The following is a 55,555-nucleotide window of genomic DNA, read 5'->3' on the forward strand; positions in this document are numbered from 1 at the left end:
GTTTCCAGATACAAAATCACCTCGGGCTCAGCGCCGCTGTTGCGGATCAGCGCCAACGTGTTGCGCGACGTGCCGCAAGCCGGGTTGTGATAAATCTTGATACTGCTCATGACAGTTTCTCCGGTTAGGGTAAAACGGACAGCCGCAGCGCCAGCGCGGCCAGGGTGACGAACAGGATCGGCAGCGTCATCACCAGCCCCACGCGGAAATAATAGCCCCAGGTAATGACGATGTTCTTCCTTGCCAACACATGCAGCCACAGCAACGTGGCCAGGCTGCCGATCGGGGTTATTTTGGGGCCGAGATCGCTGCCGATGACGTTGGCGTAAATCATCGCCTGCTTGATGACGCCTTCCGCACTGCTGCCGTCGATTGACAACGCCCCCACCAGCACCGTTGGCATGTTATTCATGACGGAAGAGAGAAACGCGCTCAGGAAGCCGGTGCCGAGCGTCGCCGTCCATAGCCCCTGCCGCGCCAGCACGTCCAACACGCCGGAAAGCAGTTCGGTCAAGCCGGCGTTGCGCAGCCCGTAGACCACCAGATACATGCCCAGCGAGAAAATCACGATCTGCCAGGGTGCCCCGCGCAGCACTTTACCGGTATTGATCGTCCGTCCACGTTTCGCCACCGCCAACAGAATCAGCGCGCCGCAAGCAGCGACCAAACTTACCGGCACACCGAGCGGCTCCAGGGCGAAGAAGCCAATCAGCAACAGTGCCAATACCGCCCAGCCGGTTCGGAAAGTCGCACGATCGCGAATCGCTTCTTGGGGTATGGGTAAACGCGTCAACGCGTAGCGCCGCGGAATATCCTTGCGAAAGAACAGATGCAACATCACCAGGGTCGCCGCCACGGCGGCAAGGTTGACCGGCACCATCACCGCCGCATACTCCGTAAAGCCCAGCCGGAAGAAATCCGCCGAAACGATATTCACCAGATTGGACACTACCAGCGGCAGGCTGGCGGTATCGGCGATAAAGCCAGCCGCCATGACGAAAGCCAGCACCGCCGCAGGGCGAAAGCCGAGCGCCGACAGCATGGCGATCACGATCGGCGTAAGGATTAACGCGGCGCCGTCGTTCGCGAACAGCGCCGCCACCACGGCCCCCAGCAGCAGCATGTAGGTAAACAGCCATCGGCCTTTGCCGTTGCCCCAGCTCGCGACGTGCAAGGCGGTCCAGGCAAAGAAGCCGCTCTCATCCAGCAGCAGGCTGATGATGATGACGGCGATAAAGGTTGCAGTCGCATTCCAGACTATCTGCCACACCACGGGAATATCGCCGACGTGCACCACGCCGCTCAGTAATGCCAATCCCGCGCCGAACGCTGCGCTCCAGCCGATGCCCAGCCCTCTCGGTTGCCAGATCACCAAGGCCAACGTCAGAATAAAGATCGCCCCTGCCACTATCATCGCCGTCTCACTGCCTCTTCAAATTTACATATATGTTTTTTCAAATGTGTTTGCGCAAATTTTTTACCGTTACGGGCAGCCTTTCGCTACGCGTTGCGCCAACGCCATCATCTGTTCTGGCCGGCACTGATAAGCCTGCTCAATAATCCCCGCCGTCCAGGCAGGCATATGCGGTGACAGGCGATAATGTATCCACTTGCCATCGCGCCGATCGAGCAACAGCCCGCTTTCACGCAACATCGCCAGATGCCTTGAAATTTTGGGTTGCGGCAGCGCCAATGCGCCCGACAACTCGCACACGCACAGCTCGCCGGCGTGGCGCAGCAACAGCACCAGCGTCAGACGCGTCTCGTCCGACAGGTTTTTAAACAACTTCAGCGGCGTCAATGACGTCATGTCGCACTCCCGTTAACCTTACCTTCTTCACAAATCGCTCGTGAAGATACCATTTTCATATTCGAAAAAACAAATATAAAACACAAAGCGTTGTCCCCCTCGCCGAGGCATATACTTATCTTTATGCCGTTCTTGCAGGAAGGAGGCACCATGCCGCTCACATTCAAACGTTCGCAAAGGCTCTCCATCGGCACTGAAATAGAGCTGCAGCTGGTCGATGACGAGCACTACGATCTTACGGATCGGGCCGATCGGGTGATCAGCGCGGTCGGCGACCGCCGGCGCGTCAAACATGAGCTCACCAAATCGATGGTGGAGCTGAACAGCTCGGTGCACCGCGATCTCGGTGAGCTGCACGCCGAACTGCGCGCCCTGACCCATACCGTCCGGCGCAGCGCGCAGCACCTGGGCTGTGACGTCTGCGGCGGTGGCCGCCACCTGAGCAACGACTGGCGCAAGCAGGTCATCAGCGACAGCGCGCGCTACAGGCAGTTGGCCAGCCGCTTTGGCTACCTCTCCAAGCTGGCCTGCGTGTTCGGCCAACACATTCACCTCGGCGTCAACGACGGGGACGAGGCGATGTACCTGTGCCATGCGCTGACGCCCTATTTTCCGCAGCTGATCGCGCTCAGCGCCTCGTCGCCGCTGTATCAGGGCGTCGACACGCACTTTGCCAGCTCCCGTTTCAGCGCGCAGAATTCCTTCCCCAACTACGGATGCCTGGAACACATCTACAGCTGGCGCGAATTCAACGCCTACTACGAACGGCTGAACGCCGCCGGCGTGATTGAAAGCGTCAAGGATATTTACTGGGATGCGCGGCCAAAACCGGAGCTGGGCACGGTGGAGATCCGCATCTGCGATACGCCGCTGCGCCTCGCGCACGCCGTGCTGCTGGTCGGTTACTGCCGCCTGCTGGCTGATTTTCTGTTGCAACACCGCTCGCCGGTCGCGCCGGAATACGATGCCTTCACCCATTACAACAAGATCAACGCCTATCGCAGCGGTTTCGCCGCCGAATACGTCGATCCCGCGACGCTGCGCCGCAGCAGCCTGACCGCTCACATCCTGCACACGCTCGAAGCGCTGAGCGGTTTCGCCGAGCGACAGGAGGATCGGGCCGTGCTGCAGGCGGTCGAGCGCCATGTCCGCCAGGGCATCAGCGATTCGGAGCATATCCGCCAGATGTTGCACAACGGCCTGCCGCAGGCTCAGGTGATCAAGCGCCTGTGCGACGAGCTGTTGCAACCGGCAAGTTAAGTTTCAGCTATCGATTCCATACGCTAAAGCCACTGTTCATTATGTGCTCTTTCGCTACAATCGTGAGCACAGACATTCACCGTATCGAGGACACCATGTACAACTTCTCCCGCTATCAGGCAAAAGAACTGGCGCTGGCTTACATGAGCGGCAAAAAACACGATCTGTCGCCGCAGGAATTTTTGCAGCAGCTGAAAAGCAGCGAACGTTCGTTTGAGCACCTGCTGAAACACGGCAGCGAAATGCCGCGTGACGTTCTGGTTAAAAGCTTCTGAACGGCCGGTCGCCGGCCATTTTCCCTCTACGCCGCCGGTGGCGAGCCTGACAGGCCCGCGCATTCCCGGCCGTTCATCCCCCACTCCTCGCCCTGCCTCGTTTCGTCTTCACAGGCGAAAATCTGATAAATTCGCATCCACAGGCGAATTATTGACATATTCGTATCCAGGTGCGAATTTATAGCCATCCCTCTGCACACAACGGAACACGCCATGCCGATGCCAATCAGCGTTATCAGCGGCGATCTGGTCGATTCTCGCCGGTCAGACACCGTCAACTACCTCAATGGGCTGCATCGCCTGCTCGATCGGCTGCAGCGCGACGGGCGGCTGCATCAGGTGGAAATCTTTCGCGGCGATGCCTTCCAGGCACAGGCCGCCCCGGAGGACGGGCTGTTGCTGGCGGTGTACATTCGCCTCGCGCTGCGGGCGATGGGCGCCGCACACTGGGATGCGCGCATCGCCATCGGGCTGGGCAGCCAACGGCCCGACGCCACCGGTTACGGCAGTGCCTTTATCAACTCCGGCAGCGCGCTGGACGCCATGGTAAAAAATTGTCGGCTGGCTCTGAAAACCGACAACGATCGGACAAACGCCATTGTCAGCGATCTACTGCCAATGTTAGATCATGTGATTGGCCACCTGTCACAGGCCGAAGCGCGCATCGTCCAGACGAGAATGTTCGCCGACAGCGGCGCCGCCGTGGCGGACCAACTGCAGAAAGCCGCCTCCACGGTTTCCGCCGCGCTAAAACGCGCGGCCTACGAGGAAATCATGCGGTTTATTCACGCCATTAACAGGATCGTCTGACTATGGATCTGACCTATGCGCCCTTGCTGGCCTGGCTGTTGCTCGTCCACCTGCTGGCGGATTTTCCGCTGCAGCCGCTGAGTTGGGTGGAAGATAAAATCCAGCATCGCGCACGTTCACGTTTTCTGGTGTTGCACGCATTGCTGCACGGAGTGCTGGCCGCTTGGGTGGTGGCCGGTTTCGGCCTGCTACACGGCGGGCTTTCTTCACTTCAGGTGCTGGCCAGCCTGCTGGTCATCGCCGTCAGCCACTACCTGATCGATTTGCTGAAAGTCACCGCGATGAACCGCCTGAGCCCGGCCCGCAGTTTCCTGCTCGATCAGGGATTGCATCTGGCGGTGATCGCCTTGCTGTGGCTGGGGCTGACGCCGAATGCCGGTGAACTGATCGCCGCGCTGGGGCGGCAACTGGGGCGTTGGCAAACCGGCCTGGTGCTGGTGGCCTACAGCCTGATTTATCTGCCGATGAGCCTGCTGATCGGGCAACTGCTGGCGCACTGGACGCCGCAAATGCCGCCTTCGGCCAAGGCCGACAACGACTCACTGCTGCGCGCGGGCAAACAGATTGGCTATCTGGAGAGAACGCTGATCCTGACCTTTGTGCTGCTGGGGCAAATCCCGGCGATCGGTTTTTTGCTGGCGGCCAAATCTATCTTCCGTTTCGGCGATCTGCGCCAGAGCGACGATAAGATGCGCACCGAGTATGTGCTGCTCGGCACGCTGTTTTCCTTCACGCTGACCATCATGCTCGGCCTGCTGGTCAACAAACTGCTGTAGCGGTGCGGGGGCGAAGAATTTCGCCCCCGAAGTGAATACCGAGACGGCTTAGAGCCACTCGCCGAAGCGGCGGATGTAGAAACGCTTCATCAACTGCGCGACCACGCAGTAGCTGACCAGCGTAGCGGCCAACCACGGGAAGTATTCCCACGGCAGCGGCTGCAGGCCAACCAGGGCGCCGAGCGGCGAGAACGGAATGTAGATGCCGAGCGCCATCACCAACCCGGTGGTCAGCAATACCGGCAGCGCCGCGGTGCTCTGAATGAACGGGATCTTCTGGGTGCGCAGCATATGCACCACCAGCGTTTGCGACAGCAACCCCTCAATGAACCAACCGGACTGGAACAGCGCCTGGTGTTCCACGCTGTTGGCGGCGAACACGTACCACATCAGCGCATACGTCGTGATATCGAAGATTGACGAGGTCGGCCCAATCCACAGCATAAAGCGCCCGATGTTTTTGGAGTCCCACTTGCGCGGCTTGCGCAGGAACTCTTTGTCCATCTTGTCCCACGGCAGCGACAGCTGGGAAATATCGTACATCAGGTTTTGAATCAACAGGTGGATCGCCAGCATCGGCAGGAACGGGATGAAGGCGCTGGCCACCAGCACCGAGAACACGTTGCCGAAGTTGGAGCTGGCGGTCATGTTCAGGTACTTGATGATATTGCCGAAGGTCTCGCGCCCTTTGATCACCCCCTCTTCCAGCACCATCAGGTTCTTTTCCAACAGGATGATGTCCGCCGACTCCTTGGCGATATCGGTGCCGGTGTCGACCGAAATGCCGACGTCGGCATCGCGCAGCGCCGGCGCATCGTTGATGCCGTCGCCGAGGAAGCCGACGGTATGGCCGTTGGCCTGCAGTATTTTCAGCACCCGCGATTTTTGCAGCGGCGTCAGCTTGGTGAAGACCGTGCGCTGTTCCACTTCGCGCGCCAGCTCTTCGTCATCCATCTGTTCAATCTGCAGCCCGGAGAGCGGTTCACCCGGCTCCAGCCCGACGTCGCGGCAAATCTTGCAGGTGATCACCGGGTTGTCGCCGGTCAGCACCTTCACCGTCACGCCGTTTTCCTGCAGCGCGGCGATCGCTTGCTGCGCACTCTCCTTCGGCGGATCGAGGAAGGTCAGCAGCCCTTGCACCACCATGTCGCGCTCGTCGGCCACGCTCAGCGGGTCGGCCGGGCGTTGCGCGTCCAGCTCGCGCGTCGCCAGCACCAGCACGCGGAAACCGTCTTCGTTATACTCGCGGGCCAGCGCCTGCAACGCCGCACGGCGCGCGTCGTCCAGTTCCAGCGTTTTGTCGCCTTCACGCACGTGAGTGGCGATCTCCAGCATCTCCTCTACCGCGCCCTTACAGATCAGCTGCTGCTTGCCATTTTCGTCCGCCACCACGATCGACAAACGGCGGCGCACGAAGTCGAACGGCAGCTCATCCACCTTGCTGAAACGCCCCAGGGCTTCGATCCCCGGTTTGCCGCGTCCGAAGCGGATCACCGCCTGGTCCATCAGGTTCTTCATGCCGCTCTGATGGAAGCTGTTCAGCCAGGCCAGGTGCAGCACCTCGTTATCCCTCGCGCCAGTGACGTCGATGTGATGCTCGAGAATGATGCGGTCCTGGGTCAGCGTGCCGGTCTTGTCGGTGCAGAGCACGTCCATGGCGCCGAAGTTCTGAATGGCGTTCAGGCGCTTCACCACCACCTTGCGGCGCGACATGGCGATCGCCCCTTTCGCCAGGTTGGAGCTGACGATCATCGGCAGCATTTCCGGCGTCAGGCCGACCGCCACCGCCAGGGCGAACAGCGCCGCCTCGCTCCAGTCGCCTTTGGTGAAACCGTTGATCAGCAACACCACCGGCACCATCACCAACATGAAGCGAATCAGCAGCCAGCTAACGCTGTTCACCCCACGATCGAACGCGGTTTGCGCCCGCGAACCGACGATCGATTTAGCCAACGAGCCAAAGTAGGTGCGCCCGCCGGTTGCCACCACCACCGCCGTAGCGGTGCCGCTGGCGACGTTGGTGCCCATCAGGCAGATGTTGGAGAGCTCAAGCAGCGCGTTCTCGCTGGACACTTCCCCTTCGCTCGACTTCTGCGCCACGTTGCCCATCGCATCGTATTTCTCAATCGGGATCGCTTCGCCGGTCAGAATCGCCTGGCTGATGAACAGATCGCGCGAAGCGATAAGACGCACGTCGGCCGGCACCATGTCACCGGCGGAGAGCTGGATGATATCTCCCGGCACCAGTTCGCGGATCGGCACTTCCAGCGCCAACGGATGCGCACTGTAGCTGCTGCGGCGCAGCACCGTGGCGGTGGTGCGCACCATCGACTTCAGCGCTTCCGCCGCTTTGTTGGTGCGGTACTCTTGCCAAAAACGCAGCAGCCCGCTCAACGTGACCATGGTCAGAATGATAATAACGCCGGTGAGTTCAGTTTCTTCACCGCTCTGGCGCGGCAGCCAATAATCGGTAAAGAAACTGATCGCAGCCAGCACCATCAGCACGAAGATAAACGGGTTGTTGAAAGCCTTGATCAGCTGAACCAAGGCATGCGGCGCCTTATCGTGGGCGACCTGGTTGGCGCCGAACTGCTCCAACCGTTCATCGGCGTCGTCCTGGGTCAAGCCGTTGCGGTTGCACTTCAGGTTCGCCAGCGTTTGGGCGATGCTGTTGGTCGCCTCTTGCGCAATGGCGTAGGTCACCGCGTCTTTATCACGGCGACGCGTTCTTTCATTAATCTGAGTCATAACGCTATTCTCTTATTTTCGTTCTGCGCACAGGGAGATCCCGCCCGATAAACAGGTGACTCTGCGCAGAGTGGAATTTTTTAATTAGCGTGACTGAATAACGTGATTACCCTGTCAGCCACGCAGAAATCATTTCCCTTCCGGGGTCATCGTCCATAACACCTCCTTAATGCTCCGCGTTATTCAGGCGTGCCTGAATAAACCTGAACATATAATCAAGTTAGTAAATATTTATATCATTAATCAGACCGGTAATTCGGACGCGACGCGCCAGCGAACGGCACTCACGCTTTTTTCCAGACTGACACGGCAGACAATACCTTCAATTTCTTTTTGCGCAGCCGGTGTAGCGGTAATTTCCGCGCACACTTCCAATTGACCCGGGCTGGAAATATCGGCGCTGCGCAAGGATTGCAACCGCAAGGCGACGCCGTTCAGCGCCTGCAGAATCAGGGTGCGCACCAGAATTTCATCCTGTTCGCCGCAGGTCACCTGAATGCGATAGCACAGTTCCAGATCGGTCGCCTGCTGGTGCGGCTGCAGGTTGATGCGCTGCGCGGCCTCGCGCAGCAGGATATTGGCGCACAGGATCACCAGCGTGGCGACCACCGCATCCCAATGCTGGCCCAGGCCGCACAGGACGCCGATCCCCGCCGAACACCACAGCGTGGCGGCGGTGTTGAGGCCGCGAATGTTCAGCCCTTCACGCATGATAACGCCGGCGCCGAGGAAGCCGATACCCGAGACGATCTGCGCGGCCACGCGGCCGGCGCTGGCCGGATCGGTGGACATGGAGCTGAGAATAAAGACTGCCGCGCCGGTCGCCACCAGCGCATTGGTGCGCAGGCCGGCCATACGTTGGCGCCACTGACGCTCGGCGCCAATCACCGCGCCCAGGCACATTGCCAGCAATAAATTTAAAACGAAAGGAGTCATAGCCATGACTGTCCCCTTAATTAACCGCAGGAGATAAAATCATGTGCTGTTTAGCACACGCAAAATCGCGCCGAAAATAAATCAGCGAATCAGCGTACTGTGCCTGGAGGGAAAAGGCTGTGGCTGCAGAATACCATAATAACGTCCAACTCAATTCACCTGAAACCATCAGGCCTCAGGAAACGTTTTTATTCGGGTATGCACAGCTCAGGAATAACTGGAGAGGGGTGCTGCCCGCCGATAACGGCAAGCAACAAATCAGAAGAGAATTGGTCAGCTTGCCTTATTTATTTTATTACAACTACAACTGTCCAATTGGGTTTCTCCACCGAAATTTTGGCTGAGTATAGTGACGTCGGATAATGAAGTAAAGGCTAATTTATTAAACGAAAAATAAACTGAAATACCGCAATGATATTCCGATGTCACAAATAGAAGACGGCAACATTGGGCGGCAGTGCGCTTATCGGTAAACTGCCCTCCTTCATCTTTCAAGGACGCCCCCGATGAAACACCGACTTTCCCCGCTCGCGCTCGCGCTGCTCGTCAGCTTTCCCGCCGATGCCCTGTTGCTGCAGCAAGGTGACGCGCAGTTTGAACTCGATCCCGCCACGCTGCGCATTGCCGCCGGCGCTGTGCCGGTCAATCTGTCGCAGCCCGCGCAACCGGTGGCGGATCTCACCGCGTCGCCACAACGCGCCAGCTGGCGCTGGCCGCAGAGTGCGGTCAAGGTTAGCGCCAGGTTGGAGGACGGCGATCTGCGCCTGAGCTTCAGCAGCGAGCGGCCACAGCTTCTGACCTGGTATCGCCTGCCGCCGCAGGCGGAAACGCTGTTGCTGCCGATCGGCGAAGGCAGCCGCATTCCGCTCGACAACGCGGTCTGGCGCCATTACCTGACGACGGAAATGACGCCGCTGGATACCAACTGGGATCTGAAGCTGCCGCTGTGGAGCCAGCAATTCCAGGGCAAGGTCTACAGCTGGCTGATGTTGACGCCGTTCAGCAACCGGGTCACCTTCACCGCCGCGCAGGAAAAGCTGGAGATGCGCGCCGGGCATCAGTTCAACCGCTTCAATCAACAGCAGACATTCGAGGTGCTGCTGCACGTCGGCGGCACGCCGCTGTCCGGCGCGCGCCGCTACCGCGACTATTTGCAACAAAACGGCCAGTTCAGCAGCCTGCGCGAGAAGATAAAGCAGGCGCCCGAAGGCGAAAAGCTGATCGGCGCCACCCATGTCTACCTGTGGGGCGATAAATTGCTGGCGGCGGAAGACGTCAAAGATTGGCCGGGGTTGCTGCACTACCTCGCCTCTCCCGCCGCCGAAGGGCTGCGGCAGAAGATGGATGCCGAGAGCAGAAAGCGCCTGCTGCAGCTGGCGGGCAAAACACCGGAGGGCTGGCAGCAACAGCCCCTGATCGACGGCATCAACCAGGCGTTGACGGCGCAAATCCCGCTGGGCGCCACGCCGGATGACGCCGATTTTCTGCAGGCGCAGCAGCGCCAGGCCGCTGCGGTTCAGGAGCGGGCGCAACAGGAACTGGGGCGCTGGTTAACCCCGGCGGGCCGTTGGGGGCAAGGGCTGGCCAAACCGGTGATCGACGCGCTGCGCCAGGCCGGCTTACCGCGCCTGTGGTTGGGCACCGATAACTGGACCGCCGCCTTCCTGCACCCGCAGGCGGTGGCCGCCGCCAAGGCGGCCGGCTATCTGATCGCCAGCTACGACTCCTACGATACCGCCATTCCACGCGGCGTGAACGACAGCTGGCTCACCGCGCAACTGCCGACGGCGCTGCGGGAAAGTTGCGCCATCGTGCGCGCCGACGGCAGCAAGAAACCCGGATTCGGCAAACAGGGTTACTACCTCAACCCGGGCTGCGTCCTGCCCTATTCTCAACAGCGCATGCGCGAGCTGGTGCAACTGGCCGGGTTGAACAGCCTGTTTCTCGACGTGGACGGCACCGGCATGGTCTCCGACGACTATCAGCCCAACCACCCGACCGGCGCGGCGCAGATGGCCGAAGCGCGCAACGCCAGGCTGGCCTGGTTCAGCACCACTCTTAAGCTGCCGCTCGGCTCGGAGGACGGCAATGCGGTGACCGCCCGCAGCCTGATGTTCGCCCACGGCATGGAAACCTGGGGATTCGGCTGGGGCGATAAACAGATGAATCAGGATAAATCCTCGCCCTATTATCTCGGCGCCTGGTGGCCCAACGCCCAACCGGCGTTTTTCTTCCGCCCCGCCAAGGTGAAGCAGCCTTACCGCACCGTCGAATTCGATCCGCGTTACCGCCTGCCGCTGTACCAGGCCGTTTTCCACGATGCAATCGTCAGCAGCCACCACTGGAATTACGACAACCTGAAGTTCAGCGACGTTCAGACCACCCGCAGCCTGCTCAGCCAGCTGTATAACACTGCGCCGATGTTCCATCTGAGCCGCGCCACCCTGGCGGCCCGCCTGCCGGCAATCAAACGCGCCGACGCCGCCTTCCGGCCGCTGCATCAGGCCCTGTGGGACAAAGCGCTGACCGACTTCCGCTGGCTCGATCGGGACGGCTGGGTGCAACAGACGACGTTCAGCGACGGGTCGACGCTGACCGCCAACTTCAGCGCGCAGCCGGTCGCCGGCATCGCAGCCCACAGCCTGCACGCCAAACTGGCCGACGGTCGCACGTTCGACGTTGCGCCTTAGCAAGGTCGCCGGCGGTGGGCTACGCTAGGCTATATTTCCGACGACCCGCAAGGAGTGGCCGATGACGCCTCTGACTCACACTCTGCTCGACGAGATTTGGCAAAGCCTGGGGCAACGGCCCGCCCCCGCCGACCGGTTAACCGTAAGCGGCGTCGGCGCATTGCCTTCGGCTTTTCCCGTCACCGAATTGGCGACCGCCGCCTGGAGCGCCGCCGGTTTGGCCTGCGCCGAATTGCTTCGCCGCGAAGCAACCGAAGCACCGCAGGTCTGGATCGATCAACGCCTGGCCTCGCTCTGGTTCGGCTGGACGCTGCGTCCGCTGGGTTGGACGCTGCCTGCGGCCTGGGACGCGCTGGCCGGCGACTACGAGACGGCGGATGGCTGGATACGCCTGCATACCAATGCGCCGCATCATCGGAGAGCCGTGGAACAGGTGATGGGCCCGGCATCGGATAAAGGCACGCTGGCGGCGCGCGTGCTGAGCTGGAAAAAAAGCGAGCTGGAACAGGCAGTGATCGAGGCCGGCGGCTGCGCGGCCCAAATGCGCTCGGCGGCCGCGTGGCGACAACATATTCAGGGCAAGAGCGTGGCGCTCGAACCCTTGATCCACACCTCGCTGCAGCCGGAAGCGCCGCCGCCGGGTTGGGCGCTGCCCGTCGCCCGGCCGCTGCACGGCGTTCGGGTGCTGGATCTGACGCGCATTCTCGCCGGGCCGATCGCCACCCGTTTTCTCGCCGGTTTGGGCGCCGACGTGCTGCGCATCGATCCCTACGGTTGGGATGAACCCGGCGTCGAGCACGAGGTGATGCTGGGCAAGCGCAGCGCGCGCCTCAACCTGACCAATGCGCACGATCGCCATACGTTTGAACATCTGCTGAGAAACACCGACGTGATCGTGCATGGCTACCGTGCCGGTGCGTTGGAGAAATTGGGCTATGGCGCGGAGGAAAGACGCGCGCTGGCGCCGGGCCTGATCGACGTCTGCCTGAATGCCTACGGCTGGAGCGGGCCGTGGCGCACCCGGCGCGGTTTCGACAGCCTGGTGCAGATGAGCTGCGGGTTGGCGGAGGCGGGCATGGTTTGGCGCAGCGCCAGTTTGCCAGTGCCGCTGCCGGTACAGGCTCTGGACCACGCCACCGGCTATTTGATGGCGACGGCGGTGCTGACCGGTATGGCACAACGCCTGAGCCGCGGCACCGGCTACCACGCGCGGCTGTCGTTGGCGCGCACGGCACAACTGCTGCTGGCGCATCCCTGTTCGGCAGATTATCGGCCGGAACCGCTGGCGCCGGCCGCCCCCGCCGACGAGGATCCGGAAACAGAACTGACTTTCTGGGGCGCCGCGCAACGCCTGCGCGCTCCGTTAAGTCTGCAGGGCACGGCGCTGCAATGGGCGCTGCCGGCGACCACGCTCGGCACCTCGCAGCCGGCGTGGCTGCGCCGTTAAACCGCCGCCAACTGCTGCTGCAGCCACTGCAGCAACCGTAAGACCGCCGTCGTCAGCCCGGCGGTCTGCGGCCACACCAGATAAACGTCGTCCTCGCTCAGGCGGCAGGGCGCGGCCAATGCCACCAACCTCCCCGCGTCGATCGCATCCTGCACCAGCAGCTTTTTCGCCAGCGCGATGCCGAACCCCTGCTCGGCCGCGCGAATCAACAATCCGGCATCGTTGAACACCGCCTGTTGCCGCCCACACCGCGTGCGCCCTTGTGCATTGAACCAGTCGCGCCACGGGCTGACGTCGTGCTCCAGCAAGGGAACGTCGCCACCGTTCTCGAATGCCGTTCCCCACTGCCGCGCCATGTCCGGCGAGGCGACCGGCAGCACGTCACCCGACGCGATGCGCTGGGCCTGCAGCCCCGCCCACTGGCCGTTGCCGATGCGGATCGCCGCATCGAACCCGCGCTGCGACAGATCCTGCAGCGCCAGCGACGCATCGATATCCAGCGCAATATCGGCGCAGGCTTCATGGAAGGCCGGCAGACGCGGCAGCAGCCAATAATGAGCAAAAGACGGCAGCACGCTGATGCGCAGCGTCTGGCTTGCCGCAGCGCGCCGGGCGCGGGCAACGCCCTGTTGCAACGCCTGCAGCGCCGGCTCTACCGCCGCCAGCATCTCTTTCCCGGCCGCATTCAGACGCACACCGCGCCCGCGCCGTTCAAACAGCGGGTGGCCGACCGCCTGCTCCAGCAGCTGAATTTGCTGGCTGACCGCGCCGTGCGTTAAATGCACCTGCTGCGCCGTGGCGCGCAGATTCTCCAACCTGGCGGCGATAACAAAGGTCGGCAAGACATGCAGGGGAAGGCGCTCACTCATCACTGGTTAACCATGCTATCCAAAACGGTTATTTTTCATCGATTTTGACCCGCCCGCAACTGTTCTATGTTTATGCCATCTATCCCTGATGCTTTCGGAGCCGCCATGCACCCACGTTTACAACAGGATCTTACACAGTTTCCGCAGATCCTCGACCACACCCGCCAGTTGGCGGAAGATTTTCTGGCCGGGCTGCGTGAGCGCTCGGTCTGCCCACCGCTCACGCAACAGCAACTGCAACCCGGTGACGATCGGCTGGCGGAAAACGGCGAAGGCGCCCTGGCGGCGCTGGATGATTTTTGGCAACGTTATCAGGCGGGCATTTCCGCCAGCGCCGGCCCGCGTTATTTCGGCTTCGTCACCGGCGGCGGTACCCCAGCGGCGGTCGCGGCGGACTGGCTGGTTAGCGTGACAGACCAAAATAGCCAACTCAGCCATGATACGATCGCTGCGGCGATCGAGCTGGCCGCCGTGACGCAGTTGAAATCCCTGCTGGGCCTGCCGGAAGCGTTCAGCGGCAGCCTGGTCAGCGGTGCCACCATGGCCAATTTCGCCGGACTGGCCATTGGCCGGCAGTGGCTGGGGCAACAGCACGGCGTGGATATCGCCCAACGGGGCCTGGCGGCGCTGGGCCCGATCCGGGTGCTGGCGGCCAACCCGCATTCCAGCAGCGTGAAGGCGCTCAGCATGCTCGGCATCGGCCGCGACGCGCTGACGACCGTCGCCAGCCTGCCGGACTCGGAAGCCATGGATATGGCGGCGCTGGAGCGACAGCTCGCCGCCGGTGAAGGCCGCCCCACGTTGGTGCTGGCCAGCGCCGGCACGGTCAACACCGTCGCCTTCGACGATCTGCCGCGTCTGCTGGCGCTGCGGGAGCGCTATCCGTTCTGGCTGCATGTCGATGCGGCTTTCGGCGGCGTGGCGGCCTGCTCGCCGCTGTACGCCCCAAGGCTCGAGGGCTGGCAGCATGCCGATTCCATCACCGTCGATGCGCACAAATGGCTGAACGTACCTTATGACAGCGCGATCCAATTTACCCGCCACCTGAATCTGCAGATGCAGGTATTTCAGAACCATTCAGCCTACCTGGAAGCGCCGACGCCGCGGCCGGATAACTATCTGCACCTGACACCGGAAAATTCGCGCCGCTTTCGCGCCCTGCCGCTCTGGCTGACGTTGAAAGCCTATGGCCGCAGCGGCATACGGGATATCGTCGAGCGCAACGTCCGATTGGCGCAGGCGCTGGGTGCGGCGCTGGCAGCCGACGACGGTTTCCAGCTGCTGGCGCCGGTGAATTTGAACGTGGTGTGCTTCGCGCTCAGCCACCCGCAGGGCGACAGCGAAGCGGCGCGCGATCGCTTTCTCGAGCGCCTTAACCGGCACGGCGTGGTGCGTTGCACCCCGACGACCTATAACCGTCAGCCAGGGATCCGCGCCGCACTGGTCAACTGGATGACGGAGGAACGGGACATCCGGCTGGCGCTGGACTCGCTGCGCCATTGCCTGGCGGAAACGGCCTAACGCGCGCGGCGCACTAGCCGAGTTGGAAAGCCTGCAAACGCAGCTCTTGCCGCCCGTCATCGCTGATGTTATCCGGCGACAGCCAGGCGGCAAACGCCGCGCACCGCGCCGGCCACTCCCCGTCGACAATCGACAGCCAGTCGGTGTCGCGCGTGCGTCCTTTGACGACGACCGCCTGGCGGAACGTGCCTTCATAGCGGAAACCCAAGCGCTCGGCGGCCTGGCGCGAAGGCAGATTGAGGCTATCGCATTTCCATTCGCAGCGCCGGTAGCCAAGATCGTCGAACAGATGCCGCAGCATCAGGAAAATCGCCTCGCTGCCCAGCGCGCTGCGCTTCATCAGCGGCGACCAGTTGATGGTGCCCAATTCGGCCACGCCGTTGCCAGGATCGATGCGCAAAAAGGCGCAGGTTCCTACCGCGCGCCCATTCGCCCGATCGATCACCACCATCGTGTTTCTGTCTGCGTTGGACGTCTGCGCCTGGAGATAATGCTGGAAATCTGCGCGCGACTGCGGCCGTTCCCAAAACAAATAGGTCCAGTCGCGATCGTCCTCGGCGGTTTGATAAGCCTGATAAAGCGCATCCCCCCAGCGCTCGAGGTTAAGCGGTTCGAGGCGGCAAAACCGCCCTCGCAACGATGTGTGCCCGGGCATGCCTGCCGGCTGCCAATGAGGGAGGGCTTCACCTATCGGCTGCCCATACTGATTCCGTCTCACCGCGGCATCCTGTTTTTTGAAAGGTGGAGAGGCAAGTTAAAACCAACGCGGGCCAGAGACAACTCCGACCTGCCATTCCTGCCCCGCGGATCGGGCAGCAGGATGATAGTTTAGAAAAATCACTGAATCACCGTTAAACATTCACGAAAACTATTCCACGTGAAATAAATATCCAGATAACTCATTGTAAAACGGTGACTTATAGCAACAATTAAGCTACACATTCCGGCCATAATGTTAACTTTTGTTTGTTGTTATGATAAAAAAAGAAATGCTTATCATTAGCTTGAGAAGAAAAAAGCACCGCAACATAATGATTTTTATATGTAAAAAACAAAGACCTTCGGGGGAGGCGTTTTTTGACCACTCAAAAAATGCGCTGAAACACTTCAAAAAAACGACACATGAATTTTTTTTAAGACTTTTCCTAGCAAACTAAAATTTTGTTTCGTGACATGATGAACAGATTCGCGGCAAGCAATGCAGACAGGCACGGGCGCCAAGCGCAAATCAGGCTCAACATGCCGAAGCTGGACGGGCAGCAGATCGTTCTGACTTAAGCCAAACTTATAGATTCATGCAATTAATAAGTTTAGTATGAAAATATCATTGAGTGACGCCGTGTTTATTGATAGAACACTCGCTACACTGAATTATTGCTCCATTTTGCCTTTCGGCTTTTTAGGCTTTTTCTCATATTACCGCAGTAAAACGGATTTAAGTGGGGGTGCGATATGCCAACGATCATCATGGATTCATGTAGCTATACCAGATTGGGTTTAACCGACTATCTGACTTCGCATGGCGTGAAGAAACGCCATATTAATGCCATCGAGGACATTGACAGCCTGCACGAAAAATGCAGTAAGTTGAATCCCAGCCTGGTGTTTATTAACGAGGACTGCTTCATCCACGAAGCAAACGCCACCGAGCGAATAAAACGGGTGATTTCACTGCACCCGGATACGTTATTCTTCATCTTCATGGCCATTACCAACGTACATTTCGACGATTATTTATATGTTCGCAAGAACGTCATCATATCGTCAAAATCCATCAAACCAGAGACTATGAATCAGCTACTTAGTCACTATCTCGAGAGAACGTCCCTCCGAACGGAGAAATCTTCTCTGGATCAAACACCGGTAACGCTGAGCCAGACTGAATCGAACATGTTACGCATGTGGATGTCCGGTCAAGGCACCATCCAGATATCAGACCAGATGCAAATAAAGGCCAAAACGGTCTCTTCCCACAAAGGAAACATCAAGCGGAAAATAAAAACGCACAACAAGCAGATCATTTACCACGTTGTTCGTTTGACCGATACCTTGACCAGTGGAATATTTGTCAATAGCCGTTGAACCACAGAGAACGCCCCACTCTGTTTTGCCGGCCGTTAAATACCCGGTGATAATGTCATCTGGATATCAGGCGCCGAGACCCTTAAAAGAATACCTGCTGCGTTATCCCCCGCTAGCGCAGCGGGTATTTTTTTGCCGTCGATAAAAATAATCTTACCGCCATGAAATAATCTCAAAATGGACAATTTCATTAGCAAATTAATGAGATTAGCCGAAGTTACTGCCCATCGTGCTCGCGACAGAGCTCCACAAACGTGCCGTCACGGCTGTCGATTTCATTAAAAAACCATACGCCCGCCGGGTAGTCGTCAAGAGAAACCAGATACATGGTGCCTTCGTTGAACACCTCTACGGCCAGAATGACGCCTTCACGCCGCGGGCCGCCGTCTGTTTTTACCGTCACTCGATCGTTAACCTGCATACCGTTCCCCATTATTTGCGATTGCCGTCAGTGTATTACAAAAGCGAGGGTAATGGACACCGCTCTAGCCCCGCCGGCCTCTGCTATCAGCGTAGCAGCCGCCTGGATTTTCACTTTCTTAACGGTTTGGCCGCAGAATCTTAAGCCGGCCTCGCGTAGCCTGTCTTCAGGCGTTTCCCCCCAGAGAAGCGCTCGCAAATGAAGAAGTAACAAGGAACTTTTGCCCGCAGACTTGCGGGCTTTTTTTTGCGCGCTGCCAAATGGCAGGCATAAAAAAACCCGCCGCGGCGGGTTTTTTTCAATCAGCGCTAGACGCCAATTAGATAGCGGTAACGTTAGCCGCAGATGGACCTTTCGCACCGTTCTCGATAGAGAACTGTACGTTCTGGCCTTCAGCCAGGGTCTTGAAGCCTTGATCCTGGATAGCAGAGAAGTGTACGAATACGTCTTTGCTGCCGTCTGCTGGGGTGATGAAACCAAAACCTTTAGCTTCGTTGAACCACTTCACTTGACCTTTGATCATGTTAGACATGTCTAATTTCCTTCAATAATAAATGTAAGCCGCCATGGGCGAGGTAGCCGGTCATCAGTTACTTATGGAGGCACTGGAAAGGAAATTCGTCAGAGAAGGGCTATCCGGGATAACGCTTTAAATTTGAACTACTTTACTCAAAATGTCGTGCATAAATAGGTCTGTACCACAGGCCGACATCATTAACTCATGAGCGAGCGGCAATAGCAACCTTTTTCGCCGTGACGGGACGCTAATCTCGGCTAAACGCGCAGGATTTGACCCTGTCTACCGTTCGAGGCGCCGCCTGGCTCACCCGTAACGCCCAAGGCAAATGATAGTAATTCTCGTTCTGCTGTTTTATAGTTGCCTGACGAAATCATTCAGGGAGATTCACCATGCCGAGATGGCTTACATTACCGGCTGCCAGCGCCGCCGCCCTGCTGGCCTTTGCCGCTTACAGCGCTCCCCAGAGTGCACTGGAACTCAATTATCAAGCCCCCGAGCCCAGCGTGGCTCCCGCGCCCAAACCGCCAGCCCCTTCAGGGCCGGCCCCCAAAGCGGAAAAACCGCCGATTGCCTGGGCAGAGGCGAGAGATAAAAGCGGTTTTCGCGTCGATATCGAGTGCGATCATCCAGGCTGCAGCAAACCGCGCGCCAAACCTTATCCCGCATATGAAGGCCCGGTGAAGAAAACCGATCGCCGCCGTCAGTCTGATCCTTATTCCACCAATCAGGATCCCGATTACAACATTCAGCTGGGCTATGAGTGGTAGTGGCGCTTTCGGAGTAATACCTATATCAGCCTCCTTTGCCGCTGCATAGAATATGCCTTAGTTCACCACTCCTCCTGGTGTTGAACACAACAAGCTGTGTTGCAAATCTTTATGCGCCTCCCTATAGGCGCTTTTTTTTGGGTCCCTCCCTCAACGCGTCTTCCGATTACAGATTGCTCTCATTGCCCCACAAAGTGATGAATGTCACAAATACGCCTCCTTGCCATTCTTATTCGGAGGTAACGTTCATGGCCACAGGATCCCTTGCCCTCCTGGCCGTCTTGGCCGGCATTGCGGGTTTCGCCCTCTACAAACATTTAAAATCTCAGAAAAAAAGCACACTCGTCCGCCCGTACGATCGGTAACCGGCAACGCGCTTTCACCGCGAGGGCCCGGCACATCGCGCGCCGTGCCTTTGCGGACTGTCATGCTTTCATCACAAAATTGTCACATTATGGCCATATGATAATTTGCGTTTATCCGCTCTGGCTTAACACCAAGGATTTCGCCCATGACCATAATTAAAGCTGCAAACCATCAGGAAGCAGAAAAACTCATCCGCGCCGGCACCGCCAAGAAAATCGAACTGGCCTACGACATCGGCAGCGACGACTTCTTCCAGCTTGCCAGCCTGTGGTGCGATAAAGGCGCCAAGATTTCCAAAGGAAAAGAACACTTCATCGTCTCGTTGAAAGGGTTCCGCATCCCGCCTAACGATTGATACCCTGCCGCCCATCGCGGCGGCTTCGCCCCTTCCTCGTAAAACCGCTCTATTCGACCACGCGCGCCTCATTCGATTTCGCTAAGCTAAGAGCAGACTTTATTGCGGACGTTTTGCCCGATCGCCACGTCCGCCACGATGAGGAGAGTAACCATGTCAACAAATGCAGCGCTGCCCGGTACGATGAAAGCGATTGAAATCAGCCAGCCGGGCGCCCCCGAAGTTCTGGTCGTTACCGAACGTCCGGTACCCGTACCACAGGCAGGCGAACTGCTGGTGAAAATCGCCGCCGCCGGCGTTAACCGCCCCGACGTGCTGCAGCGCCAGGGAAACTATGCGCCGCCGCCCGGCGCCTCGGATATCCCCGGCCTGGAAATCGCCGGCGAAGTGGTGGCTATCGGTGAAGGGGTGACCCACTTCGCGCCCGGCGATCGGGTTTGTGCCCTCATCGCCGGCGGTGGTTATGCGCAATACTGCACTGTGCATGAAAGCAATGCACTGCCGGTACCGGCAGGTCTGAGCCTGACCGAAGCCGCCGCGCTGCCGGAAACCTTCTTTACCGTCTGGGTCAACGTGTTCCAGCGCGGTCACCTCAAGGCCGGCGAGACCGTGTTGATCCATGGCGGCACCTCCGGTATCGGCACGGTCGCCACCATGCTGGCGAAGGCCTTCTGCGCCCAGGTGATCACCACCGTCGGATCCGAAGAGAAACGTCAGGCCAGCCTGGCGCTGGGCGCCGACGTGGCGATTAACTACCGCAGCGAAGACTTTGTCGCACGCACCAAAGACGCCACCAACGGCAAAGGTGCCGACGTGATCGTCGACCTGATCGCCGGCGATTATGTAGCCAAAAACTATCAGGCTGCGGCGATGGAAGGCCGCATCGTGCAAATCGGCACGCAAAACGGCGTGGTGAAAGAGCTCAATCTGATGCCGCTGCTGTTGAAACGCCTGACCCATACCGGTTCGACGCTACGTTCGCGCAGCGTGGCGGACAAAGCGCAGATTGCCGCCGAGCTGCGCGAGAAGGTTTGGCCGCTGCTGGAACGCGGCGTGCTGAAACCGCAAATTTTTAAAACCTTCCCGCTTGAGCAGGCCGCCGCCGCGCATACGCTGATGGAGTCCAGCGAGCACATCGGCAAGATCATGCTGACGTTCTGAGGCCATTCCCCGCGGTCTGCGCTGCGGGGAAACCGATGCCACGCTCAGGGGATGATGCCGCGACGGCGGAACTCATCGAACAGCGAGAAAAGCATGGCTTCGGTTTCGACGAACTGATGGAAACCGAAGCGCCGCGCCTTGCTGCCGTCCGCGAACATGTCATAGTCCCAGGAAAAGACGAAATCGGCGAAACGCCAGCCGGCCACCGCGCGATAGTCCGGCTCGGCCAATTGGTGCCGTTGCACCAGCTCCCGCCACAGCGGCGCTTTGTCCGCCATCATGCTCTCCAGCGGCATCGGCAGCGGCGGTGCACATTCCAGCCCAAAGTAAGCGGCGATTTTCGGCCACATCTCGCTCCAGCGAAACAGATCGCCGTTATTGATATTAAACGCCTGATTGGCCGCCGCCGGTTCGGTCGCCGCCCACAGCGTGGCATGCGCCAACAGCCCGGCGTCGGTCATTTCCAGCAGGCTGTGATAAGCGCCCGGCTTGCCGGGGAAACGCAACGGCAGCCCAAGCGCTTTACTGATCGATGCATAAACCGCGATACTTAACGCCAGGTTCATCGGATTGCCAAGGGAGAAGCCTCCCACCACGCTCGGGCGAATGGCGCTCCAACGCCAACGTTTGCCGGCCTGCCGCTGCGCCAGATACTGCTGCTGCGCCACGTTAAACTCCGGTGGCATATGCCCGGCGTCGCTTTCGCGCGCCGGCGTTTTAAACGGCCCCAAATGTGCGCCATACACCTTATAGCCCTGCATCAAACTGATGTGCTCCAACGCCGGTGCGGTCGGCTCCAGCCCCTCGACGACGTGCTGCAACATCTGCAGATTCGGCGCCACCAGCCCCGCCCAGTCCGGCGCATCCTGATAGGCGGCATAGAAAACGTGACTCACCGCGCTCAGCGGCCGCAGCGCGTCGCGCGTCGCCGCCGCATCCAGCAGATCAACCTGAAGGTGGCGCACTCCCGGTGCCGGTTCCCCACCCCGACGCGAGACGCCCACCACTTGCCAGCCCTGGCCGGTCAGCTCCTCAATCAATCGGCGCCCAATCACGCCATTGGCGCCGATCACCAATGCCTGTCGCTTTGTATTCATCTTGCCACTCCTCAGGTTGTCGATGCCCTGAGTGTTATTGATTAGTGATACTTGCGGTAGAAGAGGCTTTCCACTAACACTTATAAGAAAAATCTATAGGCAAGATCGACATGGATAAGCTGAACGCAATGAAAACCTTTATGCGGGTGGCGGAACTGGGCAGCCTGTCGGCCGCCGCTCGCGATCTGCGTTTGACGCAGCCGGCGGTCAGTCAGCAAATCGCCGGCCTGGAGCAGCAACTGGGGGCCCAACTGCTGTTTCGCAGCACACGGGCGGTCACCCTGACCGATGCCGGCAGCGGTTATTATCAGCGCCTCAAACCGATTCTGGCGGCGGTCGACGAAGCGGAAGATGCACTGCACGGCCAGCACCACCAGTTGCAGGGCAATCTGCGCATTCACGCACCGACCGGGTTCGGCCAACGGCACGTCACACCGCTAGCCATCGCTTTCCAGCAACGTCATCCGATCCTCGTCATCGAGCTGCTGCTGGACGATCGGCGCGCCGACGTGATCGGCGAAGGCATCGACGTGGCGCTGCGCTTCGGTGAACTGCATGCGCCCGGCATGGTGGCGAAACGTTTGGGCGAGCTGCAACGCCTGCTGGTGGCGTCTCCGGCCTATCTGGCCAAGCATGGCGCGCCACGTTCGCCGGCAGAGCTGGCTAAACATGCGCACATTCGTTACAGCGGTTTGAACGACGGCGATACGCTTACCCTGTTCGGCCCGCATGGCCCCGAGGTGGTGGCGCTGCGGCCCACGTTCCGCGCCAACAATACGCTATCGCTGCTGGCCGCCATTGAGGCTGGGGCCGGTATCGGCGGCGCTCAACGGCCTTTAATCGCCGAGCAACTGGCGTCGGGGGCGCTGGTGCCCGTCTTGCCGGAATACCGCTACCCGCCCATGGCGCTGCACGCGGTCTATCCCGCCTTACGATTTATTCCGGAGAAAGTGCGCGCCTGGGTGGCGCATCTGCAGCAGGCGTTGACGGCGATCGAGGGAATTAGCGGAGTGAATGCCCCCGGCCAGACGCCGGGAGCATGAACGTTATTTGAACAGCTTGCCGACCATGTCGCCCAGTTCGTTGCTGTCTTGCTGCACTTCACCGTTTGGCGAGGCGGCATCCGCGACCGATGGCAAGAACTGTGCAATGGTGCTGGACGCCTGCGCAGGATCGATGCCCAGTTTTTCAGCCAGTTGATTGATCGCGTCGCTACCCAACGCCTGCTGCACATGATCACCGGTAATCGGCTGATTTTCGCCATTGCCGAGCCAGGAACCAACGATATCACCGAACTGCCCCTGACGGAATTTATCCAAAATGGCCTGCAAGCCGCCTTGTTGCTCGACCCACTGCATAATGGCGATGTAGTCGATGCCTTTACCATTGGCGCCGCCGCCCAGAATGTTACCCAATACGCTATCGAACAGACCCATGATATTCCCCTTTCAGCAGGTACGGTCTGTGCCGCACCGCCGGATTGATTTCACGAAAAAGGGCCGCCGCGGCGACCCTGTTGAGCAACGGCTGCTTAGCCTTTGATCTTCCTGTAGACAAAAAGCACCACCAGGGCACCGATTACCGCCACCACAAAGCTGCCCAGGTTAAAACCGTCAACGCGGCCCATACCGAAGAAGGTGCTGATATAGCCGCCGACGACGGCGCCCACGATCCCCAATATAGCGGTCACAATAAAGCCGCCGCCGTCTTTGCCCGGCATAATCCACTTGGCCAAGATACCGGCGATTAAACCAAAAATGATCCAGGAAATGATGCCCATCTTTACTCTCCCTATTACCTTTTGCCTAACAGAAATCCTATTACCAGGCCCACGACGGCACCGGCGCCTATCCCCGCCCAAGGGTGATCCTTGAGGCAGGCACATGATTGCTCGAGCGCTGCTTTTACACCGCTGCTCACTTCGCAGGCGGTGGTTTTCACATAGTCGCTCGGTTGCTCAACACCGTTTAGATCGTCATTTTCATATGACATGTCAAATCCTTACAGACCAACCCTCTGAGAATCTCGTCACATGTTTCGCGCCAGGCGTCGTCCGCTCCGCGATCTTGCTCTGGGCAACCTGCCCGCTGCCGCTCAATGCGGAGGCGTCCGGCGGCAAACGCACAACTTCACACTATGACTATAGTAAAAAATCAGCGGTTTACCCATTTCCGTCCGTCTGAATTTCACCGTGCAAAAAATGATCTGATTTCATCGCAGTGTCATCTCACAAGGCTAAACTTTAAACATATCCTCCTGGAGGAAACGCCGATGTTCAATGCACCTTTTGTCTTGATTCTCGCGCTACTGTACGCACTGGCCGCCGTTTGGGACGGTTCCGCCGCGTTACTGTTTCATTAAGGTTACATAGCAGTTGTCACTTTTGCGATGTGCTTAATTGTGTCTTTATTTTTCAATTTCGCCAGCCGGTTGAAATAGCGGGAAATACCCTCCCTTTCCTCGGTAAAAATCCTATCTCACTCCGTTTTTCGCCTGCGCTTAAATAAAGTGTAAGAAAAGCATTAATGGAAAATCCTATTTAGCACAAAATGCTCTATCATTCGCCTTATAACAACGTGGGTTAAGGTCCCATTGGGAAAGAAAAGGAATCACAGGAAAAATGTTTTCTAACCAACGCTTTGAGCGCGAATTCTTGCGCCCTCGTTATTGGTTGCTCTGGATAGGGCTGGGAATACTCTATCTCTTGGTATTACTGCCCTACCCGCTCATTTATCGACTCGGACACGGCCTTGGCAGAATAGCCATGCGCCTGATGAAACGCCGGGTAAAAATAGCGCGCCGCAATTTAGCACTCTGCTTCCCCGCAATGCCCGCCGCCGAGCGCGAGGCGCTGATCGTCAAAAATTTTGAGTCCGTCGGCATGGGCCTGTTCGAAGTCGGCATGGCTTGGTTCTGGCCCGACTGGCGCATCGCCCGCTGGTTCAAAGTGAGCGGCATGGAAAACATGCGGCTGGCGCGCCAGGACGGCAAAGGCGTTCTGCTGATCGGTCTGCATTTCCTGACGCTGGAACTGGGCGCGCGCATTTTCGGCATGCAAAACCCCGGCATCGGCGTGCATCGCCCGCACAACAACAGGCTGATGGAGTGGGTACAGACCCGCGGCCGGCTGCGCTCGAATAAATTCATGATCGATCGTAAAGATATCAAAGGCATGATCCGCAACCTGAAACAGGGCGAAATCCTGTGGTACGCGCCGGATCACGATTATGGGCCGCAAAGCAGCGTGTTCGCACCGTTCTTCGCGGTGGAAAACGCTGCCACGACCACCGGTACCGTTATCCTGGCGCGCCTGGGGCGGCCGTCGATCGTGCCTTTCGTGCCGCGCCGCCTGCCAAATGCGCAGGGCTATGAGCTGATCGTGCAGCCGCCGCTGACGGACTTCCCGCTGGATGATGAAACGCGCGCGGCGGCCAAGATGAACCGCGTGGTGGAAGAACAGGTGCTGCTGGCCCCCGACCAATATATGTGGCTGCACCGCCGCTTTAAAACCCGCCCACCCGGCGAACCTTCGCTGTATTAACCGCCTTCGCGCCTTCGCCCGTCACGCCGCCGGCGAAGGCGCTCGCCTCGCACAAGCATTCTGCGTCAGGGGAACTACACTAATAAGTCACCGACGGCAATTATTGCCGCCAGCAACCATTTCTTCCTGCCCGAGGGCCGGTCGTTGCCTGTCGGGCCACAACCGAGGTCAATGTCATGCTGGTACAACCCTATCTGTTTTTCAGCGGTAACTGTGAGCAAGCGATTAACTTCTACGTACAGCAGTTGAATGCCAAAATTGAAATGGTCATGCGTTATAAAGACATGCCCGAAGAGGCCCGGCAAGGCGGGCCGCAGGACGCCAATCCGGAAGCGATCATGCATGCGCGCCTGCTGATCGGCGACGGCGTACTAATGGCCTCCGACGGCTGTCCGCAAGATGACAGCGGCGGCGCTTCTCACAAAGGTTTCTCGCTGTCGCTGAACCCCAGCGATGCGGAACAAGGACGCAGACTGTTCGACAATCTGGCGCAGGGCGGCCAGGTAACGATGCCGTACCAAGCTACCTTCTGGGCCAAAGGCTTTGGCATGCTGACCGACAAATTCGGCGTCAACTGGATGATCAACGTGGAATAACCCGTCATGGCGCCGCTAGCCATAGCGGTGCCAGTCATACGCCGCCTTGGCGAACAGCAGGAACAGCAGCGCCAACAACGCCAATCCCAACCGCCAATAGGGCGACCGGCGCCGCCGCCAGGCGAAGTACATCATCACCGCCAGCGTTCCCAGCGTAAGGGGGTAATACACCGCCAGCGTCAGTAAAGCGATAATGATGTAATCCGACATGGCTCTTTCACTCCAACGTGTTCACACCGCCGCTGATGCGGGTTGCGATCGACCTTTCGCCCTATCGCCTCGTTAAAGGCTAGAGGTCTAACGCATTTGTGCATAAAATATAAGATTGCTCTTAACTCAAATTGAATAGTAATCAAACAACAAGGGTGACATGACTCAGCAGCAACCCATACAGGATGCCGTGCCGGCGCGCAGCGTTAAAAGCTCCCCATTATTATTTCAGGCCGGCGTGTTTGTCATCATCGTTGCCGCCACGCTGATCCTCTTTAACAGCTGGCAAATCTGGAACGCGCACCAGCGCGATCTGCGCAGCGCCGAACATGAATCCGCCAACCTCGCCCGCTCGCTGGCGCAGCATGCCGACGATACTTTCTTGCAGGTGGACGGCAACCTGCTCGATCTGACCGAACGTCTCCAAACCGACGGGTTGGGCCCATCGCAGCTGACGCGGCTGCAGCGCGTCATGCAGACGCAGGTCGGCAACCTGCCGCAGTTGCACGGGCTGTTTCTCTACGATGCGCGCGGCCGCTGGCTGGCGACCTCCTCGGGCAAATTCATCAAGAACGCCAACAACGCCGATCGCGATTACTTCAAATACCATCAAAACCGCGACGGCGGCGGCCTGTACATCGGCAAGGTGATCCGCAGCCGCACCACCGGCGATCTGATCATTCCCGTTTCGCGGCGTTTCAACAATCCGGACGGCAGCTTTGGCGGCGTGGTGCTGGCGACGCTGTACGTCGATTATTTCCGCCAGTTTTACGACAGCTTCGCCCTCAACACCGACGCCTCCCTGAATCTGCTGCTGGCGGACGGCACCATCCTTTACCGCCGCCCTTACTCGGCGGCGTCGATCGGTAAAAACATCGCCAAGGGCGTGCTGTTCAGCGAAATTTTGCCGCATTCGGAATTCGGTAACGCCACCATCACCTCGCTGTACGACAAAGTAGAGCGTATCTACGGCTATTCGCGGGTCAACCGCTTTCCGTTGGTGATCGCCGCCGGGTTGTCGAAACGCGACGCGCTGGCGGACTGGCGCACCGACGCCGGTCTGTTCGCCGCCGGCGGCCTCTCTCTGCTGATGATCCTGTTGGCGATGGGCATGGTGCTGCTGCGGCAAATCAAGCACAGCATGCAAACCGAAGCCGAGCTGATGCGCACCCGCGATCAGCTGACCAGCATCAACCAGATGCTCGAAGAGCTGGCGCTGCTGGACGGCCTGACCGGGCTGGCCAACCGCCGCCAGTTTGATATCGCGCTGAAGAACGAGCTGGCGCGGGCTTCGCGCAACTACCGCAGCGTGGCGCTGCTGATGCTGGATATCGACTATTTCAAACAGTACAACGACAGCTATGGCCACGTCGCCGGTGACCAGTGCCTGCAGCAGATCGGCCAAACGCTCAAAGGGTTGGCATGCCGAAGCAACGACGTTCTGGCGCGTTACGGCGGCGAAGAGATGGGGATTATCCTGCCGGATACCGACGTTCAGGGCGCGCTGATTTTCGCCGAACGGGTCATCCAGGCGGTGCGCGATCTGAAAATTCCGCATCAGGGCAACCCGCACGGCATCGTCACTATCAGCATCGGCATCTGCGCCAAAGTGCCGCATATGTATAACGATACGCCGATCAGCTTTATCAATGAGGCGGACAGTGCGTTATATCAGGCCAAGAAAAAAGGCAAAAACTGCATTTACGGCGCTTAATCATTACTCGGGTCACCAAAATTTGGCGGCCCGATTTATTCTACCGACAAAATGAAATAATTCCCCTCCGCAACATTATTTCCCCGGTTTACCCTGCACGTTGAATAGAATAACGCCAATAAATAAGCAGAATATTTATTTTCATTATAATTCAATAAGATAAAAACTCGCCATTCCGCAGACAATTCGTGCCATTTTTGATTATTCGTGCCCACGCACAGCCCCGTTTAGCCCTCGTTTACTTTTCATTGGTATTGCCGGTGATACCCTTATTGGGACTATTCTCTATATCAGGAAGCCATCGCACGCTTCGGCGCACTGCGCCCTGCTGATACATCCATAATAGAACCCACAAATTTCACGTTGCAATTGGGCGGCCTGTTGACGCCGCTCCAGCCAGCCACTGCGCAAGCCAGTGCAGCCAATCACGCGGCAACCTGAAAGGCGGGAATAAAGCGATATAGATTTGCGAGGAGATCTCATGCCTACTGGCGATATTATACGTGAACAAGCCGTCCTGACGCTGCCGTTACGACAATGGGCGGCGCAAGAAGCATCCAGCGCGGTCAGCGAACTGGAACAGGGCAAGGTGCTGTTTCTGCCCGAACTGGCCTTCACCCTGTCTGAACAGGAAATGCCGCTGCTGGATCCGACGTTGGCCGATCCGAAGCGCAAAAACATTAGCTATCAACCGCTGTCCGGCAAGCTGAGCGGCGTCGCCGTCGCGGAACGCCGCCAGCAGGTTCAGCAACTGCTGGAGCGCTATTACCAATCCTGCCGCCAGCTGATCGCCGGGCTGTTGCCTGAGTATCAGGAGGGGCTGCACCACCCGACCGGCAGCCTGCGCTTGCATCCGGTCTCCGCCTGGCGGGCGACCAGTTCCTGGCGCAAAGACGATAGCCGGCTGCACGTCGACGCTTTCCCGTCGCGCCCGAACTACGGTGAACGCATTCTGCGCATTTTCACCAACATCAATCCGCACGGCGAGCATCGCCAATGGCGGGTCGGCGAGCCGTTCCCTGAGCTGGCAACACGCTTTATGCCGCGCCTCGCACGCTACTCCGCCTTCAGCAGCTGGTTGCAGCATCAGGTGCGCATCACCAAAACCCGCCGCAGCCATTATGACCACCTGATGCTGCAGTTGCATGACGCCATGAAGGCCGACGGCGATTATCAGCAACAGGGGCCGCAGCTGGCGCTGGCGTTCCCGCCGGGCAGCAGTTGGATTTGCTTCTCGGACCAAACGCCGCACGCCGCGATGGGCGGCCAGTTTATGCTGGAACAGACTTTCCTGCTGCCGGTCAATAAAATGCAGGATCCGCAGCGTTCACCGCTGAAAGTGCTGGAACAGCTGCGCGGCCAGCCGTTGATCTGACTGATTCGCCGCCGCCGGGGGTGCCGGCGGCGGCGGCCAACGCGCATCACGCCTCGAAGTCCCCCTGTTGGCGCGCCACCAGCGTCAGAATGCTGTACAGCGCCACCGGCTGCTGTTCCTGATTCAACACCTGCACATCCCACACCACCACGCCGTGCGGGCGATCTTCGGCGGTTTTCTGCGGCTTGCGGATTTTCTTTTTACAGGTCAATCGCACCTGAATGGTGTCGCCGATCTTCACCGGTTCGATAAAGCGCAGATTCTCCATGCCGTAGTTGGCGATCACCGGCCCGACGGCGGCGTCGACAAACAGCCCGGCCGCAGCGGACACCACAAAGTAACCGTGCGCCACCCGCTCGCCGAACAGCGAGTCGGCGGCGCCGATCTTGTCCATGTGCGCGTAAAAATGGTCGCCGCTCAGGCAGGCGAAGTTGACGATATCCGCTTCGGTCACGGTGCGGCGCGCGGTCAACAGGCTGTCGCCCAGCTGCAGCTGCTCGAAGTATTTCCGGAACGGATGCACCGGATGCTCGGCGACCGGCGCGCCGCGCACCCATTCGCCGCCGATGGCCGCCAGCATCGCCGGGCTGCCCTGGATCGCCGTGCGCTGCATATAGTGTTTCACCGCGCGCAGCCCGCCCAGCTCTTCACCGCCGCCGGCGCGCCCCGGGCCGCCGTGCACCAGCATCGGCAGCGGCGAACCGTGGCCGGTGGACTCCGCCGCCGCCTGCTCATCTAAAATCAACATGCGGCCGTGGGCGCAGGCCGCCGCGCGAATGAAGCGCGTGGCCAATGCCGGATCGGCGGTCACCAGCGATCCCGCCAGGCTGCCCTGCCCCAGCAACGCCAACGCGATCGCCTGCTCGGTATCCGCATACGGCATCAGGGTCGCCACCGGGCCGAAGGCCTCGGTGCCGTGCACCGCCTGATGGGTCAACGGATCGGCGCAATACAGCAGGGTCGGCGGATAAAACGCCCCGCCGCGCGCGCCGTCGCCCAGCACGTCCAGCTTATCCAGCGCCGCGCCACAGAGCGGTTCGCAGCCGTTGCGCAGCAGGAACTCCACCTTGCTTTGCACATCTTCACGCTGCTCGTGGCTGACCAATGCCCCCATGTGCACCTGCTCCAGCTGCGGGTCGCCCACCGTCACCCCCGCCAGACGCTGCAACAGGGCCTGACGCACCGCCGCCACCTGCGCCGCCGGCACGATGATGCGGCGGATCGCGGTGCATTTCTGCCCTGCCTTGGCGGTCATTTCACGGCACACTTCTTTGATAAACAGCGCAAACTCGGGCATTTCCGGCGTCACGTCTTCCGCCAGCACGCAGCAGTTGAGCGAATCCGCCTCCATGGTGAACGCGACCGATTTTTCCAACAGACGCGGGTGTGCCCGCAGTCGCTGTCCGGTCTGCGCCGAGCCGGTAAAGGTCACCGCATCCTGGTAATCCAGGTGCGCAAACATGTCGCCGACACCGCCGCAAACCAGCTGCAGCGCCCCTTCCGGCACCAGCCCGCTGTCGACGATCAGCCTGACCATCGCCTGCGTCAGCTGCGCGGTGGCGGTGGCCGGCTTGATAATGGCCGGCATGCCCGCCAGCCAGGTCGGCGCCAGTTTTTCCAGCATGCCCCAGCAGGGGAAGTTGAAGGCGTTGATGTGCAGCGCCACGCCGGGGCGCGAGGTCAGCACGTGACGGGCGGCGAACTGCGCCTGTTTCGACAATGGGATCAACTCGTCTTCCGGCCACAGGGTATCGTCCGGCAGATCGCGGCCGGCCATGCCGGCATAGGCGAACAGCGTGGCGATGCCGCCCTCGATATCGACCCAGCCGTCGCTGCGCGTCGCGCCGGTTTGATAGGAAATCTGATACAGCGCCTCTTTATGCGCCAGCAGGTGTTTCGCCACCGCTTTCAGCATCTGGGCGCGCTGCTGGAATGTCATGTGCGCCAGCGCCGGCCCGCCGTGGCTGCGCGCATAGCTCAGGCTCGCCGCCAACGGCAGGCCGTCGGAGCAGACCTGGTACAGCGCTTCGCCGGTCACGGCGTGGCGGATCTGGCGCCCCTCTCCCTGCCCGTACACCCAGGCCCCAGAAAGATAACTGTGTAACTGCTGCATGTGCCCTCCGGAATTCATAAATTTTCACCTTATAGCTTAATTACGTATCACATAAACGCCAGCCCACGCCAAACCAAATTTTAACAAAAAGAAAACAAAAGGCGTTTTCAGAGCGTTTCATCTGTCATAAACCAGGCACCAATCACTTTATTTATCAAATAAAATCAAAATTATAACAAAACACCCTGTGAGTCACCTCGCAAAACCACATGAATTACGTTTGATCTTTTTGTTATCAGTTTGTAGCCTTATGGTTAGTTAAAGTGATTCACATTTTTACCATTTATGCGAAAAATACGAATCATCAAGAGGAAAGTATGATAACTGAAGCACAGTATCAGCAGCATTTCGACGACAAGATCGCGGCGGATATCGCCATTGAGGCCAAAGACTGGATGCCGGACGCCTACCGTCAGAATCTGATTCGGCAGATCGGCCAACACGCCCACTCGGAAGTCATCGGCATGCTGCCGGAAGCCAACTGGCTGACGCGCGCCCCCACGCTGCGCCGCAAGGCGGTGCTGCTGGCCAAAGTGCAGGACGAAGCCGGCCACGGTCTGTATCTCTACAGCGCCGCCGAGACCCTCGGCTGTTCGCGCCAGGACATCTACCAAAAGATGCTCGACGGCAAGATGAAGTACTCCTCTATCTTCAATTACCCCACGCTCAACTGGGCGGATATCGGCGTGATCGGCTGGCTGGTCGACGGCGCCGCCATCGTCAACCAGGTGGCGCTGTGCCGCGCGTCCTACGGCCCCTATGCGCGGGGGATGGTGAAGATTTGCAAAGAGGAAAGTTTCCACCAGCGCCAGGGCTACGAGGCGGTCATGGCGATGGCCAACGGCAGCGACACGCAGCGCGCCATGCTGCAGGACGCCATCGATCGCTTCTGGTGGCCGGTGCTGATGATGTTCGGCCCGAGCGACGCCGACTCCCCCCACAGCGCCCAAAGCATGGCGTGGAAGATCAAACGCCACAGCAACGATGAGCTGCGGCAGAAGTTCGTCGACAACACCGTGCCGCAGCTTGAAGCGCTGGGCATGACGGCGCCGGATCCTGATCTGCACTGGGACGCCGCTGCGGGCCACTATCGTTTCGGCGAAATCGACTGGAGCGAGCTGCATGAGGTGATCAAAGGGCGCGGCCAATGCAACCACGAACGCCTGCAGGCCAAACGCCGCGCCTGGGAAGACGGCGCCTGGGTGCGCGACGGCGCCATGGCCCACGCCGCGAAAAACGCCTCCTCCGCCGCATAGCCAACATAAGGAACCGAGATCATGAGCCACGTTGAATGGCCGCTGTATGAAGTGTTTATCCGCAGCAAACAAGGGCTGGCGCATCGCCACGTCGGCAGCCTGCACGCTGCCGACGATCAAATGGCGCTGGAAAATGCCCGCGACGCCTATACGCGCCGCAACGAAGGCTGCTCGATCTGGGTGGTACAGTCGCGCCACCTGATCGCCTCGCAGCCGGAAGATCGCGGCGCGTTCTTCGATCCGTCCGAAGACAAGATCTACCGTCATCCGACGTTTTACACCATTCCCGACGGCATCAAGAACATGTAGAGGCGACCATGACGGTTAACGATCCGCGCATCAGCTATTTGCTCCGCCAGGGCGACACGCCTTTGATCCTCGCCCAGCGCCTGTGCGCCTGGTGCGGCCACGCGCCCGAGCTGGAAATCGATCTGGCGTTGGCCAACATCGGGCTCGATCTGCTCGGCCAGGCGCGCAACTTTCTGGGTTACGCCGCCGAACTGGCCGGCCCGCCCTGCAGCGAAGACAGCCTGGCCTTCGGCCGCGACGAGCGCCAGTTTCATAACCTGCTGTTGGCGGAGCAGCCGAACGGCGGTTTCAACGACACGCTGGTGCGTCAGTTCCTGCTCGATGCCTACCATGTACAGCTGCACCAGGCGCTGAGCCGCAGCCGCGATGCGCAGATCGCCGCCATCGCCGCCAAGTCATTGAAGGAGGCCGATTATCACCTGCGCTTCAGCCACGGTTGGATGATCCGCCTGGGCGACGGCAACGACGTCAGCCACCGCAAGATCCAGCAATCGCTGGATAACCTGTGGCGCTTCACCGCCGAGCTGTTCCACGCCGACGCGCTGGAGCTGGAACTGGCGCAACAAGGCATCGCCGTCGATCCGCGCGAACTGCAGGCCCCCTGGCAAGCGCAGGTGGAAGAGACGCTGCGCCAGGCGATGCTGGCGCTGCCTGCCGAACAGGCGTTCCGGCACGGCGGCAAGCAAGGCCGGCACAGCGAACACCTCGGCCCGCTGCTGGCGGAAATGCAGTTCCTGCAGCGCGCCTATCCAAACGGTCAATGGTAGGAGGCCGCGATGAACGTCACCCGTTTGCAACCCGCCGAAATCCCGCAGATTTGGCACTGCCTGCAGCAGATCAGCGATCCCGAACTGCCGGTGCTGTCGATCACTGATTTGGGCATGGTGCGCGACGTGGCGCGCGACGGCGCGGGCTGGCGCGTGACCTTCACCCCGACATACTCCGGCTGCCCGGCCACCGAATTTCTGCTCAACGCCATCGAACAGCGGCTGGCGGCCGCCGGCTTCAGCCCGGTGCAGGTGGACATTCGCCTCAGCCCGGCCTGGACCACCGACTGGATGAACGCCGACGCCCGCGAGCGGCTGCGGCAATACGGCGTAGCGCCACCGCAGGGGCACACCTGCGATCGGCCGCACGCCCACGGCCCGGTAGCCTGCCCGCGCTGCGGCAGCACCCACAGCGAGAAGATCAGCGAGTTCGGCTCCACCGCCTGTAAAGCGCTGTACCGCTGCTGCGACTGCCGGGAACCGTTCGATTATTTCAAATGCATATAGGAGCGCTGACACCATGACGGTCTTTCATCGCCTGAACGTCGCCGCCATCGAGCGCGAAACGCCGGACGCCGTAGCCATTACCCTGCGGGTGCCCGAAGAGCTGCAAAACCAATACCGCTATACCCCCGGCCAGCACCTGACGCTCAAGGCGTTGGTCAACGGCGAAGAGCTGCGGCGTTGCTACTCCATCTGCAGTTCGCCGCAGGAAGGCCTGCTGCAGATCGGCGTGAAGGCGATTGACCAGGGGCGCTTCTCCGGCTTCGTCAACCGCATGCTGAAGGTCGGCGACGCGCTGGAGGTGATGGTGCCTCAGGGGCGCTTCGGCTACCAGCCGCAGGCAGAGCGCCACGGCAACTACCTGGCGATCGCCGCCGGCTCCGGCATCACGCCGATGCTGTCGATCATCAAGGCGACGCTGCTGCTCGAACCGGGCAGCAGCTTCACCCTGATCTACGGCAACCGCAACAGCCGTTCGATGATGTTCAAAGAGGCGCTGTCGGATCTGAAAAACCGCTACCCGCAACGTTTTCAGCCGCTGTATCTGTTCAGCCAGGAAAGTCTCGACAGCCCGTTGCTCAGCGGCCGCATCGACCGTGAATGCCTGACGGCGATCGGCGGCGCGCTGCTGGATTTCCGCGACTATGACCACGCCTTTATCTGCGGGCCGGAATCGATGATGGACGACGCGCAAACCGTACTGGAACAGGCCGGCGTCCCGGCCGACCACATCCACAGCGAACGCTTCAACACCAGCGGCCTGGTCGCCCGCCCGCGAAGCAGCGGCGATCGCAACGCCACCCGGGTGGCGATCCTGCTTGACGGCCGCCGGTTGGATATCGAGGTCGGCGAACAGGACGACAGCATTCTCGACGCCGCGCTGCGCCAGGGAGCCGACCTGCCCTACGCCTGCAAAGGCGGCGTATGCGCCACCTGCAAATGCCGTCTGAAGGCCGGCCAGGTGGAGATGAGCGTCAACTACAGCCTGGAGCCGGATCAGTTGGCGGCGGGCTACGTATTGAGCTGCCAGTCGTGGCCGAAAAGCGACGGCGTGGTATTGGACTTCGACGTCTAGGAGCCGTGATGGACACCCCCTTTATTTTGCATCAGCAGCAGCACCGCGTGGTCACGCTGACGCTGCATCGCCCGGAGGCGCGTAACGCCCTGAGCACGCCGTGCCTGGAACAGCTGGTTGCCCGGCTGGAGCAGGCCGACGCCGACAGCGGCGTGGGCGCCGTGGTGATCGCCGGCGCGGCGCGCTTCTTCGCCGCCGGTGCCGATCTGCGCGAACTGCAACAGCAGGATCTGGCGGCCGCGCTGGCGGATCGCCGTCCGCAGCTGTGGCAGCGTCTGGCGCAGTTCAGCAAGCCGCTGCTGGCGGCGGTGAACGGTTATGCCCTGGGCGCCGGCTGCGAGCTGGCGCTGGCCTGCGACATCGTCATCGGCGGAGAAAGCGCCCGCTTCGGCCTGCCGGAGATCACCCTCGGCCTGATGCCGGGCGCCGGAGGCACCCAGCGCCTGATCCGCTGCGTCGGCAAGTCGCGTGCCAGCCAGATGGTGCTGACCGGTGAGCCCATCGATGCCCGCACCGCGCTGCAGGCCGGCCTGATCAGCGAAGTGTGCGTCGATGCCCTGACGCTGGAACGCACACAGCAGATGGCCGATCGCATCAGCCGTCAAGCGCCGTTGGCGCTGCGCGCCGCCAAACAGGCGCTGAAACAGGCCGAGGAAACCGGCCTTAGCCAGGGGCTGGCGATGGAGCGTCAGCAGTTCGTCACCCTGGCCGCCACCGACGATCGCCGCGAAGGCATCGCCGCCTTTTTCGAAAAACGTACGCCAAACTATCAGGGGCGCTGATTTATGGATAACGCATTGATTCTCAGCCATCTCGACGCCGGCGTGTTGACGCTGACCCTCAACCGGCCGGATCGGCTCAACAGCTTTAACGATGAGATGCATCGCCAGCTGAGCGAAGCGCTGACGCAAGCCGAGCGCGACGACAGCGTACGCTGCCTGCTGATCGCCGGTGCCGGGCGCGGTTTCTGCGCCGGGCAGGATCTCAACGATCGCAACGTCAGCGCCGATCAGCAGGCGCCGGATCTCGGCCTGTCGGTCGAACGTTTTTACAACCCCCTGATCCGTCGCCTGACCGCCCTGCCGAAGCCGGTGGTATGCGCAGTCAACGGCGTGGCGGCCGGCGCCGGCGCCGCGCTGGCCCTGGCGTGCGATATCGTCATCGCCGCCGACAATGCCAGCTTCATTCAGTCGTTCTGCCGTCTGGGGCTGGTGCCTGACTCCGGCGGCAGCTGGTTCCTGCCGCGGCTGGCCGGCCACGCCCGCGCGATGGGCATGGCCTTACTGGGTGACAAAATCAGCGCCCAACAGGCGCTGGCGTGGGGCATGATCTGGCAGGTGGTACCGGCGGATGAATTGGCCGACCGCACGCAAACGCTGGCACGCCATCTGGCCACCCAGCCGACCTACGGCCTGGGGCTGATCAAGAAAGCCCTCTACAGCTCGGCCACCAACAGCCTCGATCAGCAGCTCGATCTGGAGCGCGATCTGCAACGCCTGGGCGGCCGCAGCGACGACTATCGCGAAGGCGTCAGCGCGTTCTTTGCCAAACGCACGCCAAACTTCAGCGGGAAATAGCCATGAACGCGCCCCTTCTTAACGGCCAGGTGGCGGTGATCGGCGCCGGGACCATGGGCATCGGCATCGCCCAGGTGGCCGCCGCCGCCGGCCACCCGGTGCGGCTGTTCGACATCGCGCCCGCCGCCGCCCAGCGCGCGATCGACGATCTCGCTCGCCGCCTGCGCCAGCGGGTTAACGGCGGCAAGGCCGACGCCGCGATCACCGAAGCCCTGCTGGCGCGTCTCGAGCGCGCCGACTCGCTCGATCAACTGGCCGACTGCACGCTGGTGATTGAAGCGGTGGCGGAAAATCTGGCGATCAAACAGGGCCTGTTCCGCGATCTGGAGGCGCTCTGCTCGCCCACGGCGCTGTTCGCCAGCAATACCTCCTCGCTGTCGATCACCGCCATCGCCGGGGCACTGCAGCACCCGGCACGCATGGCCGGGCTGCACTTCTTCAACCCGGCGCCGCTGATGAAGCTGGTGGAGATCGTCAGCGGTCTGGAGACCGGCGCCGAGACCCTCGCCGCGCTGCAGGCCCTGGCGCAGCGCTGGGGTAAGCAAAGCGTCGTGTGCCGCTCGACGCCGGGGTTTATCGTCAACCGCGTGGCGCGGCCGTTCTATGCCGAAACCCTGCGCGCGCTGGAGGAACGGGTGGCCGACGCCGCCACGCTGGACGCGGTCTTGCGCGACGCCGGCGGTTTCGCCATGGGCCCGCTGCAGTTGACCGATCTGATCGGCCAGGACGTCAATTACGCCGTGACCGACTCGGTGTATCAGGCCTTCTATCAGGATCCGCGCTTCACTCCCTCACTGGTGCAACAGGAGCTGGTGGCCGCCGGGCGCCTCGGCCGCAAGTCCGGCCGCGGTTTCTACCGCTACGACGCACCGCGATCCGCCACCGAGATCGCCTTTGCGTCACCGGTGCAGGCCGCGCTGCCGCAACACGTTACGCTGCACGGCGACTGGTCTTCGCTGGCCGATTTGGCGGAACTGTTGATCGAAAATGCGGGGGCGATCAAACAACCCGGCCAGACCAGCCCGCACGTCACGATCGACGACGTTACACTGATGTTAACTAATGGTAAAACCGCCGGCCAACTGGCCGACGAACGTGGAACACCCGTGGTGCTGTTCGATCTCTGTGCCGACTATGCGCACGCCCCCGCCATCGCCATCAGCTGCGCGGCGCAAAACGATGCGCAACACAATGCCAAAGCGATTCGCCTGCTGCAGTCCCTCGGCAAGCAGGTCATTCCGTTGCCGGATTACCCCGGCCTGCTGACGATGCGCACCCTGGCCATGCTGGCCAACGAAGCGCTCGACGTGGTGAACAAAGGCGTCGCCAGCGCCGAAGATACCGATCTGGCGATGCTGCGTGGCGTCAACTATCCGCGCGGGCCGCTGGCCTGGGGCGCCGCGCTCGGCTGGCACCACATTCTGACGACGCTGGAAAACCTGCAACGCTATTACGGCGAAGCGCGCTATCGCCCGATGCCGCTGCTGCGCCGCTACGCTTCCCCCGCCTCTTTCCCAGGAGCCGAACGATGAACGCCAATACGCCGCGCGCGCTGGCTCAGCGCTGCGCCGAACAGATGTTTCAGCAAGATACCTGCGCTCAGGCGATGGGGATGCACATCGACGCCGTCGATGCCGGGTACGCTCAGGTCAGCATGACCGTCGGCCCGCAGATGCTCAACGGCCACCAGACCTGCCACGGCGGCCAGCTGTTCAGCCTGGCGGACACCGCCTTCGCCTACGCCTGCAACAGCCAGGGGCTGGCGGCGGTGGCCTCCGGCTGCAGCATCGACTTCGTCCGCCCGGTGCTGGCCGGCGACCGCCTCACCGCCAGCGCGGAGATGCGCCATCAGGGCAAAGCCACCGGGCTGTATGACGTCGAGATCGTTAACCAACTGGGCAAAACCGTCGCCTGGTTCCGCGGCCGCGCGCACCGCCTCGGTCACAGCATTTTAGGAGATCAGGCATGAATCAGGCATTTATCTGCGACGGCGTGCGCACCCCGATCGGCCGCTATGGCGGCGCGCTGGCCCAGGTGCGCGCCGACGACCTCGCCGCCCTGCCGCTGCGCGTGCTGTTGGAACGCCATCCGCAGGTGGATTGGGCGCAGCTGGACGACGTGATCCTCGGCTGCGCCAACCAGGCCGGGGAAGACAACCGCAATCTGGCACGCATGGCGCTGCTGCTGGCCGGCGTGCCGATCGGCGTGTCCGGCACCACGGTGAACCGCCTGTGCGGTTCGGGCCTGGATGCGCTGGCGATGGCGGCGCGCAGCATCAAAGCCGGTGACGCCGGGCTGCTGCTGGCGGGCGGCGCGGAATCGATGACCCGCGCACCGCTGGTGATGGGCAAGGCCGACAGCGCCTTCAGCCGCCAGGCGCAGCTGTACGACACCACCCTCGGCTGGCGCTTCGTCAATCCGCGGATGCAGGCCGAGTTCGGCACCGATTCAATGCCGGAGACCGCCGAAAACGTCGCGGCGCAGTTCAGCATCAGCCGTGCCGATCAGGACGCCTTTGCGCTGCGCAGCCAGCAGCGCGCCGCCCGGGCGCAGGCGCTGGGCCACCTGGCGCAGGAGATAGCCCCGGTCAGCCTCACCGGCAAAAAAGGCGCGGTGACGCTGTTTAGCCAGGATGAACACCCGCGCCCCGACACCACCTTTGATCAGCTGCAGGCGCTGAACACCCCGTTCCGTCAGCCCGGCAGCGTCACCGCCGGCAACGCCTCGGGCCTGAACGACGGTGCGGCGGCCCTGATCGTCGCCTCCGAAGCGATGGCGGCGCGCCAGGGGCTGACGCCGCGCGCGCGCATCGTTGCCACCGCCACCTGCGGCGTGGAGCCGCGGCTGATGGGCATCGGCCCGCTGCCGGCCACCCGCAAGGTGCTGGAGATGGCCGGGCTGAGCCTGGCGCAGATGGACGTTATCGAACTGAACGAAGCGTTCGCCGCCCAGGCGTTGGCGGTGATGCGCCAGCTTGGCCTGCCGGACGATGCCCCGCAGGTCAACCCCAACGGCGGCGCGATCGCCCTGGGGCATCCGCTGGGCATGAGCGGCGCGCGCCTGGCGCTGGCCGCCCTGTTTGAACTGGAACGGCGAGCCGGCCGCTACGCGCTTTGCACCATGTGCATCGGCGTCGGCCAAGGCATCGCCATGATCATTGAGCGTGTCTGACCCCTGAGGCTAACCATGACAATAAATCCACAGCCCCTCGAAACGATCGAATTCGCCTCGCGCGATGAGATTGAAGCGTTGCAGCTGACGCGTCTGAAGTGGACGCTGCACCACGCCTACGACAATGTGCCGATGTACAAGCGCAAATTCGACCAGGCCGGCGTACACCCCGACGATCTCAAACAGCTGAGCGATCTGGCGCGCTTCCCTTACACCACCAAGCAAGATCTGCGCGACAACTACCCGTTCGACACCTTCGCGGTGCCAATGGAACAGGTGGTGCGCATCCACGCCTCCTCGGGCACCACCGGCCGCCCGACCGTGGTGGGTTACACCCAGCGCGACATCGATAACTGGGCCGATATCGTCGCCCGCTGTCTGCGCGCCGGCGGCGCCACCGCCAAAGACAAGGTGCACGTCGCCTACGGCTACGGCCTGTTCACCGGCGGCCTGGGGGCGCACTACGGCGCGGAGCGGCTCGGCGCGACGGTGATCCCGATGTCCGGCGGCCAGACGGAACGCCAGGCGCAGCTGATCCTCGATTTCAAACCCGATATCATCATGGTGACGCCGTCCTATTGCCTGACGCTGATCGACGAGCTGGAGCGCAAGATGGGCGGCGACGCGCGCGGCTGCTCGCTGCGGCTCGGCGTGTTCGGCGCCGAACCCTGGACCGAAGCCCTGCGCCACGAGATCGAAACCCGCATGGGCATCAAGGCGCTGGATATTTACGGCCTGTCGGAAGTGATGGGGCCGGGCGTGGCGATGGAGTGTCTGGAAAGCGGCGGCGGCCCTACCATTTGGGAAGACCACTTTCTGCCGGAGATCATCTGCCCGGAAACCGGCGTCGCCCTGCCGGACGGCGAGCACGGCGAACTGGTGTTCACCACCCTGACCAAAGAGGCGCTGCCGGTGATCCGCTACCGCACCCGCGATCTCACCCGGCTGCTGCCGGGCGACGCGCGCCAGATGCGCCGCATGGGCAAGATCACCGGCCGCTCCGACGACATGCTGATCATCCGCGGCGTCAACGTCTTCCCGTCGCAGGTGGAAGAGCAGATCATGCAGTTCGAGCAGCTGTCGCCGCACTACCAGCTGCAGGTCAGCCGCAGCGGGCACCTGGACACGCTGGCAGTGCGCGTCGAGCTCAAGGAGTCGGCGCTCAGCCTCAGTCACCAGCAGCGTTGCGACATCTGCCACCAGCTGCGCCACCACATCAAATCGATCGTGGGCGTCAGCACCGACGTCAGCATCGCCAACTGCGGCGATATTCCGCGCTCGGAAGGCAAAGCGCAGCGCGTGGTCGATCTGCGGCCGCGCTGAGGCGCACGGCGTCACGGATGACGCCGCCCTGAATTATGGTAATGTTATGGCTCATCGAAGGCTAACCCATGGAAAAATATGGAACATAAACTGGATGAGTTCATTCGCCATGCCGTCGACGCACAGCCGATCAGCGGCACCTCATTGATCATTTCGCTGTACGGCGACGCGCTCAGCCACCGCGGCGGTGAAGTGTGGCTCGGCAGCCTGAGCGCGCTGCTGGAGGCCTTCGGCTTCGGCGATCGCTTCGTGCGCACCTCGGTGTTCCGCCTGCAGAAAGAGGGGTGGCTGGCGGTGGAGAAAATAGGCCGCCGCAGCTTCTACCGCGTGACCGAGCAGGGAATGCGCCAGTTCCGCCATGCCGAATCGAAAATCTATCTGCGCGAGCAGCCCGCCTGGGACGGCAAGTGGGAGCTGTTGCTGCTGGAAACCGCCGAAAAAAACGCGCGCGCGCGGCTGAAAAAAGAGCTGGGCTGGCTCGGGTTCGGGCAAATCGCCAGCAACCTGATGGCCGCCCCCACCCATGCGCAAACCGACGTGACGGCGCTGCTCGGCGAGCTGAACGCCAGCGAGCAGGTGATTTATTTCCGCGCCGATTATCCCTACAACCGCTCCGAGCAAACCCTGCAGAAATTGGTGGCCGACTGCTGGTCGCTAAGCGAAGTGGCGGCCGGCTATCACGAGTTTATCGTCTCCTTCCGGCCGCTGATGGCGCTGCTGCGCGAAGTCGACCCGGCGGCGCTGACGCCGCTGCGCTGTTTCCAGATTAAGCTATTATTGATTCACTTCTTCCGTCGCGTAGTGTTGAAAGATCCGCTGCTGCCGGACGCGCTGCTGCCCACGCAGTGGGAGGGCCAGATCGCCCGCAACCTGTGCATCAATCTTTATCAGCAGGTCGATCGCGCCGCGACGGAATACGTCAGCGCGCTGGCGGAAACCACCATCGGCGCCCTGCCCGCGCCGGCTGCCGGCTACTATCGGCGCTTCGGCGGCCTGCCGCGCGACCCTACATTTTAAGGAACTCACGCTATGCCTGTGTATCAGATTGACGGCCTGACGCCGGTCGTCGACCCCAGCAGTTATGTGCACCCGACGGCGGTGCTGATTGGCGACGTGATCGTCGGTAAACACGTGTACATCGGCCCGAATGCCAGCCTGCGCGGCGATTTTGGCCGCCTGGTGATCTGCGACGGCGCCAACATTCAGGACAACTGCGTGATGCACGGCTTCCCGCAGCAGGACACGGTGGTGGAAGAAGACGGCCATATCGGCCACGGCGCCATCCTGCACGGCTGCCGCATTCGCCGCAATGCGATGGTGGGCATGAACGCGGTGGTGATGGACGGCGCGGAGATCGGCGAGAACACCATCATCGGCGCAATGGCGTTCGTCAAAGCCGCGGCGGTGATCGAAGCCAACAAGCTGGTGGTCGGCAGCCCGGCGCGCGTGCTGCGCGATCTGACCGAACAGGAATTGGCCTGGAAGATCGCCGGCACCCGCGAGTATCAGGATCTGGTACAGCGCTGCAAATCCTCGCTGCACGAAGTGGCGCCGCTGACCGAAATCGAACCGGGCCGCCAACGCCTGAGCTTCGGCGACCACCTGATCCCGAAAAGCCAGCTGTAATCTCAGGAAATGACGCGGGCCTTCCGACCGCTAACTTGATTCAGATAGCCTGAAACAGGCTATCTGATCTGCTCAACTTTCAAGACCCCCGATTCACGGTATAACCGGAATGACGAGCTAAAGTTCCGTCCACCTGATTGACCTTCCCCTTTAAAGAAAGTCTCAGTCAGGAACCCGTAGGTATGTCCTTCCTTGAACGGATAACCGAAATCAGGCACGCACAAGTCTTGTGATAAAAGGAGAGGTTGGCTTTCATTTACATCAAAATATTTTCTAAACGCTTCATTCTCTTTATCCGCTTCTACGATCTGGATCCCATTTAGATACTCATGACTTTTCGCGGGCACCTGCAGGCATACCTTATCATCGACCACACTCACCTTTGCGGCCTGAATATCGAGAATCCTTGACTCACACGCTGACAACATCAGAATGGAACAAAGCGTCGCCAGGTATTTCCTCTTTTCCATTATCATTTCACTCCTTGCAGAAAGCGGAACAGCGTTTTGCGATACCTTGTCGCTAACGTATTTTGATCTGAAACACCTTGATAAGTGACCACCGGCCAAGCCTTACGCCGCTGGATATTCCATTCACGGTAGCCATAGGCCTGCAAAACATAGTAATCAGCAATAATCTGAGCCTGCTGCTCAAGCCCATAGTCCAATAACGCTCTGTCATCCAATCGATAGGTATAATCAGCTGCCCAACTGAACATTCCCCGAGCTCTTACCCACATACCTTTCTGATGCTGCCATACGTGCATCATTTCATGAATAAATAGATGCCTGATATCAACGGTTGATTCAGCGCCAAAATCCGGGGAATACAGCTCTTTTCTGAAAAACAATTCGCCATTAGGCGTCATAGCCGTTCCACGCCTTTGTAAGCCAAAAGGAAGATAGCTAGCGCAATGTATCCACACACGCGGATAAGCTATCTCCCCACCAAAAACCGTTCTTGCTAAAGCAATCTCTTTCAACGTTAGCTGTCTGAGCGATCCTTCTTCCTTTTGCATGCGCTATTCTTTATCCCTGTACGCTAAAACCACAAACCTCATGTTAAAAAACCGCCTTTTCAGACTAACAGTACATTACCCCTCCGTTTTGAGCACGCCATAACCGTATCAGCCTATCGATTACTCCACCTCAGGCGCTTTGAACGGCGACGGCGCAGCCGCACGGCGGCTCTGGAAGTGATAAGCAACCACCAGCAGTAAAGTGAACGGAATACCGAACCACAGCGTCATGCGGAAGAATTCGGTAAACGCCGTCGAGATCATCAACGCCGCCATCAGCCCGGCGCCCAGCAAGGTGGTATAGGGGAATCCCCACATGCGGAACTTCAGGTGGGTCTGCCGATGCCGGCGGCGGAAGAACAGGTGGGTGACGAAAATCATCAGCCAGGTAAAGCAGGCGCCATACACTGAAATAGACATCATGGCGGCGAACGACGTGTCCGGTGCCACCAGGCTCAGCACGATAGACACCACGATGCCGATGCACGACATCGCCAGCGCATTGACCGGAATGCCGCGCCGGCTGACGCGCCCCAACGCTGCAGGTGCCTGCCCGGCGCGCGACAGCGAGAACATCATGCGGGTGGTGATATACAGCTGGCTGTTCATCGCCGACAGCGCCGCCACCAGCACGATAAAGTTGAAAATACCGGCGGCGGCGGGTAGATGGATCACGTTCATCGCCATCAGGAACGGACTCTCGCCGGTGCCGGACTGGCGCCAGGGCACGATGGCCAGCATCAGGGCGATCGACAGCATGTAGAAGATGAACAGCCGCACGATGGTGCCCTTGAACGCCGCCTTCACCGCAATCACCGGATTTTTCGCCTCGCCGGCGGCCACCGCGATCATTTCAATGCTCAGGTAGCTGAAGATAGAAACGATCACCGCGAACCACATGCCCTTGACGCCAAACGGCATAAAACCGCCGGCGGTCAGGTTGCGCAAGCCGTAGGCCGGGTTGCCCGAGAACGCCAGAATGCCGATGCCGATCAGAATGAACGCCACGATCGCCGTCACTTTGACGGTGGACAGCGCGTATTCCACCTGGCCGAACGACTTCACGCCGATCACATTGACGACGATTACCGCCGCCGAGAACAGCAGTACCCACGGCCAGGTCGGGGTCGCCGGGAACCAGAACTGCATGTACATGCCGATGGCGGTAACTTCGGTGCCCACCGCCAGCACCACGCAAGACCAGTAGGAGTAACGCACCAGAAAACCGAACAGCGGGCCGAGATAGAATTCGGCGTAGTCACCGAACGAGCCGGGCGTCGGGTGTTCGGAGGTCATTTCCGCCAGACTGCCCATCAACAGCAGCGCAATAACGCCGCCGATCAGGTAGCTCAGCAATACCGACGGCCCCGCCATCTGAATGGCGTAGGCACTGCCGAGAAACAGCCCGGTGCCGATGGCGCCGCCGATCGCCAGCATCGACATCTGCCCGGCGGTAAGATGCTTGTTCAACCCGCCCTGACGGCGGGCGATATGCTCAAAATCATTCATCTGTGGCATGGCTGTGTTCCCGAGCGGAGTTAGGCGGTACGGGTGACGTCGAGAATGGCGGCGGTCACGTAGTCGATATTGCCGGGGTTGAGCCCCGGCAGGCACATGCGGCCGGGCGAAACCAGATAGATGGCGTAGCGCTGTCGCAGGGTCTGCAGCTGCGCTTCGTTCAGGCCGGTATAGCTGAACATGCCGCGCTGATCGCGTATGCGCCGGTGATCCAGCGAAGAACCGCCCCGCGCCAGGCTGGCGGCCAGCTGCTCACGCATCTGCTTGATGCGCACGCGCATTTCCGCCAGCTCATTGCGCCAAAGCTCACCGAGTTCGGCGTCGCCGAGCAGGGTCTCCACGATCTGGCTGCCGTGCGTCGGCGGGCAGGAGTAGCTGCGGCGGATCAGCGTTTTTAACGCGCCTTTGACGTTGGCGGCGTTTTCCGCATCGGCGCAGCGCACCGACAGCGCGCCCAGCCGCTGGCCGTACAGCGCCACGTTTTTGGAGAACGAGTTGCAGACCAAAAACGGCAGATCGGTTTTCAGCGCTTCGCGCAACGCCAAGCAGTCCTCCTCCAACCCGTCGCCGAAGCCCTGATAGGCGATATCGAACAGCGGCAGCAGGTGACGCCGCTGCAGCACGGCGAGCGTGGCGCGCCACTGCTCCGCCGTCAGATCGGTGCCGGTAGGGTTATGGCAGCAAGGATGCAACAGGACTACGCTGCCGGGCGGCAGGCTGTCCAGCGCGTCGAGCATGGCGGCGAAACGCAGGCCGCCCGCCGCTTCATCAAAGTAGGGATAGGTATTCACCCGCAGCCCGGCGCCTTCAAATATCGCCCAGTGATTGGCCCAGGTGGGATCGGACACCCAAATGTCACTACGCGCCAGAAAGTGGCGCAAAAAATCCGCCGCCAGCTTCAGCGCACCGGAGCCGCCGACGGTCTGCACCGTGACGATCTCGGCCGCCTGTTGCTCGCCGAACAGCAGCACCTGCACCTGGCGAGCGAACTGCGGCGAACCTTCGATCGGCGGATAGCCGTGCGGACGGCGCAGCGCCAGCAACCGCTGCTCGGCGGCCTCGACCACCCGCATCAACGGAATATTTCCCTGTTGGTCGTAATAGAGCCCAATGCCTAAATTCACTTTTTTCGGATTGGGGTCCTGTAAATAGGCCTCCATCAGCGACATAATAGGATCGGCTGCGGAAGGTGCAATCTGTTTAAACATGACGCATCCTTAACTCGTTATTGAATTAATATGAAGACGGACTTAATGAGAAATTAAATCAAGCGATGGCGCTGACGGTAATTTCTATTTTCATTCCCGGCACCACCAACTTTTCGACAATAACCGTGGAGCGATTGGGATAAGGATAACTAAAGTATTTCCGGTAAATATCATCGAGCAATTTAACGTCGTTGACGTCGGTGAGATAAACGATCACCTGCAGCACCTTATCGCTGTGGCTGCCCGCCGCCTTCAGCGTCTGCGCCAGGTTGTCAAAGGTTAACGTAATCTGTTGCTCAGGCGCGCCGGTCTCGATGCTGCCGTCCGCCCGCACCGGGCCGTGTGCGGTGAACAGCATGCCGCCGCCCCGGGTAGCCCAGGAAAAAGGCTGGCCGATGTTCGGCAGCCCGGTCTCTACGATCTCGCGCATGTCAGTGGTTCCCGTGCTGGTCAAGTTGGCGAAGCAGCGCGCCGTCGGCGGCGAACAACGCATCCAGAATGGTGAAATGATTGGCGCCGGGCACCGCGACCAGATCGGCCGGCAGCCCGCGTTGGCACAGCGCCGCGTGGTAGTGCTGCGACTGGCCGATCAGCTCCGGCAGCTCCAATGCGCCGTAATACAGCGTGAGCGGCTTACTGCACGCCGGCAGGTGGCGCGCCGGACTGAGCGTTTCAATCTGCCGCGCGGTCAGCTGCAGCGCCCGATTGACATAGCTCTCTTGCAGCGGCGCCAGTTCGAACAGGCCGCTGATGGGAAAGACCGCATCCACCAACGCATGCTGCTGCCAAAATGCCGCCAGATGCCCGCCGGCGGAATGGCCGCACAGATGCACCGGATGGGCATAGTGCGGCGGCAGACGGCGCTGAATGGCATCAAGCGCCGCCCCCACCTGGCGACAAATGGCGTCAAGATTAACCGCCGGCGCCAGCGCATACTCCACCAGCACCACGTCAAAACCCAACGCCAACGGCCCGGCGGCGATAAAGGCGAAATCCGCCTTATCGCAGAATTGCCAATAGCCGCCGTGAATAAAAATTAACGTCCCCTGGTGCTGTTTTGCAGAATAGATCCAATCAACCGTCTCGCGTTCGCTTTCGCCATACGCAATATTTTTTTCATGTTTTGCCTGATGATAAATAGCCGCACTGCGGGTTTGGAATGAAGCTAAAATAGCGTCTTCATTATTCACCGCAGCGCCGTTGTCATAACTCCCCACAAGTTGTTTCATATATTAAACTTCGTTTATTATTTAAGATATGAATTAACTATTAGCACCCGCAACATTATTGTCAAGACGAGCACATCAGCAATGCGCGCCCGGTAAAATAAAACAACACGGGCGGCGAAAAAGTTTAACCCATGAAACTTTTTGCGCTTATTTTCCCCGCCCGTCCGGCTGAATTTGCGGCAATACGCTGAGCCGCTCAAACGCATAATCCCAAAAGGCGCGCACCTTCAGCGGCATGCGCTGCGCCTGCTGCGCCACCAGCTGTACCGGCATCGGCAACGGCTCATGATCCGCCAGCAGCCGCACCAGCGTGCCGGCGGCCACATCGTCCGCCACCTGATACGAGAGCAGCCGGGCGATACCCTTGCCGGCGCGCACCGCCAGCAGTTGCGCTTCCACGTCGTTGAGCAACAGCCGGGGGGCCAAGCGCACCCGCTCGCCGTTTTCCTGCGGGCCGAAACGCCATTCGCGCAGCGACGGCCGCTGGGTGCCGACGATGGTGGCATGCTCCGCCAGCTGCGCCGGCGAGCGCGGCTCGCCGCAGCGCGCCAGGTAGGCCGGGCTGGCGACCGTCACCCGGCTGACCTGCCCCAGCCGCCGCGCTACGCGCGAAGAGTCTTGCAGATGGCCGATGCGCACCGCGATATCCAACCCTTCGTCAATCAGATCGAGATTGCGATCGTTCAACACCATTTCGATCTGCATCTGCGGGTAGTCATCAAGAAACGCCATCACCACCGGCGCCACGTAGCGGCGGCCGAACTGCACCGGCGAGGTGACGCGCAGCAAGCCGCTCAGCTGCGCTTCGGCGGTATCCTGTACCACCGCCTGATAATCCTGCAGCAGCTGTTGCGCGCGCTCCAGCAGCCGCACGCCCGCCTCGGTGGGCGCCAGCCGCCGGGTGGTGCGTTCCACCAGTCGGGTGCCGAACCGCTGTTCCAGCGCGGCGATCGCCCGGGTGATCGCCGGCGCCGAGCGCCGCAGTTTGCGCCCGGCCCCCGCCAGGCTGCCCTGCTGCACCACCGCCACGAAGATGGCCAACTCGTCTAACCGATCCATAGACTCTTCCGATAAGTGAAATTATCAATTTCCACATTGCCGGATTCCGCTCATTCACCGCAAGAGTATGCTGAAAAAAAAGCACTGAGGAGAAACGCCATGTCCACCATCACCCTCTACGGCACCCCGCTTTCCGGCCACGTTCACCGCGTGGCGTTGCTGCTGCGCATGCTGGCGCTGCCCTATGAATGGGTAGAAGCCTCGGCGGCGGTGCGGCAGAGCGCGGCCTTTCGCCGGCTCAACCCGTTCGGCCAGATCCCGGTTTTGCAGGACGGCGAGCTGACGCTGGCCGACAGCAACGCCATTCTGGTCTATCTGGTGAAACGCTATGCGCCGGACAGCCACTGGCTACCGGAACAGCCGGCAGCGGCGGCGCAGGTGCAGGCCTGGCTTTCCAAAGCCGCCGGCGAAGTCCGCTACGGCCCAGCCTCCTGCCGACTGATCGCCCAGTTCGCGGTGCCGGAGGATTATCAGGTGGCGCGGGCAATCAGCGATCGTTTTCTGCCGCAGATGGAGCAGCACCTGAAGGAGCGCACCTATCTGGCCGGCGAACAGGCGAGCATCGCCGATTTGGCCTGCTACAGCTATGTGGCGGTCGCGGCCGAAGGCGGCATTTCGCTGGCGCCTTACCCCGCCATACGCCGCTGGGTGGCGAGCATCGTGGCGCTTCCCGGCTTCTTCGCCATGCCCCCACTGCCGGCACCTGCGGTGAGCTGACGCCATGATCCCGCAACGGTTTCACCCCGATGAGCTGCGCGCGCAGACGCTGGCCGGTTTCGAGCGCGTGGGCGGCGGCATCTACCCCGCAATGCCGGATCAGCATCGTGCGTTTTTCGCCGCGTTGCCCTACCTGTTCGTCGCCACGCTGGATGACCAGGGCTGGCCCATCGCCACCCTGTTCAGCGGCCCGCCCGGGTTTTTACGCTCGCCGGACGACACGCACCTGCGCATCAGCGCACCGCGCCGCAACGACGATCCCGCTCAGGCGCTGTTGCTGCCCGGCAAACCGGTCGGCGCGCTGGGGCTCGACTTCAGCAACCGGCGGCGCAATCGCGCCAACGGCACCGTCGGCCGCACCGACAAAAACCGGGTGGAGATCGTCGTTCACCAAAGCTTCGGCAACTGCCCGCAGTACATTCAGCGCCGCGAACTCTACCCGGTGGAGAGCCGGCCACAGCCGGTTGAGCATTTAGCGTCGCTCGATGCGGCGGCGCAGGCGCTGATCCGCACCGCGGATACCAGCTTCGTCGCCAGCGGCGCGCACCTGGAACTGGCGCAGGGCGGCGTCGATATTTCCCATCGCGGTGGGCGGCCCGGCTTTATCCATCTGGAAGGCGACACGCTGTGGATGCCGGACTTTCGCGGCAACCGCTATATGAATACGCTGGGCAACCTGCTGGCCGAACCACGGGCGGCGCTGCTGTTCATCGATTTCGATCGCGGTGACGTGCTGCATCTGCAAGGAAAAACGCAGATCCTCTGGCGGGCGGAAGGAGATCCCGGCGTTGAAGGGGCGGAACGCTATTGGCGGTTTGACGTTCACCGCGCCTGGCGCTTTGCGGCGGCGCTGCCATGGCGGGGACGCGATCTGGAGTATTCGCCGGCGACGCTGGCGACCGGAGTGTGGCACCGCTGAAATGAAAAGCCCCGCTGCGGCGGGGCTGAATCGGGAAATTACAGGCTGTGTTCGGCCGCCGCTGCGGCCTGATAAAGCTGACGAAAATAACTCAACCGCGCAAAGAACAGGCGGCTTTGCTGTTCCGACATATTGCCGGCCACCTGCCCGGCGTCAATCTGCCGCCCTTGCCATTCCATCAGGGCGATACTCGACGCCAAAAAATCCATTTCGCTGCCGTAGGCTGCGAGATGTCTATCCACTGATTTCATCATTCGCACACTCCTTTTAATCACATCGAAAAGGGTCATATGCCTGCTCTTTCAGTATCGGCCCGACGGCGGATATTTTTTGTACAGAAGGTGCGCATGAAGAAAACGCTCATCTTGTCGCCACGCTGGCAAACGGCGACGGCAAAGTTTGCTAGGGTAAAGGGTAGCCGTATGGGATAGACCATTCTGTTGAACTCAGCAAAGGAAGAGACCAATGAGCACCAGCATCAGCGCTACCCTCAAGGATCCCACGCTGTTCCGCGAGGCCAATTACATCGACGGGCAATGGTTGCCGGCCACAGCAGGCAACACGATCGCCATCCATAATCCCGCCAACGGCGAGTTGGTTGGCCACGTACCGGCCTTCGGTGCCGAAGAAACCGCACGCGCCATCGCCGCCGCCAAAAAAGCGCTGCCCGCCTGGCGTGCGCTGACCGCCAAAGAGCGCGCCGGCAAGCTGCGGCGGCTGTTTGAACTGATGATGGAAAATCAGGAAGATCTGGCGCGCATCATGACGGCGGAACAGGGGAAACCGCTGGCCGAAAGCCGCGGTGAGATCGCCTATGCTGCCTCCTTTATCGAATGGTTCGCCGAGGAAGGCAAGCGGGTCTACGGCGACACCATTCCGCAGCCCCAGGCCGGTCGCCGCATCATCGTGCAGAAAGAGCCGATCGGCGTGTTCGCCGCCATCACCCCGTGGAACTTTCCGGCGGCGATGATCACCCGCAAAGCCGGCCCCGGCTGGGCGGCGGGCTGTACCGGGGTGATCCGCCCCGCCAGCCAGACCCCGTTCTCGGCGCTGGCGATCGCCGTGCTGGCGGAGCGCGCCGGGCTGCCCGCCGGGGTATGCAACGTGATCACCGGCCCCAGCAAAGGCATCGGCGGCGAACTCACCGCCAACCCGGATGTGCGTAAACTCTCCTTCACCGGCAGCACCGAAGTCGGTGCGCAGCTGCTGGCCCAGTGTGCGCCCACCATCAAGAAAACCAGCATGGAGCTGGGCGGCAACGCGCCGTTTATCGTGTTCGACGACGCCGATCTGGACGCCGCCGTGGCCGGCGCGGTCGCTTCGAAATACCGCAATGCCGGCCAGACCTGCGTCTGTACCAACCGTTTTCTGGTGCAGGACGGCGTGTACGACGCCTTCGCCACCAAACTGAAAGCCGCCGTCGCCAAGCTGAAAGTCGGCAACGGCCTGGATGACGGCGTCACCATCGGCCCGTTGATTAACCCGGACGCGGTGGAGAAAGTGCGCGAGCATATCGCCGACGCCGTCGAGCACGGCGCATCAGTGCTGCTGGGCGGCAAGCCTGACGCGCTGGGCGGCAATTTCTTCACCCCGACCATCCTGACCGACGTGCCGCGCACGGCGAAAATCTTCCGCGAGGAGACGTTCGGCCCGGTGGCGCCGCTGATCCGCTTCAGTCACGAGGCAGACGCCATCGAATTGGCCAACGACACGCCGTTCGGCCTGGCCGCTTACTTCTACAGCCGCGACATCGGCCGGGTGATGCGCGTGGCCGAAGCGCTGGAGTACGGCATCGTCGGCATCAACGAAGGGCTGATTTCCACCGAGGTGGCACCGTTCGGCGGCATGAAGCACTCCGGTTTGGGCCGCGAAGGCTCGAAGTATGGCATCGAAGACTATCTCGAGATCAAATACCTCTGCCTTGGCGGTTTGGGCGCCTGATACGAGTGGCCCCCGCACCTGCGGGGGCCGCTATCTGGCGGATCCGGAAAGCCTTTGCTACCTTTAGGCCTCTCGTTCGAACGGTTAGTTAAAAGGAATTTCCAGTATGCAACCTCTTGTGGTACAGCTACCCGGCTTTTACGTCGCCGGCCAAACGGTCAGAACCACCAATCAAGACGAAACCCGGCCCGAGACGGCTAAAATCCCCGCGCTGTGGTCAGACTTTTTCGCCACCTCGCCCACCACGCCGGTCTATGGGGTCTACTCTAACTACGCCTCCGACGCCGGCGGGCCGTTTGACGTTACCGCCGGCAGCGCGGCAGAGAACGGTCTACACATCCAACCCGGCCGCTATCTGGTGTTCCAGGCCCGTGGCGCCATGCCGGCGGCGGTCATCGCAGGCTGGCAAGCCATCTGGGCCTACTTCGAGCAACACTCGGAAATCGAACGCCGCTTCCTGACCGACTTCGAAGCCTATACCGGCCCCGAGGCGGTCGATATCCATATCGGCTGCCGCTAACGTAACAGTGAGATCGACGATGATCACTTTCTCCCCCGCCATTCCGATCCTGCGCATTTTTGCGGTCGACAAGGCCAAAGAGTTTTATCTGGACTTTCTCGGTTTCACGCTGGAGTGGGAGCACCGTTTCAGCGAAGATCTGCCGCTGTACATGCAGGTGAGCCGCGCCGGATTGACGCTGCACCTGAGCGAACACTATGGCGACAGCACGCCCGGCGCCGCTATTTTTATCCCGGTGCACGATATCGATGCGCTGCACCGGGAGCTCACGGCCAAAAACTACCGCTATGCCCGGCCGGGGTTGGAGGTTGTCGACTGGGGCAAAGAGCTGAACCTGACCGATCCGTTCGGCAACCGCCTGCGGTTTTGCGAGCAGAGTGGATCGGAATGAATGTGATAACGTTCATGAGTCCATTTTACCGTTCCACCGGGGCGGGGTCAGTCCAACTTTAGTCGCTCAATGTAAAGAGAACGGGGGGCTCACTGGCCCCCCGCGTCTACGTGACTCATCGTCCTCATCGGGACGCCCGTCATACCCCCGATTCTGCTGCATAAGCCTAGTACTCAAACATTAACTGCCGTGAGCAACCACTTAGTTCAATCTATGATGCAACTGATGTAAGTAGGCCAGTCGCCACTCTGCTGCATCTCTACATATGTATATTTTTCAATTATTTGCATATCCTGGTTATGATGCGGGGCACTGAAATCGAAGTTCATTTGATCCCTGCTTGGCACACGGACACGCCAATACCCCATACCCTGATCTAACAATATCTTGCTCGTTTTACCTGATGCCCAGCTCACAGTGATGACACGACAATGCAATAGATCGCGTGGTCGGTTCATGACGTTGATGCTAGGTTGAATATCGAACTGACGCTTGAGCCAGAGTTCGAGAATGGCCTGCTGATCATCCACGCGCATCCAGTCATGGTTGAACAAATAGCTTGGTTGGCTACCACTGGGAGCCAAGGTTTGCACTGTTAGCGATTGCAATTGCTCACTTCGGAAAAGTGCCAAAAATCCACTGAGCAACATTAGCGACCAGGGTGACTTCAGGTAACGATCAGAATAATCGATGCCTACGGGCTTATCATTGGCGATCAAGGCTGCCAGCTCGGGCATTTGCTTATTAATAAGCATGAGAAGGCGCTTTTTGAGTGCTTTAACAGTGCCATCAAGCTGAGTCGTGACTTCGACAATGCGAGCCCCTTGTGAATGTTGGTTCCATTCGCTGTAGTCGATGGTATTACCAACGAGAGCTGGCATCAGTTTGCTCGTAGCCCAGACCACATCAGAGTCGCCTTGCAGCCAATCAGAGCCTGGAACTCCAACAGTGTTTATGCTGCTGTACAGGCTCCTAACCCCAGCTTGAGAAACCAATTGAGCAATTACGTGAGGAGCACGTGTTGTTTCATGTTGCAACTCGATTAGGTCAACTCCCAGGCTAGCAAGCAGTCTCAATGTTTCCTTTTGCTCTGATCTCAGCTGGCTCGAGACTGAGATGCCAAGGCGGACTTTTAGTCCCTCAGTAATGGCCCAGGTCAACACTCGCTCACGGAAGCGAGGATGGTCGAGGTCCCAATCTACAGTATCGCCGTGCAGGCAGAGCATAATCGATGCAGTCAGGTCACGGCGATCCAAAGTGTTAATGGCGGAGCTCAGCTCGCGCAGAGGCCCAACGGAGCAATAACGAGCTCCTTGCAGAGCAGAAAACGTAGCCGGCAGGCCGAGGTGCTCAACCAATCGAGACTCATTCAGCCACCTTAGTGCCAGTTTTCGGTCCAACTCCTCGCGTTCGACACGGCTGTCCTGGCTGGCCAGGCAATGGGAGCAGACATTCTCACAGTTGGCCTTACAGTGCAGACGATCCAGCGCTTTAGTCAATAGCTGCGAGATATCCTGCAAACCAGCAAGTACAAAGCCAGCCCCTCCACTGACTTCATCAAACAACTGGATGACAGAGCGTCCTTTCCGTGTGTCACGATCACGATCCAGACGATAGCTAAAACCCATCTCGCTGCTCGCGATACCGAGCTGGTCGGCGATCTCGTCCCGCATTGCCACGCCTAGCGTGGTAGCAATCAAACGCCCCTCGGGCGTATCGGGCAACCATTCTCCTGTAAGCGGGTTTCTGAGGAATATTTCTAGCACATCAGTGCGGATCTGATAGCCCAGATGCAAATTGGCCTTAACGGTTTCACCGGAACAATCGCGATCCTTGCGGCTACCCGCTAGCCCACCGACTGGGCGGTGGCTCTTGTCAGGTTGCAACTCTTTGGGGATTTGATCTATTGCAAGCATTGATTCTGCCCGGCCACAAGCCATACAAACGGCATAACCCGCTTCGTGCTC

59 protein-coding genes (2 of these 59 cut by a window edge) are annotated in these 55,555 nt (G+C 60.4%); 35 read left to right on the forward strand and 24 right to left on the reverse strand.

All coding sequences use genetic code 11. The annotated features are described in order from the left end of the window. From arsC to C9411_RS03530, 3 genes are all read right to left on the reverse strand, one after another. Positions 1-110: the 5' portion of a glutaredoxin-dependent arsenate reductase gene (arsC, locus tag C9411_RS03520; RefSeq protein WP_107226418.1), read on the reverse strand. 322 nt of this gene lie to the left of the window's left edge; the window shows 110 of its 432 coding nt (coding positions 1-110); its start codon is at positions 108-110; the stop codon falls past the left edge of the window. Positions 111-124: 14 nt separating this feature from the next. Further along, positions 125-1,414 carry an arsenic transporter gene (locus C9411_RS03525; protein WP_107226419.1) on the reverse strand — a complete coding sequence of 430 codons (1,290 nt, stop codon included), beginning with the start codon at positions 1,412-1,414 and terminating at the stop codon, positions 125-127. Between the two features lie 69 nt (positions 1,415-1,483). Beyond that, entirely contained in the window at positions 1,484-1,810 is a 327-nt protein-coding gene (locus C9411_RS03530) for a metalloregulator ArsR/SmtB family transcription factor (RefSeq protein WP_107226420.1), read from the reverse strand. Positions 1,811-1,960: 150 nt separating this feature from the next. Between C9411_RS03530 and C9411_RS03535 the strand changes: the two genes are divergently transcribed. The 4 genes from C9411_RS03535 (at position 1,961) to C9411_RS03550 (ending at position 4,931) form a co-directional block, all read left to right on the forward strand. After that, positions 1,961-3,070, forward strand: coding sequence for a YbdK family carboxylate-amine ligase (locus tag C9411_RS03535; protein WP_107226421.1), 1,110 nt, complete (start codon positions 1,961-1,963; stop codon positions 3,068-3,070). Positions 3,071-3,165: 95 nt separating this feature from the next. Next, a complete protein-coding gene (locus C9411_RS03540; protein ID WP_004935085.1) occupies positions 3,166-3,345 on the forward strand; it encodes a hypothetical protein in 180 nt (59 codons plus the stop codon). 213 nt (positions 3,346-3,558) lie between these two features. Continuing rightward, a complete protein-coding gene (locus C9411_RS03545; RefSeq protein ID WP_063990373.1) occupies positions 3,559-4,155 on the forward strand; it encodes a hypothetical protein in 597 nt (198 codons plus the stop codon). Between the two features lie 2 nt (positions 4,156-4,157). Continuing rightward, a complete protein-coding gene (locus C9411_RS03550; RefSeq protein ID WP_063990374.1) occupies positions 4,158-4,931 on the forward strand; it encodes a DUF3307 domain-containing protein in 774 nt (257 codons plus the stop codon). 48 nt (positions 4,932-4,979) lie between these two features. Here the strand turns inward: C9411_RS03550 and mgtA are convergent, their stop codons facing one another. Next, entirely contained in the window at positions 4,980-7,679 is a 2,700-nt protein-coding gene (gene mgtA, locus C9411_RS03555) for a magnesium-translocating P-type ATPase (protein ID WP_107226422.1), read from the reverse strand. 243 nt (positions 7,680-7,922) lie between these two features. Continuing rightward, positions 7,923-8,621: an MgtC family protein gene (locus C9411_RS03560; RefSeq protein ID WP_025303346.1), complete on the reverse strand. Its 699-nt coding sequence runs from the start codon at positions 8,619-8,621 to the stop codon at positions 7,923-7,925. Between the two features lie 113 nt (positions 8,622-8,734). On the opposite strand from C9411_RS03560, the gene C9411_RS25485 reads away from it, so the two are divergent. The 3 genes from C9411_RS25485 to C9411_RS03570 all read left to right on the forward strand — a co-directional run bounded on the left by C9411_RS25485 (position 8,735) and on the right by C9411_RS03570 (position 12,752). Beyond that, entirely contained in the window at positions 8,735-8,959 is a 225-nt protein-coding gene (locus tag C9411_RS25485; RefSeq protein WP_130017239.1) for a hypothetical protein, read from the forward strand. A 162-nt stretch (positions 8,960-9,121) separates the two neighbouring features. Then, positions 9,122-11,305 (forward strand): glycoside hydrolase, encoded by a 2,184-nt coding sequence (locus C9411_RS03565; RefSeq protein WP_107226423.1) that lies wholly within the window; start codon positions 9,122-9,124, stop codon positions 11,303-11,305. A 61-nt stretch (positions 11,306-11,366) separates the two neighbouring features. Continuing rightward, positions 11,367-12,752: a CoA transferase gene (locus C9411_RS03570; protein ID WP_063990377.1), complete on the forward strand. Its 1,386-nt coding sequence runs from the start codon at positions 11,367-11,369 to the stop codon at positions 12,750-12,752. Here C9411_RS03570 and C9411_RS03575 read toward each other — a convergent pair. Beyond that, entirely contained in the window at positions 12,749-13,624 is an 876-nt protein-coding gene (locus C9411_RS03575) for a LysR substrate-binding domain-containing protein (RefSeq protein WP_063990378.1), read from the reverse strand. The two genes, C9411_RS03570 and C9411_RS03575, sit on opposite strands and share 4 nt — an antisense overlap. Before the next feature lie 102 nt (positions 13,625-13,726). Here C9411_RS03575 and C9411_RS03580 point away from each other — a divergent pair, with 102 nt between their 5' ends. After that, positions 13,727-15,142: a pyridoxal-dependent decarboxylase gene (locus C9411_RS03580; protein WP_107226424.1), complete on the forward strand. Its 1,416-nt coding sequence runs from the start codon at positions 13,727-13,729 to the stop codon at positions 15,140-15,142. A 13-nt stretch (positions 15,143-15,155) separates the two neighbouring features. On the opposite strand, the gene C9411_RS03585 is transcribed toward C9411_RS03580, so the two are convergent. Next, positions 15,156-15,797 (reverse strand): GNAT family N-acetyltransferase, encoded by a 642-nt coding sequence (locus C9411_RS03585; RefSeq protein WP_107226425.1) that lies wholly within the window; start codon positions 15,795-15,797, stop codon positions 15,156-15,158. A 797-nt stretch (positions 15,798-16,594) separates the two neighbouring features. Between C9411_RS03585 and rcsA the strand changes: the two genes are divergently transcribed. Next, a complete protein-coding gene (gene rcsA, locus C9411_RS03590) occupies positions 16,595-17,224 on the forward strand; it encodes a transcriptional regulator RcsA (RefSeq protein ID WP_004935115.1) in 630 nt (209 codons plus the stop codon). Between the two features lie 217 nt (positions 17,225-17,441). On the opposite strand, the gene dsrB is transcribed toward rcsA, so the two are convergent. Both dsrB and cspE read right to left on the reverse strand, forming a co-directional pair. Further along, on the reverse strand, positions 17,442-17,645 hold the full coding sequence (dsrB, locus tag C9411_RS03595) for a protein DsrB (protein WP_060420622.1): 204 nt from the start codon (positions 17,643-17,645) through the stop codon (positions 17,442-17,444). A gap of 319 nt (positions 17,646-17,964) precedes the next feature. After that, a complete protein-coding gene (cspE, locus tag C9411_RS03600; RefSeq protein ID WP_004935122.1) occupies positions 17,965-18,177 on the reverse strand; it encodes a transcription antiterminator/RNA stability regulator CspE in 213 nt (70 codons plus the stop codon). A 377-nt stretch (positions 18,178-18,554) separates the two neighbouring features. On the opposite strand from cspE, the gene C9411_RS03605 reads away from it, so the two are divergent. The 3 genes from C9411_RS03605 (at position 18,555) to C9411_RS03615 (ending at position 20,814) form a co-directional block, all read left to right on the forward strand. Then, on the forward strand, positions 18,555-18,932 hold the full coding sequence (locus C9411_RS03605; protein WP_063990381.1) for a hypothetical protein: 378 nt from the start codon (positions 18,555-18,557) through the stop codon (positions 18,930-18,932). Positions 18,933-19,443: 511 nt separating this feature from the next. After that, positions 19,444-19,653: a hypothetical protein gene (locus C9411_RS03610; protein ID WP_004935132.1), complete on the forward strand. Its 210-nt coding sequence runs from the start codon at positions 19,444-19,446 to the stop codon at positions 19,651-19,653. Positions 19,654-19,806: 153 nt separating this feature from the next. Next, a complete protein-coding gene (locus tag C9411_RS03615) occupies positions 19,807-20,814 on the forward strand; it encodes an NAD(P)H-quinone oxidoreductase (RefSeq protein ID WP_107226426.1) in 1,008 nt (335 codons plus the stop codon). Between the two features lie 44 nt (positions 20,815-20,858). Here the strand turns inward: C9411_RS03615 and C9411_RS03620 are convergent, their stop codons facing one another. Further along, positions 20,859-21,911, reverse strand: a complete 1,053-nt coding sequence (locus C9411_RS03620; RefSeq protein WP_107226427.1) for an SDR family oxidoreductase — start codon at positions 21,909-21,911, stop codon at positions 20,859-20,861. A gap of 110 nt (positions 21,912-22,021) precedes the next feature. Between C9411_RS03620 and C9411_RS03625 the strand changes: the two genes are divergently transcribed. Next, the gene (locus C9411_RS03625; protein ID WP_107226428.1) at positions 22,022-22,954 is read left to right on the forward strand and encodes a LysR family transcriptional regulator; all 933 of its coding nucleotides are present in this window, start codon (positions 22,022-22,024) and stop codon (positions 22,952-22,954) included. A gap of 3 nt (positions 22,955-22,957) precedes the next feature. Here the strand turns inward: C9411_RS03625 and C9411_RS03630 are convergent, their stop codons facing one another. The 3 genes from C9411_RS03630 to C9411_RS03640 all read right to left on the reverse strand — a co-directional run bounded on the left by C9411_RS03630 (position 22,958) and on the right by C9411_RS03640 (position 23,903). Then, complete coding sequence (locus tag C9411_RS03630) at positions 22,958-23,347, reverse strand: YidB family protein (protein WP_107226429.1); 390 nt, start codon at positions 23,345-23,347, stop codon at positions 22,958-22,960. Positions 23,348-23,442: 95 nt separating this feature from the next. Next, positions 23,443-23,691 (reverse strand): GlsB/YeaQ/YmgE family stress response membrane protein, encoded by a 249-nt coding sequence (locus C9411_RS03635; RefSeq protein WP_063990386.1) that lies wholly within the window; start codon positions 23,689-23,691, stop codon positions 23,443-23,445. A gap of 14 nt (positions 23,692-23,705) precedes the next feature. Next, positions 23,706-23,903, reverse strand: a complete 198-nt coding sequence (locus tag C9411_RS03640) for a hypothetical protein (protein ID WP_063990387.1) — start codon at positions 23,901-23,903, stop codon at positions 23,706-23,708. A gap of 628 nt (positions 23,904-24,531) precedes the next feature. Between C9411_RS03640 and C9411_RS03645 the strand changes: the two genes are divergently transcribed. Next, positions 24,532-25,452: a Kdo(2)-lipid IV(A) acyltransferase gene (locus tag C9411_RS03645; protein ID WP_107226430.1), complete on the forward strand. Its 921-nt coding sequence runs from the start codon at positions 24,532-24,534 to the stop codon at positions 25,450-25,452. 176 nt (positions 25,453-25,628) lie between these two features. After that, on the forward strand, positions 25,629-26,048 hold the full coding sequence (gene yjdN, locus C9411_RS03650; RefSeq protein ID WP_063990389.1) for a VOC family metalloprotein YjdN: 420 nt from the start codon (positions 25,629-25,631) through the stop codon (positions 26,046-26,048). Between the two features lie 15 nt (positions 26,049-26,063). Here the strand turns inward: yjdN and C9411_RS03655 are convergent, their stop codons facing one another. Then, a complete protein-coding gene (locus C9411_RS03655; RefSeq protein WP_063990390.1) occupies positions 26,064-26,258 on the reverse strand; it encodes a hypothetical protein in 195 nt (64 codons plus the stop codon). Positions 26,259-26,418: 160 nt separating this feature from the next. Here C9411_RS03655 and C9411_RS03660 point away from each other — a divergent pair, with 160 nt between their 5' ends. Further along, positions 26,419-27,972, forward strand: coding sequence for a sensor domain-containing diguanylate cyclase (locus C9411_RS03660; RefSeq protein WP_063990391.1), 1,554 nt, complete (start codon positions 26,419-26,421; stop codon positions 27,970-27,972). Between the two features lie 481 nt (positions 27,973-28,453). Next, a complete protein-coding gene (locus C9411_RS03665) occupies positions 28,454-29,347 on the forward strand; it encodes a Kdo hydroxylase family protein (RefSeq protein WP_107226431.1) in 894 nt (297 codons plus the stop codon). Positions 29,348-29,393: 46 nt separating this feature from the next. Here C9411_RS03665 and paaZ read toward each other — a convergent pair whose 3' ends face one another. Further along, complete coding sequence (paaZ, locus tag C9411_RS03670) at positions 29,394-31,460, reverse strand: phenylacetic acid degradation bifunctional protein PaaZ (RefSeq protein WP_107226432.1); 2,067 nt, start codon at positions 31,458-31,460, stop codon at positions 29,394-29,396. A 317-nt stretch (positions 31,461-31,777) separates the two neighbouring features. Here paaZ and paaA point away from each other — a divergent pair, with 317 nt between their 5' ends. The 13 genes from paaA (at position 31,778) to paaY (ending at position 43,068) form a co-directional block, all read left to right on the forward strand. After that, complete coding sequence (gene paaA / locus C9411_RS03675; RefSeq protein WP_199200107.1) at positions 31,778-32,716, forward strand: 1,2-phenylacetyl-CoA epoxidase subunit PaaA; 939 nt, start codon at positions 31,778-31,780, stop codon at positions 32,714-32,716. A 21-nt stretch (positions 32,717-32,737) separates the two neighbouring features. Continuing rightward, positions 32,738-33,025 carry a 1,2-phenylacetyl-CoA epoxidase subunit PaaB gene (gene paaB, locus C9411_RS03680; RefSeq protein WP_004935173.1) on the forward strand — a complete coding sequence of 96 codons (288 nt, stop codon included), beginning with the start codon at positions 32,738-32,740 and terminating at the stop codon, positions 33,023-33,025. Between the two features lie 8 nt (positions 33,026-33,033). Beyond that, a complete protein-coding gene (gene paaC / locus C9411_RS03685; protein ID WP_107226434.1) occupies positions 33,034-33,792 on the forward strand; it encodes a 1,2-phenylacetyl-CoA epoxidase subunit PaaC in 759 nt (252 codons plus the stop codon). Between the two features lie 9 nt (positions 33,793-33,801). After that, positions 33,802-34,299: a 1,2-phenylacetyl-CoA epoxidase subunit PaaD gene (gene paaD, locus C9411_RS03690; RefSeq protein WP_033653577.1), complete on the forward strand. Its 498-nt coding sequence runs from the start codon at positions 33,802-33,804 to the stop codon at positions 34,297-34,299. Between the two features lie 13 nt (positions 34,300-34,312). Next, positions 34,313-35,371, forward strand: coding sequence for a 1,2-phenylacetyl-CoA epoxidase subunit PaaE (gene paaE / locus C9411_RS03695; RefSeq protein WP_107226435.1), 1,059 nt, complete (start codon positions 34,313-34,315; stop codon positions 35,369-35,371). A gap of 8 nt (positions 35,372-35,379) precedes the next feature. After that, positions 35,380-36,153 (forward strand): 2,3-dehydroadipyl-CoA hydratase PaaF, encoded by a 774-nt coding sequence (gene paaF / locus C9411_RS03700; RefSeq protein WP_063990397.1) that lies wholly within the window; start codon positions 35,380-35,382, stop codon positions 36,151-36,153. Between the two features lie 3 nt (positions 36,154-36,156). Beyond that, positions 36,157-36,948, forward strand: a complete 792-nt coding sequence (gene paaG, locus C9411_RS03705; protein ID WP_063990398.1) for a 2-(1,2-epoxy-1,2-dihydrophenyl)acetyl-CoA isomerase PaaG — start codon at positions 36,157-36,159, stop codon at positions 36,946-36,948. 2 nt (positions 36,949-36,950) lie between these two features. Beyond that, complete coding sequence (locus C9411_RS03710; RefSeq protein WP_107226436.1) at positions 36,951-38,480, forward strand: 3-hydroxyacyl-CoA dehydrogenase; 1,530 nt, start codon at positions 36,951-36,953, stop codon at positions 38,478-38,480. After that, positions 38,477-38,917, forward strand: a complete 441-nt coding sequence (paaI, locus tag C9411_RS03715) for a hydroxyphenylacetyl-CoA thioesterase PaaI (protein ID WP_107226437.1) — start codon at positions 38,477-38,479, stop codon at positions 38,915-38,917. Before C9411_RS03710 ends, paaI begins: the two co-directional genes overlap by 4 nt. After that, the gene (gene pcaF / locus C9411_RS03720; RefSeq protein ID WP_107226438.1) at positions 38,914-40,119 is read left to right on the forward strand and encodes a 3-oxoadipyl-CoA thiolase; all 1,206 of its coding nucleotides are present in this window, start codon (positions 38,914-38,916) and stop codon (positions 40,117-40,119) included. Before paaI ends, pcaF begins: the two co-directional genes overlap by 4 nt. A 15-nt stretch (positions 40,120-40,134) precedes the next feature. Further along, on the forward strand, positions 40,135-41,442 hold the full coding sequence (gene paaK, locus C9411_RS03725) for a phenylacetate--CoA ligase PaaK (RefSeq protein ID WP_038872175.1): 1,308 nt from the start codon (positions 40,135-40,137) through the stop codon (positions 41,440-41,442). Between the two features lie 78 nt (positions 41,443-41,520). Continuing rightward, on the forward strand, positions 41,521-42,459 hold the full coding sequence (gene paaX, locus C9411_RS03730) for a phenylacetic acid degradation operon negative regulatory protein PaaX (protein ID WP_107226439.1): 939 nt from the start codon (positions 41,521-41,523) through the stop codon (positions 42,457-42,459). A 12-nt stretch (positions 42,460-42,471) separates the two neighbouring features. Next, positions 42,472-43,068 (forward strand): phenylacetic acid degradation protein PaaY, encoded by a 597-nt coding sequence (gene paaY / locus C9411_RS03735; RefSeq protein ID WP_060420568.1) that lies wholly within the window; start codon positions 42,472-42,474, stop codon positions 43,066-43,068. A gap of 59 nt (positions 43,069-43,127) precedes the next feature. Here paaY and C9411_RS03740 read toward each other — a convergent pair whose 3' ends face one another. From C9411_RS03740 to C9411_RS03770, 7 genes are all read right to left on the reverse strand, one after another. Next, positions 43,128-43,538, reverse strand: coding sequence for a putative T6SS immunity periplasmic lipoprotein (locus C9411_RS03740; protein ID WP_146158851.1), 411 nt, complete (start codon positions 43,536-43,538; stop codon positions 43,128-43,130). 2 nt (positions 43,539-43,540) lie between these two features. Next, positions 43,541-44,086, reverse strand: coding sequence for a hypothetical protein (locus C9411_RS03745; RefSeq protein ID WP_063990403.1), 546 nt, complete (start codon positions 44,084-44,086; stop codon positions 43,541-43,543). 120 nt (positions 44,087-44,206) lie between these two features. Then, the gene (locus C9411_RS03750; protein ID WP_107226440.1) at positions 44,207-45,604 is read right to left on the reverse strand and encodes an amino acid permease; all 1,398 of its coding nucleotides are present in this window, start codon (positions 45,602-45,604) and stop codon (positions 44,207-44,209) included. A gap of 20 nt (positions 45,605-45,624) precedes the next feature. Beyond that, positions 45,625-46,812 carry an amino acid aminotransferase gene (locus tag C9411_RS03755; protein WP_107226441.1) on the reverse strand — a complete coding sequence of 396 codons (1,188 nt, stop codon included), beginning with the start codon at positions 46,810-46,812 and terminating at the stop codon, positions 45,625-45,627. Positions 46,813-46,870: 58 nt separating this feature from the next. Further along, positions 46,871-47,242 (reverse strand): RidA family protein, encoded by a 372-nt coding sequence (locus C9411_RS03760; protein ID WP_063990406.1) that lies wholly within the window; start codon positions 47,240-47,242, stop codon positions 46,871-46,873. Position 47,243: 1 nt separating this feature from the next. Continuing rightward, positions 47,244-48,041: an alpha/beta hydrolase gene (locus tag C9411_RS03765; RefSeq protein ID WP_107226442.1), complete on the reverse strand. Its 798-nt coding sequence runs from the start codon at positions 48,039-48,041 to the stop codon at positions 47,244-47,246. A 147-nt stretch (positions 48,042-48,188) separates the two neighbouring features. After that, the gene (locus C9411_RS03770; protein WP_107226443.1) at positions 48,189-49,100 is read right to left on the reverse strand and encodes a LysR family transcriptional regulator; all 912 of its coding nucleotides are present in this window, start codon (positions 49,098-49,100) and stop codon (positions 48,189-48,191) included. Positions 49,101-49,199: 99 nt separating this feature from the next. On the opposite strand from C9411_RS03770, the gene C9411_RS03775 reads away from it, so the two are divergent. Both C9411_RS03775 and C9411_RS03780 read left to right on the forward strand, forming a co-directional pair. Continuing rightward, entirely contained in the window at positions 49,200-49,817 is a 618-nt protein-coding gene (locus C9411_RS03775; protein ID WP_107226444.1) for a glutathione S-transferase, read from the forward strand. Positions 49,818-49,821: 4 nt separating this feature from the next. Next, positions 49,822-50,736 carry a pyridoxamine 5'-phosphate oxidase family protein gene (locus C9411_RS03780; protein ID WP_107226445.1) on the forward strand — a complete coding sequence of 305 codons (915 nt, stop codon included), beginning with the start codon at positions 49,822-49,824 and terminating at the stop codon, positions 50,734-50,736. Positions 50,737-50,774: 38 nt separating this feature from the next. Here C9411_RS03780 and C9411_RS03785 read toward each other — a convergent pair whose 3' ends face one another. After that, positions 50,775-50,990: a glycogen synthesis protein gene (locus C9411_RS03785; RefSeq protein ID WP_049201387.1), complete on the reverse strand. Its 216-nt coding sequence runs from the start codon at positions 50,988-50,990 to the stop codon at positions 50,775-50,777. 211 nt (positions 50,991-51,201) lie between these two features. On the opposite strand from C9411_RS03785, the gene gabD reads away from it, so the two are divergent. The 3 genes from gabD to C9411_RS03800 all read left to right on the forward strand — a co-directional run bounded on the left by gabD (position 51,202) and on the right by C9411_RS03800 (position 53,588). After that, positions 51,202-52,677, forward strand: a complete 1,476-nt coding sequence (gene gabD / locus C9411_RS03790; RefSeq protein WP_107226446.1) for an NADP-dependent succinate-semialdehyde dehydrogenase — start codon at positions 51,202-51,204, stop codon at positions 52,675-52,677. 106 nt (positions 52,678-52,783) lie between these two features. After that, positions 52,784-53,197, forward strand: coding sequence for a GyrI-like domain-containing protein (locus C9411_RS03795; RefSeq protein WP_107226447.1), 414 nt, complete (start codon positions 52,784-52,786; stop codon positions 53,195-53,197). Positions 53,198-53,219: 22 nt separating this feature from the next. Beyond that, on the forward strand, positions 53,220-53,588 hold the full coding sequence (locus C9411_RS03800; protein WP_165877169.1) for a glyoxalase superfamily protein: 369 nt from the start codon (positions 53,220-53,222) through the stop codon (positions 53,586-53,588). Between the two features lie 206 nt (positions 53,589-53,794). On the opposite strand, the gene C9411_RS03805 is transcribed toward C9411_RS03800, so the two are convergent. Next, positions 53,795-55,555, reverse strand: the 3' portion of a protein-coding gene (locus tag C9411_RS03805; protein WP_107226449.1) for a DEAD/DEAH box helicase. 4,539 nt of this gene lie beyond the right edge of the window; only the last 1,761 of its 6,300 coding nucleotides appear in the window; its start codon lies beyond the right edge, outside the window — the gene reads right to left on this strand; the stop codon is at positions 53,795-53,797.

The sequence above is a fragment of the Serratia sp. Nf2 genome, from assembly GCF_003028435.1.
GTDB lineage: Bacteria > Pseudomonadota > Gammaproteobacteria > Enterobacterales > Enterobacteriaceae > Serratia > Serratia marcescens_L.

Excerpts from the sequence above, each read along its gene's own strand:
- paaG (WP_063990398.1), top strand. The coding sequence starts at position 36,157 with ATGGATAACGCATTGATTCTCAGCCATCTCGACGCCGGCGTGTTGACG.
- C9411_RS03655 (WP_063990390.1), bottom strand. The coding sequence starts at position 26,258 with ATGTCGGATTACATCATTATCGCTTTACTGACGCTGGCGGTGTATTAC.
- paaI (WP_107226437.1), top strand. The coding sequence starts at position 38,477 with ATGAACGCCAATACGCCGCGCGCGCTGGCTCAGCGCTGCGCCGAACAG.
- C9411_RS03640 (WP_063990387.1), bottom strand. The coding sequence starts at position 23,903 with ATGTCATATGAAAATGACGATCTAAACGGTGTTGAGCAACCGAGCGAC.
- C9411_RS03760 (WP_063990406.1), bottom strand. The coding sequence starts at position 47,242 with ATGCGCGAGATCGTAGAGACCGGGCTGCCGAACATCGGCCAGCCTTTT.
- paaX (WP_107226439.1), top strand. The coding sequence starts at position 41,521 with ATGGAACATAAACTGGATGAGTTCATTCGCCATGCCGTCGACGCACAG.
- paaB (WP_004935173.1), top strand. The coding sequence starts at position 32,738 with ATGAGCCACGTTGAATGGCCGCTGTATGAAGTGTTTATCCGCAGCAAA.
- C9411_RS03620 (WP_107226427.1), bottom strand. The coding sequence starts at position 21,911 with ATGAATACAAAGCGACAGGCATTGGTGATCGGCGCCAATGGCGTGATT.
- C9411_RS03560 (WP_025303346.1), bottom strand. The coding sequence starts at position 8,621 with ATGGCTATGACTCCTTTCGTTTTAAATTTATTGCTGGCAATGTGCCTG.
- C9411_RS03665 (WP_107226431.1), top strand. The coding sequence starts at position 28,454 with ATGCCTACTGGCGATATTATACGTGAACAAGCCGTCCTGACGCTGCCG.
- pcaF (WP_107226438.1), top strand. The coding sequence starts at position 38,914 with ATGAATCAGGCATTTATCTGCGACGGCGTGCGCACCCCGATCGGCCGC.
- C9411_RS03525 (WP_107226419.1), bottom strand. The coding sequence starts at position 1,414 with ATGATAGTGGCAGGGGCGATCTTTATTCTGACGTTGGCCTTGGTGATC.
- C9411_RS03550 (WP_063990374.1), top strand. The coding sequence starts at position 4,158 with ATGGATCTGACCTATGCGCCCTTGCTGGCCTGGCTGTTGCTCGTCCAC.
- C9411_RS03580 (WP_107226424.1), top strand. The coding sequence starts at position 13,727 with ATGCACCCACGTTTACAACAGGATCTTACACAGTTTCCGCAGATCCTC.
- C9411_RS03625 (WP_107226428.1), top strand. The coding sequence starts at position 22,022 with ATGGATAAGCTGAACGCAATGAAAACCTTTATGCGGGTGGCGGAACTG.
- C9411_RS03765 (WP_107226442.1), bottom strand. The coding sequence starts at position 48,041 with ATGAAACAACTTGTGGGGAGTTATGACAACGGCGCTGCGGTGAATAAT.
- C9411_RS03585 (WP_107226425.1), bottom strand. The coding sequence starts at position 15,797 with ATGCCCGGGCACACATCGTTGCGAGGGCGGTTTTGCCGCCTCGAACCG.
- C9411_RS03610 (WP_004935132.1), top strand. The coding sequence starts at position 19,444 with ATGACCATAATTAAAGCTGCAAACCATCAGGAAGCAGAAAAACTCATC.
- rcsA (WP_004935115.1), top strand. The coding sequence starts at position 16,595 with ATGCCAACGATCATCATGGATTCATGTAGCTATACCAGATTGGGTTTA.
- paaF (WP_063990397.1), top strand. The coding sequence starts at position 35,380 with ATGGACACCCCCTTTATTTTGCATCAGCAGCAGCACCGCGTGGTCACG.
- C9411_RS03535 (WP_107226421.1), top strand. The coding sequence starts at position 1,961 with ATGCCGCTCACATTCAAACGTTCGCAAAGGCTCTCCATCGGCACTGAA.
- C9411_RS03545 (WP_063990373.1), top strand. The coding sequence starts at position 3,559 with ATGCCGATGCCAATCAGCGTTATCAGCGGCGATCTGGTCGATTCTCGC.
- paaC (WP_107226434.1), top strand. The coding sequence starts at position 33,034 with ATGACGGTTAACGATCCGCGCATCAGCTATTTGCTCCGCCAGGGCGAC.
- gabD (WP_107226446.1), top strand. The coding sequence starts at position 51,202 with ATGAGCACCAGCATCAGCGCTACCCTCAAGGATCCCACGCTGTTCCGC.
- C9411_RS03540 (WP_004935085.1), top strand. The coding sequence starts at position 3,166 with ATGTACAACTTCTCCCGCTATCAGGCAAAAGAACTGGCGCTGGCTTAC.
- paaE (WP_107226435.1), top strand. The coding sequence starts at position 34,313 with ATGACGGTCTTTCATCGCCTGAACGTCGCCGCCATCGAGCGCGAAACG.
- cspE (WP_004935122.1), bottom strand. The coding sequence starts at position 18,177 with ATGTCTAACATGATCAAAGGTCAAGTGAAGTGGTTCAACGAAGCTAAA.
- C9411_RS03755 (WP_107226441.1), bottom strand. The coding sequence starts at position 46,812 with ATGTTTAAACAGATTGCACCTTCCGCAGCCGATCCTATTATGTCGCTG.
- mgtA (WP_107226422.1), bottom strand. The coding sequence starts at position 7,679 with ATGACTCAGATTAATGAAAGAACGCGTCGCCGTGATAAAGACGCGGTG.
- yjdN (WP_063990389.1), top strand. The coding sequence starts at position 25,629 with ATGCTGGTACAACCCTATCTGTTTTTCAGCGGTAACTGTGAGCAAGCG.
- C9411_RS03570 (WP_063990377.1), top strand. The coding sequence starts at position 11,367 with ATGACGCCTCTGACTCACACTCTGCTCGACGAGATTTGGCAAAGCCTG.
- C9411_RS03745 (WP_063990403.1), bottom strand. The coding sequence starts at position 44,086 with ATGCAAAAGGAAGAAGGATCGCTCAGACAGCTAACGTTGAAAGAGATT.
- C9411_RS03795 (WP_107226447.1), top strand. The coding sequence starts at position 52,784 with ATGCAACCTCTTGTGGTACAGCTACCCGGCTTTTACGTCGCCGGCCAA.
- C9411_RS03775 (WP_107226444.1), top strand. The coding sequence starts at position 49,200 with ATGTCCACCATCACCCTCTACGGCACCCCGCTTTCCGGCCACGTTCAC.
- C9411_RS03710 (WP_107226436.1), top strand. The coding sequence starts at position 36,951 with ATGAACGCGCCCCTTCTTAACGGCCAGGTGGCGGTGATCGGCGCCGGG.
- C9411_RS03780 (WP_107226445.1), top strand. The coding sequence starts at position 49,822 with ATGATCCCGCAACGGTTTCACCCCGATGAGCTGCGCGCGCAGACGCTG.
- dsrB (WP_060420622.1), bottom strand. The coding sequence starts at position 17,645 with ATGCAGGTTAACGATCGAGTGACGGTAAAAACAGACGGCGGCCCGCGG.
- paaK (WP_038872175.1), top strand. The coding sequence starts at position 40,135 with ATGACAATAAATCCACAGCCCCTCGAAACGATCGAATTCGCCTCGCGC.
- paaY (WP_060420568.1), top strand. The coding sequence starts at position 42,472 with ATGCCTGTGTATCAGATTGACGGCCTGACGCCGGTCGTCGACCCCAGC.
- C9411_RS03750 (WP_107226440.1), bottom strand. The coding sequence starts at position 45,604 with ATGCCACAGATGAATGATTTTGAGCATATCGCCCGCCGTCAGGGCGGG.
- C9411_RS03660 (WP_063990391.1), top strand. The coding sequence starts at position 26,419 with ATGACTCAGCAGCAACCCATACAGGATGCCGTGCCGGCGCGCAGCGTT.
- paaA (WP_199200107.1), top strand. The coding sequence starts at position 31,778 with ATGATAACTGAAGCACAGTATCAGCAGCATTTCGACGACAAGATCGCG.
- C9411_RS03530 (WP_107226420.1), bottom strand. The coding sequence starts at position 1,810 with ATGACGTCATTGACGCCGCTGAAGTTGTTTAAAAACCTGTCGGACGAG.
- C9411_RS03605 (WP_063990381.1), top strand. The coding sequence starts at position 18,555 with ATGCCGAGATGGCTTACATTACCGGCTGCCAGCGCCGCCGCCCTGCTG.
- C9411_RS03740 (WP_146158851.1), bottom strand. The coding sequence starts at position 43,538 with ATGGAAAAGAGGAAATACCTGGCGACGCTTTGTTCCATTCTGATGTTG.
- C9411_RS03645 (WP_107226430.1), top strand. The coding sequence starts at position 24,532 with ATGTTTTCTAACCAACGCTTTGAGCGCGAATTCTTGCGCCCTCGTTAT.
- C9411_RS03615 (WP_107226426.1), top strand. The coding sequence starts at position 19,807 with ATGTCAACAAATGCAGCGCTGCCCGGTACGATGAAAGCGATTGAAATC.
- C9411_RS03785 (WP_049201387.1), bottom strand. The coding sequence starts at position 50,990 with ATGATGAAATCAGTGGATAGACATCTCGCAGCCTACGGCAGCGAAATG.
- C9411_RS03565 (WP_107226423.1), top strand. The coding sequence starts at position 9,122 with ATGAAACACCGACTTTCCCCGCTCGCGCTCGCGCTGCTCGTCAGCTTT.
- paaD (WP_033653577.1), top strand. The coding sequence starts at position 33,802 with ATGAACGTCACCCGTTTGCAACCCGCCGAAATCCCGCAGATTTGGCAC.
- paaZ (WP_107226432.1), bottom strand. The coding sequence starts at position 31,460 with ATGCAGCAGTTACACAGTTATCTTTCTGGGGCCTGGGTGTACGGGCAG.
- C9411_RS03630 (WP_107226429.1), bottom strand. The coding sequence starts at position 23,347 with ATGGGTCTGTTCGATAGCGTATTGGGTAACATTCTGGGCGGCGGCGCC.
- C9411_RS03635 (WP_063990386.1), bottom strand. The coding sequence starts at position 23,691 with ATGGGCATCATTTCCTGGATCATTTTTGGTTTAATCGCCGGTATCTTG.
- C9411_RS03770 (WP_107226443.1), bottom strand. The coding sequence starts at position 49,100 with ATGGATCGGTTAGACGAGTTGGCCATCTTCGTGGCGGTGGTGCAGCAG.